We start from the raw sequence: 55486 nt of genomic DNA, 5'->3' as shown, positions 1-55486 counted from the left end.
CGCGGGCCGAGCTGGATGAGCTGTTCGGCGGCGCGCACGACGCGGCGGCCGTCTCCGAGGCGGTGGCCCTGGGGGTGCTGGAGCCGCTGCCGGGAAGGGAGGACGAATTCCTGGTGCCCAGCCCGCAGGAGCTGTCGGTGGCCGTGGAGCTGCACAGGGCGGGGGTGCCGCTTCCGGCCATCACCGAGCAACTGCGGGAACTGCGCGGCCAGGTGGAGCACATAGCGGCCCGCTTCCTGGACTTCACCAACGAGCACGTCTTCGTCCGCTACCTGGGCACCCACCTCTCCGACGGTGACGCCTCCGAGGCAGCCGACCTGGTGCGCAGGCTCCGCCCGCTGGCGAAGCAGACCGTGGAGGCCGAACTGGCGAGAGCCATGCAGAAGTTGGCGGCCCGCTCCCTGCGCGACCACTTGCGCTCGGCGGCAGCAGCTCCAAGCGGCACTGCTCCGGACGGCACAGCTGCGGACGGCACCGCTCCAGGCGGCACTGCTCCCGACGGCACGGCTCCCGACGGCACCGCTGCTGGCCGCGCGGACCGGAGCGAGCAGGTGCGGTTGCCCGTTGAAACGGTCGAGTCGGTACGCGAGTTGGTGGGCGAGGCCCATGTGCCGGGCTTCATCGCGGCGGCGGCGGAACGGGAGGTGCGGGCACGGACGATGGACCGGATGACGGCGCGAGGGGGGTGAGGCGAGCCGCAGACCCGAGCCGCACACCGCGGCTACCCGAGCTGGGCGGGTGCCTCCGTGGCGATGCGCTCGAAGACCGACTGGTCCGCCTCGAAGCGGGTGCCGGGGAGGGGCCAGTGGAGGACGAGCTCGTCGAAGCCGAGGGTGGCGAGGCGGCCGGCGAAGTCGACGAAGGCGTCCAGGGACTCCAGCAGGCGGTCGGGGGTGAAGCCGGTCAGCAGCGTGCGGCCGAGGGAGTGCGGGTCGCGGCCGGCCTCGGCGCAGGCCTTCTCCAGGGCCTCGGTCTGGCGGGCGAGCGCGGCCAGCGAGTCGGCGGGGGTGCCGGTCTCGTTGGCGGCCGGGTCGCCGGTCGTCAGCCACGACTGCCCGTGGCGGGCGGCCAGCCGCAGCCCGCGCGGACCGGTCGCGGCGACGGTGAACGGCAGCCGGGGCCGCTGCACACAGCCGGGGAGGCCGCGCGCCTCGTGGGCGGCGTAGTAGGTGCCCTCGGCCGTCACCTCGTCCTCGGTGAGGAGCCGGTCGAGCAGCGGGACGAACTCGGCGAAGCGGTCGGCGCGCTCCCGGCGGGTCCACGGGTGCTGCCCCAGGGCGGTCGCGTCGAAGCCGGACCCGCCGGCGCCGATCCCCAGGGTGACGCGGCCACCGCTGATGTCGTCGAGGGTGATCAGCTCCTTGGCGAGCGGAACGGGGTGGCGGAAGTTGGGGGAGGTGACCATGGTGCCGAGCCGCAGCCGGGAGGTGGCGGCAGCGGCGGCGGTGAGGGTGGGTACGGCACCGAACCAGGGACCGTCGCGGAACGGCACCCGCCACGAGAGGTGGTCATAGGTGTACGCGGTGTGGAAGCCCAGCTCCTCGGCCCGGCGCCACATCTCCCGCCCACCCTCGGACCAGCGGCGGACAGGAAGGATCACGGTGCTCAAACGCATACCCCGAGCTTAAGCGCCCAGTCGGCGGACCCCGACCGGGCGAGGGCTACCGCGATACCTCATCGTCCCTCCCTCACCGACACCTCGCGAACTGGGTGTGGATGCCGGACAAGGGGCGAGCGGTCATCGTCGTCGGCACGGCGACCGCCAGGGCGGCCCCGGCGAGTACGCCGAGGGTCCAGGGCATATCGAGGCCCGGTATCGGGCCGGCGCCGAGGGCGAGGGAGAGCGGAATCAGGCAGACCACGGCGCTGGCGGCCGCAAGGGCCACGCCGATCGCCGTCGCGCCCACCGCCTCGTACAGGACGCAGCGCAGCAGCTGGAAGCGGCCCAGACCCAGCGCCCGCAGGTGTGCTCGCCTGCTGCGGCGGTCGCGCTGGGCGAGCGAGCAGGTGTTGGCGGCCGACAGCAGAGCGTAACCGGCGACGACGGCCACGATCAGCCGGGCGGCGAGGTCGTCGGCCGGGTCACGGGGTGCGGAGTCGGCCAGGTATGCGGCGCGGGAGGCGATCTGCCGACCCGGCTCTCGCGGCCAGGACCGGGGCGGGCCGGTGAGCAGGATGCGGTCGGCGTACGGAGCCGGGGTGTGACGCAGAGCGGTCGAGCGGGGGATCACCAGCTGGGGGAAGGCCAGGTCGCGTTGGTAGACGGCGACCAGGGTGAGCGACCGGTGCGATCCGTCGGCCAGCGTGAGCCGTACCCGCTGGCCGACGCGCCAGCGGTGGCTGTCCGCCTGCATGGCACCCGCCGCGAAGGTGCCGTCGCGCAGGGCCGAGAGCCGTCCTTCGCGCACGCCGAGGTCCAGGACCCTGACCAGCGCGGGCCCATCGACGCCCCAGGCGTCGGTCGTGGCGGGTCCGCCGCCGTAGATGGCCGGAGGGGTGGTGACCTCGGTCGCCAGCAGCGGGGTGGCTGTGCCTCCGGGGATCGGGCGAGGCGTGGCAGGCAGGCGGCTGCCCGGTTCGGCGGTGAGCACTCCGTCGGCACGCAGCCCCTTCTCGTTCTGCCGTTCGACCGCACGTCCTACCGTGGCACCTGCGCCGAGCAGCGAGACGGTGATGCCGACCGCCAGCAGCACGGGCACCGCCATCGCCGTCGTACGGGCGGGAGTGGCCCGCAAGCCTGCCGCCGCGATACGTCCCAGCCGCCGGTCGACGAGCCGCAGCACCAAGCAGACCGGGCCGACCAGCGGCGGTACCAGCCATGGGGCCAGCACCGCGAGAGTCGGCAGCACCACCAGCGCCAGGCCGGGCGCCACAGCGGCCCGCACCGTCGCGGGCAGTTCCATGAACGCCATGACGCAAACCAGGGGCCCGCACAGGGCCACGGCCATGATGGCGCCCGTCACCAGCCGTGCCCGGCCGCGGGACGACTCCATGGTCAGCTCCCCGTCCTTGAGCAGCGCCCCCGGGCTGACCCGACCGGCGGCCAGCACGCTCGCCGTGGCCGCCAGCACACCGACAGCGCCCAGGCCGACGCACACGGCGGCCGCTGCCCAGCAGGATGTGCCGAGTGAGGGAAGGGGAGCAGCCGCGGGGAACAACTGGCGTCGGACCAGCAGCGCTCTCCCGGCGTGCGCCAGCGGGACCATGCCGGCGGCCGCGCCCAGCGCGGCCGAGACGACGGCGAGAGCGGCCACGTCGAGAGCGACCATGCCGCGCAGCCGACCCGCGGTGACTCCGAGCGCACGCAGTACGGCGAACTGGTCGAGGCGCTGCCTGGTCCAGAGCGATACGGTCGAGCCGATGACCACGACCGCGCACATCAGAAGCATGGACAGCAGCAGCGACAGCAGGTTGCGGGTGTCCTGTGCGGTCCGGGCCGCCACGGAGTTCTCCGCGTAATCGGGCAGGCCGACCCCGATGAACAGCAGGAGGCACGCTCCCACCCCGGCCGCGGTCGCCGCACATGCCAGCGCCGTGGCGGCCACCCTGCCGGGGTAGGTACGCACTTCGGAGACGAAGAGGCGGCGCATGTACAGCCTTTCGGGAGACGGCCTTCGGGAGGCACACCGGACAAGGGCAACTCTCCGTGTGCCGCCCGCCGTTGCCCATCGGTGATCACCCTGAGAGGACCCGGGGCCGCCCCTGAGAGCACCGCGCAGAGTCACTACCGGTGAGCTGTCGCTCACCCTCGGTGCGCGTCGGCGCGCCCTGCCTGGCCCGCGCCGCATGGGGCAGGGGGCTCGCTTCGCGGGAGCGCCGGGGAGCGGGCATGCTCGGTGGTATGGACCGGTTTCGTCATCCGCATCGGCTGCCGCCGCAGATCCACAGCACCGAGTCGGCCGTCTCCGTACTGACCGCGCTGGCGGAGCGGCGGGGGCTGCCAGTGTCGGTGGAGCACGCCATCGGCGCGGACGAGTCGTCGCGGCGGACGGCGGCCGGGGCCTTCGCCGTCACGGACGAGGACGGCTCGCTTCCGCACGAGGCGCTGCTGGAGATCCCCGCGACCCGGGGGCCCGACGGGGCGCCGTTCACACCCCGGATCACCGTTCAGCTCTTCGAGGAGGGCGACGCGCACATCACGCTCGACGGGGTGACCTTCCACGATCTGCCGCGCGAGGCGACACCGGCCTTCCTGGAGGCCGTCTTCGACAAGCGCGCCCATCTGCGGCGCACCTGGTATCCGCCGTTCTGCCGACTGGTGGTGACGTTGGACGACGACCTGTCGTACAAGGAGGTCGTCCCCGTGGCCTACGGCCTCTCACCCTGGCTGAACTCCCTGGCGTCCTGACGAAGGCGGGACCCCGGATCCGGCTCACACCGATCCGGGTCCCCGCACCGGCTCATCCCAGGCCGAAGAGCCGGGCCGCGTTGTCGTGGCAGACGGCGCGCAGCCACTCCGGTCCCAGGCCCGTCCGCGTCTCCATCGACTCCAGCGCATCGGCGTAGCTGTACGGGATGTTGGGGAAGTCGGTGCCCAGCAGTACGCGGTCGCCGAGGTCGGCCAGCCGGGGCAGGGCTTCGCGGGGGAAGGGTGCGATCTCCTCCATGAAGGGGGTGAAGGCCATCGTCGTGTCCAGCATGACCTGGGTATGGCGTTCGGCCAGCGCGAGGAAGTCGGTGTGCTCCGGCAGGCCCAGGTGGGCGACGACCAGCCGCAGCCCGGGGTGCCGGTCGAGTACGGCGCCGATCGGGCCGGGCCCGGTGTACGCGCCGGGCACCGGGCCGGAGCCGCAGTGGGTGACGACCGGTACGCGCGCCTCGGCGAGCAGGCCCCACACCTCGTCCAGCTGCGGGTCGCGCGGGTCGAAGCCGCCGACCTGGACGTGGCATTTGAAGACGCGGGCGCCCTGTTCGAGTGCGCGGCGTACGTCGTCGGCGGCGCTCGGCTCGGCGTAGAACGTGGCGGTGTGCAGGCAGTCGGGCGTACGGGCGGCGAAGTCGGCCGCCCAGTCGTTGAGGGAGCGGGCCATGCCCGCCTTGTGCGGGTAGAGCATCGCGGTGAACGCGCGTACGCCGAAGCTCCGCAGCACTTCCAGGCGGCGCTGCTCGTCGGCACGGTAGGTGATCGGCCACTCCCGCCCGACCAGCGGCCCGGCCGCGTCGAAGTACGCCCACACCTTGGCCAGCAGCCGGTCGGGCATGAAGTGCGTGTGGACGTCGACGAGGGCGGGGACACCTATGCGTGCCCGGAACGCGGCCACCCGCGCGTACTCGTCCGAGTCCCGGGCCGACTCCGTACTCGTATCCGTGTCCGAGTCCCTACTCGTATCCGACTCCGTACTCGTACCCGCGCCCGTTTCCGTCCCGGCTCCCATGTCCTGCCCGCCCTCGGTGTGTGGCCCCATGACCCCCATGCCCTCAGCGTGCGCAGGCGGGCCGCCCCTCCGTCGCCCCGCTGCGCGGTGTGCTCCAGGCGGGGGCCCGCCGCAGGTGGAGGGCGTGGCCGGTGGTCAGCGCCCGTGCCGCGCGGTCGGCGGTGACGCCGGCCAGCCTCGTCCCCCGCAGCAGCGCCCGCAGGGTGAGCACTTGCGCGGCCATGAGGGCGATCACCGGGTTGCGGGAGGTGAGGTAGGGCTCGCAGCCGGGGTCGTCCAGCTCGTCGGGGTCCAGGCGGCGGCCGGCGCGCAGTTCCCCGGTGAGTTCTTCGATCCGGGTACGGAGGGGAGGGGCCGCCTCGTCTGCCGCCCACCGCAGGTAGGCGAGTTCGCGCAGGCCCATGGCGACCAGCACGGTCTCGGCCATCCGCCGGACGACGGGGTCGGCGTTGAGCAGTTCGTGCGCCTGGCAGACCGGAATGCAGGTGCAGACCTTGTTGCAGGTGCAGATGGTGCCCCCGCTGCCGCTGCTTCCGCTTGTCGTGCCTCCGTAGGTGGTACCGCCGGTCGTCGTGCTCCCGCTGGACGTGCTGCCGCTCGACGTTCCCCCGTAGGTCGTGCCGCCGGTCGTCGTGCTGCCGCCGGTGCTGTAGGTCGGGGTGTCCGTCGGAGTGGGGTCGTAGGACGGCGGGTCCGTCGGCGGGTCGCTCCACGGGGTCGGGGAGTCCGACTCGGTCGGAGAGGGGGAGTAGGGGTTCGAACCGCTTGGCGAGGGCGACGACGGGGAGTTCGAACCGTCGTCACTGCACCCGCTGAGCAGCAGTGCCGCCGCGACCGACGACGCGAGGCCGGCGCCGAGGAAGCCGCGCCGACCGGACTCCGCTGCCCACGGCGGCTTGGTGATGGGCAGCACCTCGACGGGGCCGGTCGAGCCGTCGGCGTTCACCCGCTGGATCTCGTAGTGCGGAGCAGACGGGGCCGCCCGTTTCCGCTCACCGTCCCCTCTCCCCTCACCGTCCTTGCGGGGACGCCTCGGCTCCGGCCAGGGCAGCATCACGTCATTCATTCCGGCCTCCGTGCAGGGTGCAGGGCTCGCCGTCGTGGCCGTCGCGCCACAGGAGGCCCCCCGATCCGGCGATGCGGGTGAGGAGCTGGTCCTTCACCAGCTCCCTGGTGATGTGGCAGCGCTGGGAGCCGACGAACTCGCCGCGCCCGTTCGCGGAGAGGGACTTGTGGTAGCAGTCGCCCGCGCAGTTCCACTTGGCGAAGCAGCCGTCGCAGAAGGCGCGCTGCTCGACGCCCAGTTCGCGCAGCCGGCCGAGCGCGTCCATGTCGAACGTGTAGCCGTTCGGCCCCGACGAGCCGTAGAAGAAGACGTCCGCGAACTCGTTGTCCTCGGAGAACGCCTCGAAGCAGGCAGAGACGTTCCCCGAGGGGGTGAGGCAGAAGTTGTCCTGGGTGATCCCGCAGAAGTGGTTGGTGAGGGTGCCGACCCGGGCCGCGCTGTAGACGAGTTCGTGGCCGAACCGTGCGGCGCGCGCCTGCGCTTCGCGGTACGCGGCGATGAAGTCCTCCGTCTCGGCGTCGGGTTTCCCCTCGTGCCGTCCGAGTTGGTAGGCGGGCTCCACCTGTACGCGCTGCGGTGTGAACCGGGAGAGGATGAACTCGATGGAGTCGGGCAGCAGCGGTATCTGCTCGGCGGTGACGGTCAGCCGCACCGCGTAGGGGTAGTCCGCGTCCGTGAAGCGTCGCATCGTGTGCATGACGCGGTCGCTCGACCCCGTGCCCCGTACCGTCGGCCGGTGCTTGTCGTGCGCCTCGGGCAGTCCGTCGAACGACAGGCTCATCCCGCCGTTGAGGTTGGCGATCATCCAGTCGATCTGCCGGTCGGTGAACACGCCGTTGCCCGCGGAAGCCGCGATGACATCGAGGCCGTCGGCCCGTTCGTGGGCGTAGGCGAGCGACTCGGTCATGAGGTTCCAGTGGACGCTGGGCTCGCCGCCGCCGTGGTAGTTCACCCCCACGTAGGGCGCCCGCAGCCGCTTGGCGTTGTCGATGACGAAGTCGATGCCCTGTTTGGCGACTTCCATGGACATATAGGTGGCGGGCGCGTCACCGGCGGAGGCGTAGCAGTAGGTGCAGCGCAGATTGCAGGCCGTCGTCAGGAAGAGCGTGACCTCGGTCGGCGCCGGGTCGCCCTTCCGACGTGTGACAGGTGAGGGAGGTGTCCGCAGCAGCCCGGCCTCACGCGCGAACGCGGCCACGCTGTCTTCCCCACCCTCGCTCCCGCCCGCACCCGCCAGTACGCCGGGAAGCGCCGCCACCAGACCCTTCGTCGCGGCGAAGGCGACACCGTGCAGCGGCGCGTAGACCAGGTATGCCTCGTCTTCCAGAGGAATGGCGAAGACGTCCGGAGTTCCGTTCAAGAATCACTCCAGTCACTCGATGTCGAGCCTGCTTCACGCCTTTACGCCCAAGCATCGGATCACGGCGCAGCGCATCATCCCGAAGTCGGGGAGTGCCCACAACGGGACTGACATGTTCCGTTACGCTGCGCCCCCGCCACACCTGTCAGATGTCAGGAGTATGCGACCCTTCACCGGAACGGTCGGTGAGGGGCCGGGAAGTCACGGGGTCACACCACCTCTTCGGCGAGCTCCACCGGGCGGGCCAGCCGGGTGCCCTTCTCCGTCACCACGAAAGGGCGCTGGATCAGCACCGGGTGCTCGGTCATCGCCGCGATCAGCTCGTCGTCGGTCACATCCGGCCGGTCGAGGCCCAGTTCCTGGTACACGGCCTCCTTCGTACGGACGGCGTCCCGGACGCCGATCCCCGCGTCCGTGATCAGCTGCCGCAGAGTGGCCGCGTCCGGCGGGGTCTTGAGGTACTCCACGATCTCGATGTCGTAGTCCGCGTCCTCCAGGAGCCCCAGGACCTTCCTGGACGTACCGCAGCGGGTGTTGTGGTAGATCGTCGCCGTCTTCGCCATGCGCTCATGCTAAGCGGCGGCGCCCGCCTTCAGCCGGTCGTCAGCCAGGCGGCGAGGTCCCGTACGTCGACGGCCTGCGTCGGCATGGCCGGGGTCTCGGGGGGGCGATTCCCCGCGCCCCTCACGGGGCGCGGGGAGGTAGGGCTGGTCAGTTCTTGACCGGCCACTCCAGCGGGTCCTTGTAGAAGCCCTGGCTCAGTTCGACGGCTGCGGCCTTCTGGCCCTCCGGGATGAGGAAGGCGGTGCAGATCTTCTCCGAGTCGCCCGGGTTCAGCTGCTTGCTGGTGTCGGGCGCGGGGCAGTTGGGCCACTTGGCCGCGCCCATGAGCACGATCAGTGCCCTGGTGCGCTTGCCCTTGTCCGTCTTGACGATCAGGTCGTCGTCCATGTCGCCGAGCTCCATGGCCTTGCCGCTCTTGTGGGTGAGCGTCGACCAGACGTACACCGGGACCTGCGGGCCGTCGTCCTTGTCCTTCTTGAGGCCGGAGTTGTCCATGTCGGCCTTTGTACCGGTCTGCACCTTCGTGGGGGTGACCGTGTACTTGGCGCCCTTGGACTTCTGCTGGTCGCTGGTCTGCACCGGGCTGGCCTCGCCCAGAGCGAAGGACTTCTTGCCGCCCTTGGAGTCCGACCCGGAGTCCGATCCGGACTCGGACGAGTGCGAGCCGGAGCCGCGGTTCTTCTTCCCGGAGCCACTGTCGTTGCAGCCGGTCAGTGCCAGCGCCACCACGACAGCTCCGGCCACCGCCGGAACAGCACGGGTCCACGTACGCATGTCTTCCTCACTCTCCCCGTTGAAGCTCCCCGCGTCCGGCCCGGGCAACTCGCCCAGCCTGCCGGACCACTGCTTTGGCGGCTGATCCTGCCAGAGCGGAATCCGGCCTTCATCGGCAGGGGTTGCCAACCGGGGTTGCCGACCGGGTTCCCGGGCCCGGAGCGCCCGGACACCGGGCTCACCGGCTCACAGGCCCGGCGCGCCCCAGACGGGGAACCAGCGGCTGAGGTCCTCCTCGACGGGGAGGTCGTTGGCCAACAGGCCGCGCACTTGGAGCTCCAGGCCGTTGTCCCGCTTCTCGCCGCCGCGGGGCAGCGGGGCGAAGGGGTAGAACGTGCCGCGCTTGTAGAGGTAGATCAGCGCCAGCGAGGAGCCCGAGCCTTCCTGCCGGAAGGAGACCAGCGAGCAGAGCAGCTGCGGCCCGAACCCGCCCTCGGCCAGCAGTGTGTTGACGGCGTGCAGGTCGTTGACGAGCGCCGCCATGTCGTCGGCCGGATGGCGGGCCGTGAGCCACGTATAGCCGTAGGAGTCCTGCTCGAACTCGACGGGGATGCCGCCTCGCGCGGTGTCCGCGTCCAGCAGCTCCCGTACGTCCTGCCGGAGCCGGGTGAAGGCGCCGCCCTCGACGGTGGCGAAGCAGACCGCACCGACACCGGTCGGTGTGAACGCGGTGCCCGCCTGGAGGGTCAGCGCGGCGGCGGGCAGCGCGAAGAGCTGGTCGAGATCGGGCCGCTTGGGCTTGCTGCGGCCGAGGAGCACGTCCAGAAAGCCCACGGGCCGTCTCCCTTCACTTCAAACTCGGTTGTGCGGGTCGGCGGTCACAACCACGACCACGGTCCCAGTCACGGTCACGGTCACTGGCCGAGCTGCGCTGATATCCGGCTGAGCTGCTCCAGCCGCTTCTCCAGCTTCGGGTGCGAGGAGAACAGCGAGGCGAGGCTCTCGCCCGAGAAGGCGGGCACGAAGAAGAAGGCGTTGTACGGCTCTGCCTTGCGCAGGTCCCTGGTGGGGATGCGGGCCATATCGCCGCTGATCTTCGTGAGGGCCGAGGCGAGGGAGGAGGGGCGGCCGGTCAGCAGGGCGCCGGCGCGGTCGGCCGACAGCTCGCGGTAGCGGGACAGCAGCCGGGTCAGCAGGAAGCTGAGTATGTACACCACCGCGCTGACCAGCGGGATCAGCAGCAGGAGCAGCCCCACGCCGTTGTTGTCGCGGCCCGCGCTGCGGCTGATGCCGCCCCACAGGGCAACCCGGGTCATGATCCCCGCCAGTACGCCGAGGAACGAGGCGATCGTCATGACGGCGACGTCACGGTGCGCGACGTGCGACAGCTCGTGCGAGAGCACCCCTTCGAGTTCCTCCCGCTCCAGGCGGCGCATCAGCCCGGTGGTCGCGCACACGAGCGCGTTCTTCTGGTTACGGCCCGTGGCGAACGCGTTGGGCACATCGCTGTCGGCGATGGCCACTCGCGGCTTGGGCATATCGGCGAGGGCGCACAGCCGGTCGACCGCGCCGTGCAGCTCCGGTGCCTGCTGCGGGGTGACCTCGTGGGCGCCCATGCTGAAGGCGGCGATCTTGTCGCTGAACCAGAACTGGGCGATGAACAGCCCGCCCGCGATCACCAGCACGATGGGCCAGGCGTTACCGAGCAACGCCACCAGGACGCCGACGAGGACGACGTAGAGCAGGCCGATCAGGAACATGGTGGTGACCATCCGTGTGGTCAGCCCACGGTCTGCGACGTAGCGCGAGTGACGAGCCATGACGGCCGCTCCTTCCCGGGGCGCGGAAGCTGTGGCGCTGGGGACGCCGGAAGCGCTGTGGCACTTATGGGGCGCTCTCTTCGATTGTGCCTGTTTGGCGGGTGAGAGGACGATAAGAGCGCTCTGCCCGCTATCAGCCCTCTTCGGGCCCAGGCCCGCGCCTCTCCCGCGCCCCTCCCGCGCCCCTCTCGTGCGCTCTCGTGCCCCCTCACCTCGAGGTGCGCTCTCATCTCTCTCTCATATGTGCGGAGCTTCGCACGCATGTTCAGGCATATGCGGGAAGATAGTGCACGTGACTCACCCGACTCGCACGTCCGCAGACCTGGCCTCCCCGTCCCTGAGCAGCCGCCCGTCCCTGGGCGGCCGCCCCTCCCTGAGCAGCCGCCCCTCCCCCGGCAGGCGCACCGCGCCCCGCCTGATCGCCACCGATCTGGACGGCACCCTGCTGCGGAACGACAAGACGGTCTCCGACCGCACCATCGCGGCCCTCGCAGCCGCGGAGGCCGCGGGGATCGACGTCTTCTTCGTCACCGGCCGCCCCGCCCGCTGGATGGACGTCGTCAGTGAGCACGTACACGGTCACGGCCTCGCCATCTGCGCCAACGGTGCCGCCGTCGTCGACCTGCACGCCGGCCGCCGGGTCATCCGCGTCCGGGAGCTGGCACGGCCGGACGCGCTCGCCGTCGCCCGGGCCCTGCGCGCCGCGGCACCCGGTGTCAGCTTCGCCGTCGAACGCACCGGGGGCATCCACTACGAGCCCGGCTACCCCTCGTTTCCGCAGGACCCCGGCGCCTCGTACGCGCCAGTGGAGGAACTGCTGGCCGACGGCCCCGAGGGCCACCACGCCGAGCCCGTCGTCAAGCTCCTCGCGCACCACCCGACGGAAGACCCCGACGCGTTCCTCACCCTCGGCCGCAAGGCCGCCGGCTCCCACGCGGAGTTCACCCGCTCCAGCCCCAGCGCCCTGCTGGAGATCTCGGGCCGCGGCGTCAGCAAGGCCAGCACCCTCGCCCTCGCCTGCGAGGAGCGCGGCATCGCCCCGGACGAGGTCGTCGCCTTCGGCGACATGCCCAACGACCTGGCCATGCTGACCTGGGCAGGCACCTCCTACGCCATGGCCAACGCCCACCCCGAAGTGCTCCTCAGCACCACCCACACCACGGCCTCCAACGAGGACGACGGCGTGGCCACCATCATCGAGAGCTTCCTGTGACGGCCTGACTCCCTCCGTAGAGGTCGGTCAGCAGGGCGGCCGCCGCGTGGGTGGCGGGGTGGGGGTCGTGGGGCTGCCAGATGAGGTGGACGGGGACGGGGGCGGCGTCGCGCAGGGGGCGGTAGGTGATGCCGACGCGGCGGTACTGGTTGGTGGTGGCCTCGGGCGTGATGCCCACGCAGCGGCCGCCGGCGATGGCGGCGAGCCAGTCGTCGACGTCGCGGATGTACTCGGTGGCGGGCCGGAGCTCCGCGGGCCACAGGTCGAGGGTGGTGGTGCCGGTGCGCCGGTCCACCACGACGGTCCGCTCCCGCACCTCGTCGAGGCGGACGCTGCGGCGCCTGGCCCAGGGGTCGTCGGAGGCCAGGGCGACATAGCGGCGCTCGTGGCCGAGGAGTGCGTGGGCGTAGCGCTGCCGGTCGAACGGGGTACGGACGATGGCCAGGTCGCACGCACCCTCGGCCAGGCCGCCGGTGGGGCTGTTGTGGCGGATCAGGTGCAGCTCCACCTCGGGGTGCCGCTCCGCCCAGCGGCGCTGGAACTCGGTGGTGTGGCGGCCCAGCGAGGCCCAGGCGTGGCCGAGGCGGAGCCGGGTGTGACCGGTGGTGGCCGCGCGGACGAGGTTGTCGGCCTCCGCGAGGAGCTGCCGGGCGCGGACCAGGACCTCCACACCAGCGGTGGTGGGGGAGACGGTCCGGCTGGTGCGGTACAGCAGGCGTACGCCGAGCAGTTGCTCCAGCGACCGTAGTGTGCGGCTGACGGACGCCTGGGAGACGCCGAGTTCGAACGCCGCGTCGGTGAAGCCGCCGGTGTCGACGATCGCCACCAGGCAGCGCAGCTGGCGCAGCTCCAGCTCCGGTTGGCTATCCATACGCACAGCGTATCGATCGCGCCGCGCATGCATTTTGCGTATGCACCGGTGCGGTGGACAGTGCGGACATGGCACCGTCCCCCGCACCCTCGCCCGCGCGCGCCGGCGCCGGCCGCGCTCCCGCACCCTCACCCGCACTCGCACACTCACCCGCACCCGCACCCGCACCCGCCCGCCGGAGCCGGTGGTCGGGCCTGGGGTTGATGCTGGCCAGCAGCGTGTCCAACCAGTCGGGCGCGGCCATCGCCTCGGTCGCCTTCCCGGCGATCGGCCCGGTGGGGGTCGTCGCGGTACGCCAGTGGGTGGCCGCCGTACTGCTGCTCGCCGCGGGCCGCCCACGGCTGAGGTCGTTCACCGCGGCGCAGTGGCGGCCGGTGCTCGGGCTGGCCGTGGTGTTCGCGGCCATGAACCTGTCGCTGTACTCGGCGATCGACCGGATCGGGCTCGGCCTCGCGGTGACGCTGGAGTTCCTGGGCCCGCTGACCGTGGCGCTGGCCGGGTCGCGGCGCCGTCTGCACCTGGGGTGCGCGGTGGCGGCTGCCGCGGCGGTCGTCGTCCTGGTACGGCCCGAACCGAGCACCGACTACCTCGGCATCGCCCTCGCGCTGCTCGCTGCGGTCTGCTGGGGCTGCTACATCCTGCTCAACCGCACGGTGGGCGAGCGGCTGCCCGGCGCGCAGGGCTCGGCGGCCGCCGCGCTGGTCTCCGGGGCGCTGTACCTGCCGATCGGTGTCGCCGTACTGCTGCACCACCGGCCCACCCTCACCGCCGCGGGCTGCGCCCTGGCCGCCGGGGTGCTGTCCTCCGCCGTGCCGTTCCTGTCCGATCTGCTGGCGCTGCGCCGCGTCCCCGCGCAGTTCTTCGGGGTCTTCATGAGCGTGAACCCGGTGGCTGCGGCGCTGATCGGGCTGCTCGCACTCGACCAGCACCTCCCGGCCGTCTCCTGGCTGGCCGTCCTCGTCATCGTCGCCGCCAACACCGTCGCCGTGAGCACCGAGGCCCACCCCCGCGGACACCGCCCGCGGACGGTGGAGAAACACGGTGGACCGACACGGCACCGTGGACGATAGTCCTCTGCATGTCTTCCGCTGTGCGCCACCTCACGTTCGACTGCCACGACCCCTACCGCCTCGGCCAGTTCTGGGCGGCCGTACTGGACGGGGCCCTCTCCGACGACGATTACCCGGGTGATCCGGAGGCCCTGGTCGAGGCCCCGGGCTCGGCGCTGCTGTTCATCCACGTCCCCGAGGCCAAGAGCGTCAAGAACCGGGTGCATCTGGACCTCCAGCCGCAGGACCGCACCCGGGACGAGGAAGTGGAACGGGTGCTGGCGCTGGGCGCCACCCTCGTCGCCGATCACCGGACGGCGGACGGCAGGGGGTGGGTGACGCTCGCCGACCCGGAGGGCAACGAGTTCTGCGTCGAGCGCAGCGCGGCGGAGAGGGGCCCGGCCGCCGGGTAGCGCCTCAGCCGACGGGCAGCGGCGAGGCACCCGCTGCGCCCACGGCCCCCGCTGCCCGCGCTGAAGCCCCTGCCTCGCGTTCGCGGGCGAGCATGGCGGCGAAGGGGCCGTCGGCATCGGTCAGTTGGGCGTACGTGCCGCGTTCGACGACGCGGCCGGCGTCCAGGAGGATGATGTCGTCCACGGCTTCGAGGCCCTGGAGGCGGTGGGTGATCAGTACCGTCGTACGGCCCTCGGTGGCGGCCAGCAGGTCGGCGGTCAGCGCGTCCGCCGTCGGCAGGTCCAGGTGTTCCGCTGGCTCGTCCAGGACGAGGACGGGGAAGTCCGCGAGGAGGGCGCGGGCCAGCGCGAGGCGTTGCCGCTGGCCGCCGGAGAGCTGGGCGCCGTGCTCGCCGACCATGGTGTCCAGGCCGTCCGGGAGTGTGGCCACCCAGTCGTCCAGGCGGGCGGCGGCGAGCGCCGTGCGCAGTTGGGGCTCGGTCGCGGACGGCCTGGCCAGCCGCAGGTTCTCCCGCAGCGAGCTGTCGAACAGGTGGGCGTCCTGGGCGCAGAGGCCGACCTGCCGCCGTACGGTGTCGGGCGCCGCGTCGAACGCGGAGACGGCGGGGGCCGCACCGAAGGTGTAGGTGCCCGCCACCGGATCCACGAAGCGGAGCAGTGCGCCCGCGAGGGTCGTCTTGCCGGAGCCAGAGGCGCCCACGACGGCGACCCGGCGGCCCGGCGTCAGATCCAGATCGAAGCCGGCGAGGGCGGGGGGCGCCGCGGCCGGGGCGTCCGGATAGCGGACGGTCAGTTCGCGGACGCGGAGGGGGAACGGGTCGGCGGGGAGCGGATCGGGGTGCTCCGGCTCCTCGACCGGCGCGGGCGCGTCCAGCACCTCGTACACCCGCTCGGCCGAGCGCCGCACCCGCTGCCGGAACTGCACGGCCTGCGGTAGCGGCGTCACCACCTCGAATGTGGCCAGTGGGGTGAGGACGACCGTGGCCAGCAGGAGACCGTCGAGTGCGCCGTCCGTGGTGGCGCGCGCGCCCGCCCACGCCGCTGCCGTCACCGTCAGACCGGCCGCCAGGGTGCTCAGCCCGGACGCCAGCGCGGTACGGGAAGCGGAGCGCGCCGCGATCCTGGTCAGCTCCGTGTCCGCCGCCGTCGCCTCGGCGCGGCGGGCCGCGAGCGCGCCGGTGACCGGGAGCTCCCCGGACGCGGTGCCGGTGAGCAGGTCCACCGTACGGACCGCCAGCCGGGCCCGCGCGGGGGCCAGTCGGCGCTCCGTACGGCGGGAGAGCGCCGCCGTGAGCGCGGGCACCGCGATGCCGGCAACCGCCAGGCCGACCGCGAGGGCCGCGCCGGCGGCGGGCAGCAGCCAGGCGGTGAAGGCCACCGCCGCCACGCCGACCGTTCCGGCGACGGTCACCGGGAGCAGCCAGCGCAGGAAGTAGTCCTGGAGCGCGTCCACATCGGCGACCAGGCGGGTGAGCAGATCGCCGCGGGCCTTGTCCTTCAGACCCGCCGGGGCCAGGCGCTCCAAGCGCCGGTAGACGGTGACGCGGAGTTGCGCGAGGACGCGGAGGGCCGCGTCGTGCGAGACGAGGCGCTCCGCGTAGCGGAAGACGGCGCGTCCGATGCCGAACGCGCGGGTCGCGGTGACCGCGACCATGAGGTAGAGGATCGGGGGCTGTTGGGCGGCGCGTGATATCAGCCAGCCGGAGGTTGCCATCAGACCCACTGCGCCGGCCAGCGCGAGGGTGCCCAGGGCGAGGGCGAGCGCGAATTTGCGGCCCAGGCCGTTTGCGGTGTCCCGTACGCGGGTGAGGGGGCTCCGTGCGGGGCCGGCGCCCCCGGGCGGTGAGGGGTGCGGGCCGGTAGGCGTCTGCGGGCCGCCTTGGCCCTCCCCCGGCCTCCGGCCGGGGGGACCCCCACTGCCGCCCCTGGCGGCAGATTGCCCCAAGGCTGCTGAGACAGTCGGCGTCCCCGGTACCTGGGTCAGCTCCACCACCCGGTCCGCCGCTCCCAGCAGCGCGGGCCTGTGGGTCACCAGAATGACCGTCTTACCCCTCGTCAGCCGCCGGACGGCGGCCAGCACGGCGGCCTCCGTCGCTCCGTCCAGCGCGGCCGTCGGCTCGTCCAGCAGCACCAGGGGGCGGTCGGCGAGGAAGGCGCGGGCCAGGGCGACGCGGCGGCGCTGTCCCGCGGAGAGACCGGCGCCTGACTCCCCCAGTTCCTGCGCCGGGTCGAGATCCGGCGCCCCGGCGTCGGCGAGCGCCCGTGCGACGGCTGCCTCATCGGCGTCGGCCCGTGCCAGGCGGACGTTTTCCGCGATCGTCCCCGCGAAGAGGTACGGGTGCTGGGGCACCCAGGCGATCTGCTGGTGCCAGGCGGCGAGGTCCAGCGCGTCGAGCGGGGCCCCTCCCACCAGGACCCGCCCCTCCGTCACCGGGGTGAAGCCCAGCAGGACGGACAGCAGCGTGGACTTGCCGCCGCCGGAGGGTCCGGTGAGGGCGACCGTCTCACCGGGGCGCAGGGTCAGATCCGTCGGCCGCAGGGAGTAGCCGGACCGTCCCGGGTGCCGGACGGCGGCGCCGTTGAGCGTCACGGTGGCGTCCCGTGCGTCCACCCGGGCCGAGCCGTGCGCCGGGAGGGGCCGCTCCAGCACGTCGAAGACGGACTCGGCGGCGGCCAGCCCTTCGGCGGCGGCGTGGTAGTGGGTGCCCACCTGGCGCAGCGGCAGATAGGCCTCGGGGGCGAGGATCAGCACCATCAGCCCGGTGTGCAGGTCCAGCTCTCCGTGCACCAGGCGGGTTCCGATGCTGACCGCGACGATGGCCACGGAGATGGTGGCCAGCAGCTCCAGCGCGAACGACGAGAGGAAGGCCAGCCGCAGGGTGCGCAGGGTGGCGCGGCGGTAGTCGGCGGTGATGGCGCGGATGTTGTCGGCCTGTGCCTTGGCGCGGCCGAAGACCTTGAGCGTCGGCAGTCCGGCGACGACGTCGAGGAAGTGGCCGGACAGCCGGGCCAGCAGCTTCCACTGCCGGTCCATCCGGGACTGGGTGGCCCAGCCGATGAGCGCCATGAACACCGGGATCAGCGGCAGGGTGACGACGATGATGGCTGCCGATACCCAGTCGGCGGTGACGATACGGGCCAGTACGGCGACGGGCACCACGACGGCGAGGCCGAGCTGGGGCAGATAGCGGGCGAAGTAGTCGTCGAGCGCGTCGACGCCCCGGGTGGCGAGGGTGGTCAGCTCGCCGGTGCGCTGGGTGGTGAGGAAGCCGGGGCCCAGCGCGGTGGCCCGCTCCAGCAGCCGCCGCCGCAGCTGGGACTTGACGGCGGCGCCCGAGCGGTGTGCGGCCAGTTCGGTCAGCCAGGAGACCAGGCCCCTGGCGACGGAGACGGCGGCGAGCAGGAGCAGCGCGCCCTGCTCGAACCGGCCGTGCCGGTAGGCGCCGACGACCACGTCCGTGAGCAGCACGGCCTGGGCGACGACGAGTCCGGCTCCGGCCAGCCCGAGGGCCACCGCGGCGACGAGGAAGACGCGGGTGGCACGGGCGTACCGCGCGAGCCGCGGGTCGACAGGTTTCATCGGACCGCCCCGGACTCAGTGCCCGCCCGAGGGGGCGAGGTGCTGGGTGCCGATGCGCTTGCGGAACACCCAGTACGTCCAGCCCTGGTAGAGCAGGACGACGGGGGTGGCGACGGCAGCGCACCAGGTCATGATCTTCAGCGTGTAGGGGGTGGAGGCCGCGTTGGTGACGGTCAGGCTCCACTCCTCGTTCAGCGTCGAGGGCATGACGTCGGGGAAGAGGGAGAGGAAGAGCATCGCCACGGCCGCCACGATCGCCAGTCCGGAGAAGGTGAACGACCAGCCCTCGCGGCCCGCGAGGTTGGTGCCGAGCGCTGCGGCGAGTGCCACGGCGGCCACCACGACCGCCACCAGCGAGGCGCCGTCGCCCCGGTCGGCCTGTGTCCACAGCAGGAAGCCCAGCGCGAGCACGGCCGCGCCCGCACCGGTCCTCGTCGCCAGCCGCCGCGCCCGGGTGCGGATGTCGCCGACGGTCTTGAGCGCGGTGAAGACGGCCCCGTGGAAGGTGAACAGACCCAGCGTGACCAGCCCGCCCAGCAGCGCGTACGGGTTGAGCAGATCGGTCAGGTTGCCGACGTACTCCATGTCCGCGTCGATCCGCACGCCGCGCACGATGTTGGCGAAGGCCACGCCCCACAGGAACGCGGTGAGCAGCGACGTGAAGAAGATCGCGTGCTCCCAGTTGCGCTGCCAGTGCTCCTCCTGGCGCTTGGCGCGGTACTCGAAGGCGACGCCGCGCACGATCAGGCACAGCAAGATGACCAGCAGCGGCAGGTAGAAGCCGGAGAAGAGGGTGGCGTACCACTCGGGGAACGCGGCGAAGGTGGCGCCGCCCGCGCTGAGCAGCCACACCTCGTTGCCGTCCCAGACGGGCCCGATGGTGTTGATCAGCACCCGCCGCTCGGCCCGGTCGCGGGCGAGCAGCTTGGTGAGGATGCCGACGCCGAAGTCGAAGCCCTCCAGGAAGAAGTAGCCGATCCACAGGACGGCGATGACGACGAACCAGACGTCATGAAGTTGCATTGCTCAGCGCCCCTGTCTGTCAGTGCGTTCAGCTCGGGTCGGCACGGGTCAGTACGAGAAGGCCATCGGCCGGTCTTCGGCTTCGGCGTCGGTGCCCGTGGGGTCGCCGCCGATCCGGGTGGGCGGGTTGAGATCGGCCTCGGTCAGCTCGGGCGGGCCGGCCTTGACGTACTTGACCAGGAGCTTCACCTCGATCACCGCGAGCAGCGCGTAGAGCGAGGTGAAGGCGATCAGCGAGGTGAGGACCTCGCCCTGCGAGACGCTGGGCGAGACGGCGGCGGAGGTGGGCAGCACGCCGTAGACCACCCAGGGCTGACGGCCGGTCTCGGTGAAGATCCAGCCCCAGGCGTTGGCGATCAGCGGGAAGCCGAGGGTGAGCACGGACAGCCGCCAGTACCAGGTGCCCAGCCGGGGGTTCAGCTCGCGGTTCCTGGTGAGGGCCAGCCGGGGCACCTCGTCCTCGTCGGTGCGCAGCCGTTCGGCCAGCCAGAACCTGCGCCGGGTGAGGTAGAGGCCGGCGGTGCCGAGCGCGAGCGAGGCCATCCCGAAGCCGATCATCCAGCGGAAGGACCAGTAGGCGACGGGGATGTTGGGCCGGTAGTCGTCCAGGCCCGTGCTGTCCTTGAACTTCTCCTTCAGCTGCGCGTTGGTGTCGTTGATGCCGGGGACGGCCTCGTGGAAGTTGTCGTGCGCGAGGAAGGAGAGCAGGCCGGGGATCTCGATGGCCACCTTGTTGTGGCCCTTCTCGACGTCTCCGTAGGCGAAGACGGAGAAGGGGGCGGGGGCCTGGGTCTCCCACAGCGCCTCGGCCGAGGCCATCTTCATCGGCTGCTGCTCGTACATGATCTTGCCGAGCCGGTCGCCGCTGACGGCGGTGAGCAGTCCGGCGGCCACCAGGGTGACCAGCCCGAGCCGCAGCGAGCTGCGCATCACGGCGATGTGCTTCTTGCGCAGCAGGTGGTAGGCGGAGATGCCGACCATGAACGCGGCGCCGGTGAGGAAGGCCGCTGTCATGGTGTGGAAGAACTGCGCCAGCGCGGTGTTCTGGAACAGGATGCCGAAGAAATCGGTCATCTCGGCGCGGCCCGTCTCCTCGTTGAGGCGGTAGCCGACCGGGTGCTGCATCCAGGAGTTCGCGGCCAGGATGAAGTACGCGGAGGCGATGGTGCCGAGGGCGACCAGCCAGATCGTCGCCAGGTGCAGCTTCTTCGGCAGCTTGTCGCGGCCGAAGATCCACAGCCCGATGAACGTCGACTCCATGAAGAAGGCGATCAGCGCCTCGAAGGCGAGCGGTGCGCCGAATATGTCGCCGACGAAGCGGGAGTAGGCCGACCAGTTCATCCCGAACTGGAACTCCTGCACGATGCCGGTGACCACGCCCATGGCGATGTTGATCAGGAAGAGCTTGCCCCAGAAGCGGGTCGCCTTGAGGTACTTCTCCTTGTTGGTGCGCACCCACGCCGTCTGGAGCACGGCGGTCAGGGTGGCCAGCGAGATCGTGAGGGGGACGAAGAGGAAGTGGTAGACGGTCGTGATGCCGAACTGCCAGCGCGCCAGTGTCTCCGGCGCCAACGCAAGATCCGTCACGTCGCTTACTCCTTCACACACCAGCGCGAGACTTCGTGAATGCGTTCACATTCACAAGACCTAGCGTACGACGCCGCCATTTCGGACATGCGAGCGGGGGTCCCTTCAAGCCAGGGCGGGCGCCCGCACGATCCGGCACGCCCGCCCTCGGCCCCGACGGCCTACAGCTCTTTCCTGAAGGCGGCCGCGACCTGGAGAAAGATGTCGTTGGCCGCGGTCTCCCCCACGGTGACCCGTACACCCTCACCCGGGAACGGGCGGACCGTCACCCCGGCGGCCTCGGCCTTCTCCGCGAACGCGGCCGTACGCTCCCCCAGCCGCAGCCAGACGAAGTTGGCCTGCGACTCCGGCACCGTCCAGCCCTGTCCCCGCAGCTCCGCGAGGACACGTGTGCGTTCTTTCACAAGCGCCTCGACCCGCTCCAGCAGCGCATCCTCGCTGCGCAGCGAGGCGATGGCGGCCTCCTGTGCGAGCTGGCTCACACCGAAGGGCACCGCCGTCTTCCGGAGCGCGGCGGCCACCGGCTCGTGCGCCACCGCGAAGCCCACCCGCAGCCCGGCCAGGCCGTACGCCTTGGAGAACGTCCGCAGCACACATACGTTCGGCCGGTCCCGGTACAGCTCGAGACCGTCGACCACCCGCTCGTCCCGGACGAACTCGCGGTAGGCCTCGTCCAGCACCACCAGCACATCGCCGGGCACCCGGTCCAGGAACCGCTCCAGGTCGGCGCCGGGGATGGCGGCGCCCGTGGGATTGTTGGGGTTGCAGACGAAGATGAGGCGGGTGCGCTCGGTGATCGCGTCCGCCATCGCGTCCAGATCGTGCGCCTCCTGCTCCGCGCCCCCGGTCAGCGGGACCCGCACCGAGGCGGCACCGGAGATCTGGGTGATGATCGGGTAGGCCTCGAAGGAGCGCCAGGCGTAGATCACCTCGTCGCCGGGGCCCGCCGTCGCCTGGAGGAGCTGCTGGGCCACGCCGACCGAACCGGTGCCGGTCGCCAGATGCGGGACGGGCACCCCGAACCGTTCGGCCAGCTCCGCGTACAGCCCCGTACAGGCCATGTCGGGATAGCGGTTGAAGGACTCCGCCGCCGACGTCACCGACTCCAGCACTCCGGGCAGCGGAGGGTAGGGGTTCTCGTTCGAGGACAGCTTGTAGGAGACGGGGCCCGAGGCGGCTGCCGGACGCCCCGGCTTGTAGCTGGGGATGCCCTCCAGCGCCTCCCGCAGCCGGGGCCCGTCCGCCCGCCGCTCGCTCGTGTCACTCACCGCTGCTCCTCCTCCGTCGTCACCTCGGGACCGCGCACCGGTCTCACGCTGGCTTCTGCGCGCCAATGCTCTTCACCTTATGAGGATTCACCCGTGCGGCGTAGCTCCCGCACCACCCCGACAATCCGGGGCTCCCTCCGTGCACGCCCCCTGGCGCGCTCCCGTGCGCGCGCCTGCGTGCGCCGTTCCGCTCCGCGCGCTGGTGGCGGGCGCTGTGGCGCGCATCGCTCGTGAAGGTGAGTTGCGCCCGGCCCGCCACCTCGCCCCGGCACTGCCGCAGACGGCCCCCGCGACCGGGTACGCGCCCGGCAGACCCGCTCCGAGCTGGGGTTTCCATGGTCGCCGGCGCGAGCGACCGGTGCAGAACCGTGCCTGCACACAGCGCTCGAACAGCACCCTCGCTCGTCATGCTCCGGGCCTACGATCGGCTCGCCATGACAGCAGCAGAGAAGCATCAGGCGGCTCGGACATCTGCCTCCGTCCCCCCGCCCGTGGCCGGAAGGTGCCCCCCGCCCCGCGGCGGAGCCCGGCTGAACGGGCGGGCGGGCATCAGAGATGTCGCCGCCGCAGCCGGTGTCTCCATCACGACTGTCTCCGACGCCCTCAACGGAAAGGGCCGTCTCCCGGACGCGACGCGCAGCCACGTCCGAGAGGTCGCCGAGCGGCTGGGCTACCGCCCCTCGGCCGCCGCCCGCACGCTGCGCACGGGAAAATCGGGGCTGATCGGCCTCACGGTGACGACGTACGGCGAAGAACCGTTCACCTTCACGGAGTTCGCCTACTTCGCCGAGATGGCCGCGGCCGCCACCTCGGCCGCACTCGCCCGCGGCTATGCGCTGGTCATCCTGCCTGCGCCGGCCCGGAGCGGGCCCGCGGGCGGCGGCGGCCCCGACGTGTGGTCCAACGTGGCGCTCGACGGCACCGTCGTCGTCGACCCCTCGGCGCAGGACCCGATCGTCAGCGAACTCCTCCGCTCCGGACTGCCGGTCGTCTCCGACGGCCGCCCCAGCGAATCGCTGCCGGTGGCGGCCTGGGTGGACAACGACCACGAAGCAGCCGTCCGCGGCATCCTCGACCACCTCGCCGAGTCCGGTGCCCGCCGTATCGGACTGCTGACCGGCACCAGCACCGACACCTACACCCGGCTGTCGACCACCGCGTATCTGGACTGGTGCGAACGCGTGGGCCAGGAGCCGGTCTTCGAGCGCTATCCGGCGCACGATCCGTGCGCGGGCGCCGTCGCCGCCGACCGGCTGCTGGCCAGACCCGACCGCCCGGACGCGGTGTACGGGCTCTTCGACCCCAACGGCACCGACCTGCTGGCCGCCGCGCGCCGGTACGGGCTGCGGGTGCCGGAGGATCTGCTGCTGGTGTGCTGCAGCGAGTCCCCCGCCTACGCCACGACCGCTCCCCCCATCACCACGCTCTCGCTGAAACCCGGACGGATCGGCAACGCCGTCGTCCAGCTGCTGATCGACGCCATCGAAGGGCTCGCCCCGGCCCGGCCGGTCCAGCGGGTGATGCCGACCGAGCTGATCGTGCGCACATCATCCCGGCGCGGCAGCGCGCGGACGACGGTGAGCGCTCCCCGCGCCCCCACGAGCGAGTGAGTGGCGTGGCCCGCACGCCCCCGAGCACGAATTCCGTAGGGTACGACAGCGGAGAATTCAGGAGGAATTCCCTCCGGCGCGTGCCACCTCGTCAAATGCGCGACCCCAGGTGCGTCACAAGCCGCGACCTGCGTTCCTATGATTGGGGGCACTCCCGGCCGAAGGCCGGGTGAGGACGACACCGGGACCGGCTCCCGACCTGGGGCGGCACCCCGGCCGAAAGACCAGCGACTGGGGCCCCATGGAAGGGGGAGGTCCTGCGGTGCACGGCGGCGGCGCGATGGTGGAGGGGTCGATGACTCAGGGGGCCGGTCAGGGACCCGACGTATGGCACGGCGGGACGACGACGCACGGCGCGGGAACCGCCCCGGCGTTGTCAGCGGCGGCACAGGACGCCGCGGTGGCGGCCGGGCCGCGCGCGGTGGCCGGGCCCTCCGACCCGCGCTCGGCCCCACCGGCGGTGGCACCGGGGGTACCTGGCCCCGTCCGCGCCGATCCACGCACCCCGCTCGGCGCCCCCACCGGACGCGCCGCGGCGCCGGAGACGCCCGTACGGGAAGCGCCCGCACCGCAGGCGCCCGTACGGGAAGCACCCGTACCGCACGCGTCCGCCCCGCAGGCGCCCGTACGGAGCGAGTCCGTGCCGGATGAGCCCGTGCCGAATGAGCCCGCGCCCGCTGGGCCGGGCGAGGATTACACGCCCACGGCGCGGGATCTGCCCGTGGTCGGGGCCATGGCCGCCGCCAAGAGTGACGGGCCGGAGCCGACGATGGTGGACGTGCCGGTGCCCGCGGGGTCGGCCAACGACGGTGAGGGGCCGCTCTACGTCGTCGGGGACGTGCACGGCTACCTCGACGAACTGCGCACCGCACTGCGCCAGTTCGGGATCATCGACGCGGAGGGCCACTGGATCGCGGGCAACGCGCGGCTGTGGTTCCTGGGCGACTTCACCGACCGGGGACCGGACGGCATCGGCGTCATCGAGCTGGTCATGCAGCTGTCCGCCGAGGCCGCGGCCGCCGGCGGCTACTGCAAGGCGCTGATGGGCAACCACGAACTGCTGCTGCTGGGCGCCAAGCGGTTCGGGGACACACCGGTCAACTCCGGTGCGGGCACGGCTTCGTTCCAGGCTGCCTGGCTGCTCAACGGCGGCCAGCGCACCGACATGGAACGGCTGGCCGACCACCATGTGCAGTGGATGTCCCGGCTGGACGCCATCGCGCTGGCCGACAACCACCTGCTGGTGCACTCGGACGCCACCTGCTACCTGGACTACGGCGACACGATCGAGGACGTCAACGACGCGATCACCGAAGCCCTCCAGCGCAACGACGCCGAGGAGACCTGGGACCTGTTCCGCAAGTTCACCAAGCGCTTCGCCTTCCGGGAGGAGACCGCGGGGCCCGCCGCCGTCCGCGAGCTGCTGGACGCCTTCGGCGGCAAGCGGATCGTGCACGGGCACAGCCCGATCCCGTATCTGCTCGGCGAGGTCGACAGCGAGGACGGCGAGAGCGCGCCCGACGTCACCGGTCCGCACGTGTACGCCGACGGGCTGGCCGTCGCCATGGACGGCGGCGTCACCATGGCCGGAAAACTCCTCATCGCGCGGCTCCCGCTGGTGCAGTGACCCCGCTCCGGGGGCGTGGGGTCCCCATGGGCGGGGCGCGCGGAGTGCGGTTCCACACCGCTTCTGATTCGCGCGCTGATAACAGGGCAGGTGTTCTTCCAGAGGTGATCGGCCGGGGGGCATCGCTGTAGCGGGTCAATTCTGGAAACTCCCTGTCACGCGGCGCCGGAACAGCTCTACCATCGGCTTGCCGAAACGAGTTGTCCGCTGACCTGCCCCGCCCTCGACCGGCCGCCTGGGCCCTACGGAGCATCGGGGGATGCACATGAACAGCGCTCCGCACCTGCTGCGCGAAGACCGGCCCGAGTTCGAGCGGGTCCTCGACGAGGCACTGCGAACCGCCCACCGCCGCCCCGACCTGGCGGCGATCGGGCAACGGCTGAACGCCGAGCAGTTGCGCACGATGGCGCTCAGCGCCGCGACCGCGATAGCCGCCTGCGCCGAGGCCGAGTACCAGCAGTTCGTACGGCTGCGGGAAGAGCTGCGCCGCCCGGAGAACGCGCCTTCCGTCTCCGGCGCCCCGGGCCGGGGCGGCTCCGCGCACGAGAACGGCGCCGCCGAGGTGCGCGGCCCCGGCCAGGGCGGCGGCGGCAGTGTGAGCGAGAAGCTGGTCGGCGCGATGGGCGGCGAGTCCCTCGCGGAGGCGTCCGGCGCCGGGCTGGTGGCGATGGTCTCGGTGCTGGCCCCCGTGCTGGCCGCCACGGCCGCCGTCATCTTCCTGCTGCTGGGGTACGCGCTGCGGCTGCTCTCGCCCGAGCCCGCCGTCGCGGGGCCGATCCGCAGCGCCGGCTGGGTGTTCGCGGCGTTCGCGGCGGCCGGAATCCTGGTGGCCATGGCTGGGCTGCTGCTGATGGCGCTGCGCAACGGCGGCAGTTCGATCCGAGATCCGGGCGGAGAGCGGCAGGGCACAGATCCGGGCGGCAGCCGCCTCGCGGAGGAGGTGGCGCTGGCCCGCGCCGCCTGGCGCGAGGCGCTGCTGGAGCGGGGGGTGGTGCCGTTCCTGCGGGAGGCGCTGGCTGATCCGAACGGGCCTGAGCAGGCCCCGACGGCGTACGTACCGCAGTCGCCGGGCAGTCGGCTGGGCTACTCGCACCCGGGGTTCTCCAGCCGTCCCTCGTCCGAGACGGGGGAAGAGACGTCCTCCCGTCCCCGGTTCTCCAGCCCCGACTACTCCAGCCCGGAGTACGGCGGCCCGGAGACCCCCACGGCCTGACGCCGAAGAGGTCCTGACGGGCCTGACGCCGAAGAGCCCTGCCGCCTCAGCCCGCCGCCTCGTCCAGGGCGCGGCGGATGTCCCGCACCAGGTCCCTGCTGTCCTCGACACCCACCGACAGCCGGATGAAACCGTCCGGTACCGCGTCGCCGCCCCAGCGGCCCCGGCGCTCGGCCGTCGAGCGGACCCCGCCGAAGCTGGTCGCGTCGCTCACCAGCCTCAGCCGGGCCAGGAACCGGTTGGCGTACGCCTCGTCGGGGAGGGTGAAGGAGACGACGCAGCCGTAGCGGCTCATCTGCCGGGCCGCCAGCGGATGTGCGGGGTCGTCGGACAGCCCCGGGTGGCGCACGTCGCTCACCTCGGGGCGCGCGGCCAGCGCCTCGGCGACCGCGAGCGCGTTGCCCGCCTGGCGCTGGGTGCGCACATCCAGCGTCGCCAGCGAACGGTGCGCGAGCCAGGCCTCCATCGGCCCCGGAATCGCACCGACTGTTTTGCGCCAGCCGCGTACCGCCGCCGCGACCTGTGCGTCGCGGGTGGCGACATAGCCGAGCAGCACATCGCCGTGCCCGGTCAGCGCCTTGGTGCCGCTGGCCACCGCGATGTCGGCGCCCAGCAGGAGGGGGCGCTGCCCGAGCGGGGTGGCCAGGGTGTTGTCCACCGCCACCAGCGCGCCCCGCTCGTGCGCCGCGTCGGCCAGCTTGCGGATGTCGCACACGTCCAGCCCTGGGTTGGAGGGCGTCTCCAGCCACAGCAGGCTCGCCCCGTCCAGTTCGGCGAGTTGCGCGTCGCCGCCGGTGGGGGCGGTGCGCACCTGGACGCCGAAACCCTCCAGCCGTTCGTGGAGGGCGGCCAGCAGGTTGTAGCCGTCCGAGGGGAGCACCACCGTCTGACCGGGCCGGACCTGCGAGAGCAGTACGGCGGAGATGGCGCCCATCCCGGAGGAGAAGGCGACCGCCTCAGCGTCCGGGTCGCCCGGCGCCTCCAGGTCCGCGATCGCCTGCTCCAGCCGGGTCCAGGTGGGGTTGGCGTCCCGCCCGTACGCGTACGGTGCTCCCTCCACCTCGCCGGGCAGGTGGTAGTGCGCGGCGAAGACGGGGCCGGGCAGCGGCGGCTCGTACGGCTCCTCGGCAGGCAGTCCGGCCCGCACCACCCGGGTGCTGTCGGCGTCGTTGGCCGGCCCGTAGTCGAGCCGTGGCCCGGTGAGCGGCGGATCTTCCGGTGCGGTCATGCGTACCTCCTTGCCGGGTCCTCAGGAACAAGCGAGCGCCGCAGCCCACCACGTTCGCCCTCGCGCGAGAGCGCCCCGCCTCACGCGAGAGCGCCCCGCGCGGCGGCGCCGCTCTGGGCACCGTAACCGCCGCCGAAGAGCACGGCGTGTACCAGCAGGTGCTGGAGTTGGTGCAGCGGTACCCGCGACTGGCGCCCCGGCAGCGGCCGTACCTCTTCGTACGCGGCGAGGATGCGCGGCAGCTCGGGGCAGCCGAACAGCTGGAGCATCGCCAGATCGGTCTCGGGGTGGCCACCTTGGGCGGCCGGGTCGATCAGTACGGCCCGGCCGTCCGCCGCCCAGTGCACATTGCCCGACCACAGGTCGCCGTGGATGACGACGGGCGGCTGCGGGGGTCCCGCCACGGCCTCGTCGTCGAGCCGTTCGCACAGGCGCTCGACGTCCCGTGCGTCCCGCGGCCCGATATGGGCGCTGTCCACCGCGGCGCGCAGCAGCGGCAGCAGCCGGTGCTCGGCGTGGAAGCGCGGCCAGGCCCCCGGTTCCGTCACCGGTTCGGGAGGAGACGTCAGCGGCAGCGGACCCAGGTAGCAGGGCTCGCCAGGGGTTCCCCAGGACGGCGCCGGGGACTCGTGGAGCGCGGCCAGCTGCCGGCCGAACCGCTCTGCCGCCGACCGGTCCGGCGCCCCCGGCTCCATCCACTCCAGTACGAGCACGTCCCGCTCGACGGCGTACACCTCGGGCACCTGGACGGCGCCGGTGGCGCGCAGCCGCGCGAGCCCGGCGGCCTCGGCGGCGAAGAAGTCGGCGGGCGCGGCTTCCAGCGACTTGGCGAAGACGGTCTCGAACGGTCCTCCGTCCTGCTCGCCGCCGAGACCGCCGGAGACCCGGTAGGCGTCACAGATCGAGCCGCCACCGACCGGAGCGGCATGTGCGACGGCGTACCCCAGCAGCCCGGCGACGCGCTGCTCCAGGCTCCGGCTCCCGGGCGGCGCCGGGCCCATCAGCCCGCCTCCCGGGCCTCGATCGCCGCGCCGACCTCCGACAGCAGCCCCGGAACGGCGGCCTCCACCATCGCCAGGCACTCGGCGAAGCCGCGCGAGCCGCCGTAGTAGGGGTCGGGCACGCTCAGCTCGTCCGGGTCGGCTTCGGGGTCGTAGGAGCGCAGCAGCCGCACCTTCGCGGCCTCAACGGTGCTGCGCGCCATGGACCGCAGTTCGGCAGCGTGGCCCTCGTCGAGCGCGACGACGAGATCGTGCTGGCCGAACCAGTCCGGCTCGAACAGCCGCGCGGTGTGGCTGAGCGGGTAGCCGGCGGTGTCCAGTACGGCTGCCGTCCGGGGATCGGCGTCCTCACCCAGGTGCCAGCTGCCGGTGCCCGCGCTGCTGACCCCGACAAGACCGTCCAGGCCCGCATCCCGCACCTGCGCACGGAAGACGGCCTCGGCCATGGGCGAGCGGCAGATGTTGCCCGTACAGACGAAACACACCCGGTACATACGCCGTCAGTCCCGGTCCCGGTCGAGCACCAGGTGCAGGGCCCAGGCGACGATGGAGATGATCAGGCCGCCGAGGAACGCCGTGCCGAACCCGTCCACGTGGAAGCTGACATCCAGCTTGTCGGCGACCCACGAGGTCAGCATCAGCATCAGGGCGTTGATGACCAGCGTGAACAGCCCGAGCGTGAGCACCAGCAGCGGCAGCGAGAGCAGCTTCACGATCGGCTTGACCACCACGTTGACGACGCCGAAGATCAGGGCGACGACAAGCAGCGTCAGCGCCTTCTCGCCCTCCGATCCACCGGTCAGCTCGATATCGCTGAGCAGCCAGGTCGCCACGGCGAGGGCTGCCGCGTTGGCCAGCGTCTTGATGAGGAAGTTCATACACCGATCGTGGCAGAACAGCAGCCGGGTCAGGGAGAGGGGACAGCGGTGAAGGCATTCCGCCTGGAGGAGCTGGAGGCGGAGCGCGCTGTGAACGACGGCGCGTATCTGCGGTTCCTGCACGAGCGCAACATGTCGGCCGGTCTCTACGCGCTGGACGCGGGCGCCGTCGACCGACAGCAGCCGCACGCCCAGGACGAGGTGTACTTCGTCGTCAGCGGACGCGGATCGATCACCGTGGGCGACGAGACGACCCATGTGGCGCGGGGCAGCGTCGTCTACGTCCCGGCCGGGGTGGCGCACAAGTTCCACCACATCTCCGAGGACCTGCGCGTCCTGGTGGTCTTCTCACCGCCGGAGGGCTGAGGAGCCGCTCCCCGCGGCCCCCGGCCCCCGGCCCCCGGCCCCCCGCGACGGCTCCTCACTTCAGGGTCCCCTCAGGGTCGGATTCAGGGGAGGGTTGGGGCTGTGACCGCCCCGTCGCCTTGCGGCCCGCCCTAGCATCGAGGGCAGAGGGCACAAGGCCTTCGAGAACTCTCAGAGACGGAGCACACAGTCATGGACGCGAAAGGCACCCTCTCCGGCCTGCCGTGGTGGGTCACATGGATCGTCATACCGGTGATCGCCCTTGTGGTGTTCGGCGGCCTGATCGCCAGCGTGGTCGGCTTCCTCATCGGCCTGCTGTTCAAGGTGCTGATCTTTGTCGCCCTGGTCGGCGGAGTCGTCTACCTCGTCCGCCGCTTCAAGGCCGGCGCCTCCAGCCGCAGTGACTGGTGAGTCCCTCACTTCGGTTTGCGGCGGCGGCCGCGGCCGCCGCTGACCGCGGGGCGGCGAGCCGCCGCCGGGACACCCGGCGAGGGAGCCGGAATGCTCGGCCGAGCATCCGAGGAGCGGCCGCCCCGGTCGGCGGAGACGACCAGCGCGGCCAGCAGGGTGGTCACCGGCACCGACGCCACCAGGCCGATGGAGCCGACGAGCGTACGGACGATCTCCTCGGCGACCACCTCGCTCGTGGCGACCATCGTCACATCGCTGCGGGCTATGGAGAACAGCAGGAGCAACGGCAGGGCTGCACCCGCGTAGGCCAGCACCAAGGTGTTGACGACCGACGCGATGTGGTCGCGCCCGATCCGCATGGCGGAGCGGTAGATCCGGCGCCAGCTCGCCCCCGGATCGGCCTCCCTGAGCTCCCAGACGGCTGAGGTCTGGGTGACCGTCACATCGTCCAGCACACCGAGCGAGCCGATCAGCACCCCGGCCAGCAGCAGTCCTCTGATCTCGATGCCGGGGTAGAGCCCGTGCACCAGGCTGGTCTGGTCGTCGGTGTTGCCCGTCAGCCGGGCCCAGCCGATGAACAGCGAGCCCAGCAGCCCGATCAGCAGCAGCGACACCAGCGTGCCCAGCACCGCGACCGAGGTCCTGGCCGACAGGCCGTGGCACAGATACAGCGTGGTCAGCATGATGGCGCTGCCTCCGACCACCGCGACCACCAGCGGGTTGGAGCCCTGCAGTATGGCCGGGAGGATGAACAGCGTCAGTACGGCGAAGCTGATGACGAGACCGGCCAGCGCCAGCACCCCGCGCAGCCGTCCGACCGCCACCACCACCAGCGCGAAGATGCCCGCGAGCAGCAGCATCGGCACGTCACGGTCGGCGTCGACGACGCTGTACTGGAGATTGCGCGGCGCCTTCTCCGCGTAGCCGACGACCACGCCCTGACCGACGGAGTAGGTGCGGGTGGCGTCGGGCGGCACCACCTCGGTGAAGGTGTGCCCCTTGTCCTTGCCCTCGGTGACCTCGATCTTCGCCTTGTGACACGGGCCGTGTGAGCCCCCCTGCCCGGTCCCGCCCGGGGTCTGGGCAGCGCCGCCCGAGGAGGCGGGCGGCTGCTGGACATTGACCTTGTCGCAGTCGACCTCGGTCAGCCCGACGACCTTCGCGGCGAATGTCGGCCGGTCGAAGCCGACCCCCGAGCGGTCGTGCTTGTGGTCCGGCGCGCCTCCCGGCCACAGCACCACCAGGCCCGTCAGCACCGCGGCCGCGAACGGCACGAGCACCGCCGCGATGACCTTCCTCAGATGGCGGGAGACGGGCGCGGCGGGCCCGTGTGCGTGGGCGTGCGAGTGGCCGTGGGCGTGCGAGGGTTCGTGGGCATGCGAGTGGCCCTGGGCATGCGGGTTTCCGTGACCGGCGGTGTGGCCGGTGGCGGGGCCGCCAGGGGACGCGGGGTCGGCGGAGTCGGAATGGGTCACCGCCCGATCATCGCAAGAACGGCCATGCGGGGTGTTCAGTCCGGGCCGTGTGCCGTTAGCGTAGAGATGCCTTTGCACATCGCGGGAGCTCCGAGCACGGGGCTGAGAGGGCGCTGACCTCCGTGGAAGGGACCACGGAAACGGCTGCGCCGACCGCCGAACCTGTTACCGGGTAATGCCGGCGTAGGGAGTGGGTCTCATGACCACGCAGGATGCACACGCGCGCGCCGAGAACGCGATCGGCTCGCACAAGGGATATCTGCAGGGGCCGCGCCCCGACATCCGGGTGCCGGTCCGCCGCGTGCATCTCACCAACGGCACGGATGTGACGCTCTACGACACCTCCGGGCCGTACACCGACCCCAACATCGACACCGACGTGCGCCGCGGTCTGGCGCCGCTGCGCGAGAACTGGATCATCCAGAGGGGAGACACCGAGGAGTACGCGGGCCGGGAGCTGCGGCCCGAGGACGACGGCATCAAGCACACCAGCCCGCGCGGCGGGCTGCTCCGGAGCGGAGCGACTGATCTGGCCGGTCTGGACGCGGTCTTCCCCGGCCGCCCCCGCCAGCCGCGCCGGGGCCGCGGCGACAGCGCCGTCACCCAGCTCGCGTACGCGAAGCGGGGCGAGATCACCCCGGAGATGGAGTACGTCGCCCTCCGCGAGAACCTGACCCCCGAGTTCGTCCGGGACGAGATCGCCGCGGGCCGCGCCGTACTGCCCGCCAATGTGAACCACCCCGAGACCGAGCCGATGGTCATCGGGAAGAACTTCCTGGTGAAGGTGAACGCCAACATCGGCAACTCCGCCGTCACCTCCTCCATCGAGGAGGAGGTCGAGAAGATGACGTGGGCCACCCGCTGGGGAGCCGACACCGTCATGGACCTCTCGACAGGGCGCAACATCCACACCACCCGCGAGTGGGTGCTGCGCAACTCCCCCGTCCCCATCGGCACGGTGCCGCTGTACCAGGCGCTGGAGAAGGTGGACGGCAAGGCCGAGGAGCTGTCCTGGGAGGTGTACAAGGACACCGTCATCGAGCAGTGCGAGCAGGGTGTCGACTACATGACCGTGCACGCGGGCGTCCTCCTCCGCTACGTCCCGCTGACGGCCCGCCGCAAGACCGGCATCGTCTCGCGCGGCGGCTCGATCATGGCCGCGTGGTGCCTGGCGCACCACAAGGAGAGCTTCCTCTACGAGCACTTCAGCGAGCTGTGCGAGATCCTGCGCGCGTACGACGTGACGTTCTCGCTCGGCGACGGGCTGCGCCCCGGCTCGATCGCGGACGCCAACGACACCGCGCAGATGGCCGAGTTGGACACCCTCGGGGAACTCAATCGGATCGCCAAGGCACACGATGTGCAGACCATGATCGAAGGCCCGGGCCATGTGCCCATGCACAAGATCAAGGAGAACATCGACCGCCAGCAGGAAGTCTGCGACGAGGCCCCCTTCTACACCCTGGGCCCGCTGACCACGGACATCGCCCCCGCCTACGACCACATCACCAGCGGCATCGGCGCTGCGATGATCGGCTGGTGGGGCACGGCGATGCTCTGCTACGTCACCCCGAAGGAACATCTGGGCCTGCCGGACAAGGACGACGTCAAGACCGGCGTGATCACCTACAAGATCGCAGCCCACGCGGCGGATGTGGCCAAGGGCCACCCCGGAGCCCAGGACTGGGACGACGCACTCTCGGACGCCCGCTTCGAGTTCCGCTGGGAGGACCAGTTCAACCTGGCCCTCGACCCGGACACGGCCCGCTCGTTCCACGACGAGACGCTGCCGGCCGAACCTGCCAAGACCGCACACTTCTGCTCCATGTGCGGGCCGAAGTTCTGCTCGATGAAGATCAGCAGAAGCATCACAGAGCAGTTCGGCGGTGAGGAAGGCGCATCCGTCGAGGAGATCGAGGCGGGGATGCTGGAGAAGTCGAGGGAGTTCGCGGCAGCGGGTAACCGCGTCTACCTGCCCATCGCGGACTGATCCAGTCGCGTCACCAGGCAAGCGGCCTCGGCTCTCCCGGGGCCGCTTCGGCCGGTGAAGGCTGATCAGTTCCGCTGGCCTGCGGCACGTGGCCGGATGCTCTGGAGCAGCGTCCGACGACCCGAACTGGGCTCGCGGGCATGACTGACTTCCTTCAGGTGGCGACGGCAACGGAGACCCGCGAGCAGGCCACGAAACTTGCGGGGTCGGTGGTGACGGCCCAGCTCGCGGCCGGTGCGGACGCGGGCTGATGCGACTGCGGACGGCTCGGGCGTCGTCCGGCTGGCAGTCCCGGTGGAAGCTGCTCGGGAATTGGCCATGCTGGTGCGGATCGCGTCTGCCGGACTGCGGGAAGCAGGCTGAGGTCCCTACATCCCGCAAGCAATTTCGTGACGCTGGCTGCTGCTCGTGGTCACGCCGACGGCCGAGTGCGGGACTCCGGCTCGGGCTGGAACGGGAGCCGGCGCTGCTGAGATGCCTGTGGGCGCACTGGGGACGACGAAAGATCTGCGATCAGCAGGGCTCCTCATGCGCCCATGTCGCCTGTCAGCCCGGGGGCGGCTGCCGCCCGGACGGGACCGGCCGAAGGCCGCACGCCCGGCCGTAGCGGCTGAGCCGACCCCCAGGGCGCACTCGGAGCGCTCGCTGAGGACACCAAGTGGGCAGGTCGGCCATTACTCGGAGTGACACCCCCTTTAGGAGTTCGATCAGAGGGGCCTCACGACACCCAGGGACGTGGGACGCACGGTTGTCGCAGGTCGCTCATGGCTGCTGCTGCCTGGCGTCGTTGATGTCAAGCCTGGGTGTCAGGCCGAGGCTGGAGCCTCGGACATCGCCAAGTGGTAGAGTCCCGCTCTTCGCCAGGTTCCCCTGCGCGGAGTCCTCTCGGCAGGTCGTACCATGTCCGGTCCTCTTGACCCCGATCCGTACACAATGTGGCGGCACGCGCTGGCCGAGGCTGACCGGGTCTTCGCGTCACCTCCCGAGCTTGACCGCCCGGTGGACGGCTGCACTTACTGCACCCCGGAGTCGGAGCTGCACATTCTTGGTGGCGATCCCGCTGCCGTCCCAGACGATCTCCTCGGGCATTTCATGCGTGAGGTCGTCAGCCACTGGGAAGCGGACCAGTACCCCGTCCTATGGCGTCGTCTCATGCCGCGTGCGCTGCGCTACTGGGGGCCGGAGGGCCATGGCGCCGATCCGTCTGAAGAACTCGGTCATCTCGGCCGGCGCGGGGCCAAGTTCGTTGACTGGCCTGCGCCCGAACGTGCCGTTGTAGAGCAAGCCTTCCGAGCCCTGCTGGCGATCGCTCTGGTTGATGGCCGGTCGCCTTCGGATATTGCCGACCTTTTGGAAGGGATCGCCCATGCAACGGGTGATATGGGGCCGTGGCTGGAGCACATTGCTGGGCTTGCCGGCCCCGAGGCGGACGCCGGGCTCGTCCGCCTCGCCCTCGGCTGGGCGACCGACCTGCTCTGGGAGGAACTCCGGTTCACGTGGTGGTACGACGGCGACCCTCAGGTGATCGCCGCCTGGCTGCCCACCCAGCGAGCCCGCATCGCCACCTTTGCCACGCGGCATCCACGCTGCAAGACCGCGGCCGACGCGCTGATCGCGGTCGACCGACTCCAAGCCGGTGACCATAGCCCGTGGCTGTACCCGTACGGCATCAACGAGCTCCTCCGGCTGGCGCCATGAGCAGCATGAAGTGCCGTCGGTCAGCGCCGGTCGAGGTTGCCCGACACAGACGACATCAGCTACGCGTATGCCCTCTTTAGCCTCGATCTTGCGTGAGGGTCCGCCGACGGAGCCGGCGGGCCTTTTCGCTTTCTGGGGCTGGTGGTGGGCAGGCCGGTGGTCCGACTGTCGCGTCGGGTGTGCGCCGGGTTCCACTGTCCGGGGGTGGGTGGTGCTGTCGTTGGGACGGGAAGTCTGCTGGTCAGCAGACGGGAAGTCTGCTGGTCAGCCGGGGTTGGGTAGGAGCGCGAGTCGTTCGAGGGCGCGTGTGACCTCACCGGTCCAGGGCCAGTGCCGGGCCAGGCGGAGGGTTCTGCGGCGGCCGGTGGTGACGAGTTGGGCGGCCGCGGAGAAGAGGCGAAACCGCAGGCGGCGGGGTTCCCAGAGCCAGGCCTTGACCGAGGGCAGCCCTTCGGGGACCCCTCGCAACCTGCTGACGACCTCTTCACGCTTCTCCATCGGGTGCCTCCCCCCTGTCCCGTAGCCCTGCCGGGCATGGCCACGGTGGCGAATATGCCGCATCTGGTGATGCTCTTCTCGATGAAGATCTCCCAGGAGATCCGCGAGCAGCACGGCGCCACGATGGAGGAGGTCGAGGCCGGAATGGCGGAGAAGTCCCGCGAGTTCGCCGAGGCGGGCAACCGGGTGTATCTGCCGATGGCGCAGTGAGTCCGCTGCCGTGAAGTGTGAAGGGCGGTTCGTGGCTCCCCCCTCCTGCCACGAACCGCCCGGCTCGGCGCGCTGCCCGGCTCTACGCGCGAAGCTGCGCAGACGACAAGAGTAGTTGACTCAACGTCAGTGTCCAATCACTTATCGGTATGGACTTATCGGGAGATTTAATGTCCCGCAACGCACGGTGACGAAAGCGGAGGGTTTGGCCCGGGGCGATGCGGGCCAGACCTCCTGCATGTTCGTCGAACGTCCCGTGGTCAAGCGGACTGCCCGCGCCATCCTTCTCGCGCCCGGCGCCGCCCCCGGCGAGCCCGCCGAGATGATCCTCATCAAGCGCACCAAGCCCGGTCAGGAGCCGTACTGGATCACACCGGGGGGCGGAGTCGAACCCGATGTGGACCACACCGTTGTCGAGGCACTGCACCGCGAGGTGGCCGAGGAACTGGGCGCCGAGATCACCGAGGTGGTGCCCGCCTTCGTGGACACGGTGAGTGATCCCGAGGAGACGCCAGGTGGAGTGAAGGTTCAGCACTTCTTCGTGTGCCGGCTCGTCTCCCTCGACCCCCGCCTACGGCACGGACCCGAAGTCGAGGAGCCGCAGGGGGAGTACGAGATCGTACGGCTGCCCTTCACACCGGAGGGCGTCACCTCGGTCGAGGTCGTACCGCCCTCGCTGCGGGCCTATCTCGCCGCCAACATCGAGGGCGTCCAGGCCCTGCTCGCCCCTGACCTGAGGTGAGCGGTGATGCGGTGATGCGGTGACCAAGGCATGTCCGGCGTTCTTGTGCTGCGTAGGGGCTGCCCCTGGCTGTCCGTTGCAGGGTGCGGCAGCGTCGGCGCTGGGCCGCGCAGTTCCCCGCGCCCCTGGGGGCGCGGGTGAGACGCCGGGCAGGCTCTAGCCGAACCACCCCTGGAAGGACGCGGCTTCGCGGTCCTCGTCGGATTCCGCGCCACGGCCCCGGCGCTGCGCCTCGGCCAGCGCCCGTTCGGCCTCCAGCCGCCACGCGGAGATGTCACGGGCGTGCTCGCCGCCCTCCACGTTCCCGGCGCGGGCCGACATCGCGGCGGAGACCGCCGAGGAGACCGCGTGGGCGGGGGACGGCGCCTCGGCCGCATGCCGCCGCTGCCGGGGCAACGGCACGGACCCGGACTCCGGCCCGGCGCCGCCATCCTGCGCATGCGCGGGAGGGGATACGGGGGTGGGTGGGGCGGCGGGGGCAGGCGGCACGGCGGGCGCCGGTGGGGACACCGGGAACGGGGGGACCGGCGGGGCGGCGTCCCCGGGGGAGGCCACCGGGGCGGGTGACGCGGCGTCGGCTGCCGCAGCGGGCGGTGCGGGCGAGGTGGGCGGTGTGTCTGGGGCGTCCGGGGTCGGCGGGAGCCCGGGCGGCAGCGGCGGCGCCAGGGTGAGCGTCTCCTCAGCCGGTACGCTGCCCGGCTCCTGCGGACCGCTCACCTCCGTCGGGCCGCTCGCCTCTACTGGAGCGTTCACCTCTGGCAGACCGCTCGCCTCTGCCGGGGCATTCGCCCCTGCCGAAGAGCTCACCTCCGTCGGAGCGTTCATCCCTGCCGGACCGTTCGCCTCTGCCGGACCGTTCGCCTCTCCCAGCGAGTGCGCGTCTCCCAGAGCCTGCGCGTCTCCCAGCGAGTGCGCGTCCCGCGCGTTGCTGCCCGGCCGGTCGCCCACGGCGGTCTGCGGGCTTCCGTTCGAGGCGGCCGGCTCCGAGTCGGCCGCCGCTTCGCGGCGGGCCTCGCGGGCGTCGCGGGCCACGCCGAAGAAGTCGCCGCCCTTGCGCTTGTAGTCGTCGGTGCCCCATTCGCGCGCCGGTCGGCGCGGCGCCTTCTGGAGGTGGGGGATGTGCTTGGCGCAGTGGATGTACGCCTCCTCCACCTCGACCCTCACCCACAGCACGGCACGGCGTCCGGGCACCGGGTCCTGCGGCAGGTCGGGGACCCACGGGCGCAGTTCGGCGTCGTCCAGCACCTCGGCCCGGCCGTTGATGTGCAGTCCGATCCTGGCGCGGAGGAAGTCGATGAGGAGGAGCCCGACATGCGGGTTCTCCTGGATGTTGCCGAGGCTGGCGTGCACCCCGTTGCCGCGGTACTCGGGGAAGACCAGCGTGCGCTCGTCCAGGACCCGCAGGAACCCCGGGGGGCCGGCGCGGAAGCTGTTGTCGCACTCGCCGTGGCGGTCGGCGGTGGCGAGGAAGAACATCTCCTGCTGGTGGGTGAACTCCCGCATCCGCTCGTTCAGATGGTCGAGCACCTGGTCCTGGTAGAACCGCTGGGCACGGCCGTCGGAGCCGATCCGCTGCTGGAGCGCGCGCTCCCCGTCGCTTCCGGGCTGCCGCCGTCCCGGAGGACCGTGGTCCGTGCCCGCTATGTGCCCCGCGGGTCCGCCGCCGTATCCGTTCGCGTCATTCAACGCCGCCACTCGTCCCTTTCGTCAACCGGCCGGCCCTCGACAGCCACGATCCGCACACCCCACCACTCAAGCCCCCTGCGCGACCAGTTCGTCGAGGGAATCGTGCCGTATGCGGTGGGTCGGGATGCCGCAGCCGACCAACGTCTCGACCCCGGTCCTGATCATTCCGGGCGGCCCGGACAGATAGCCGTCGTACGCGGACCAAGGGCCGTATCTGCGTACCGCGTCGGGAAGCTCGCCCGCAAGCGCCTCGGCGGCGGCGCGCACCCCGCCCGCCGCGACGACGGGGCGTACCGACAGCCAGGGGTGGCGCTCCTGCAGGCGCAGCATGGTGTCCAGGTCGTAGAGGTCGTGGTCGGTGCGCGCACCGTAGAAGACCTCGACCGGGCGCGGCCTGCCCTGTCCCGCCACGTCCTCGACCAGCGCCTTGATGGGTGCGATTCCGGTGCCGCCGCCCAGGCACAGCAGGCCGCTGTCGGCCCGGTGGTCGACGACCATCGAGCCGGCGGGCGGGCCGAGCCGCAGTACATCGCCGGGGCGGGCGCGCTGCACCAGCGCGCTGGAGACCCATCCGGCGGGCACCGATTTGATGTGGAAGGTCAGCAGGCCGTCGGGGCGGGGTGCCGAGGCGAACGAGTAGTGCCGCCACACCCGCGGCCACCAGGGCGTCTCCAGGCTGGTGTACTGCCCGGCCCGGAACGGGTACGGCTGGTCGGGGCGTACGGTGATCACGGCTATCTCCGGCGTGCGGAGCTCGTGCGAGACGATCTCCGCGTCCCACCAGGCCGGTGCCCGCTTCTCGTCCTCGGCCGCCGCGTCGATCATCGTCTGGGATATCGCGGTGTAGGCGCGTACCCAGGCCGCCTCGGTGCGCGGCCCCCAGCTCTGTGGCGTGTAGCGGGCGATCGCGGCCATCAGGCACTCGCCGACGGCCGGATAGTGGGTCGGCTGAGTGCCGTACTTGCGATGGCCCCGGCCCAGATTGCCGAGGTAGTCGGTGAGGAGCTTGCCGTCGTCGTAGAGGCGTACGGCGGTCAGCAGCGCGCGGAAGAGCCGGTCGCGCTGGTTGTCCATGGCGGCGGGGAACATCTCGCGCAGGTGCGGGTACTGGACGAACAGCAGCGCGTAGAAGTACGCGGTCGCCGCCTCGGAGGAACGTTCCAGCTCCGCCATGGAGGTCCGGATCAGCTCGGAGTCGGCGAGCCGGCCGGTGGGGGCCGGCGGTGTGCCCGGGTCTGTGGCGGCCGACGGGGTGCCCGGGGCTGCGGGGGCGGGCGGATCGGAGGCCGCGGGAGCCTGGCTCACGGTTGCCGCCGACGGGGTGGGAGCCGCTGCCGCTCGTGGCTGGGCCGGGTGTGGTTCCGCTTCCGCTTCTGGTTGCGGTTGCGGCTCAGGTGCGACCGTCCTGGTGCCCTGCGGGGTCGCTGCCGCATCCAGTGCGTCTGGCGCGGGGCGCTCCGCGGGGGCGGCATCGGACGCCGGGGTGAACCATCCCCGTCCGCCGCTGCCACCGGCGGACGCACCGTCGCTGCCCGACATGGTGGTCATGCTCGCCTCGCCTCGTACCTCTTCCGGACGTTCTGTGCACATCCGTGTTCCGAAAGTTTCGGTAACCCACCCCCGGCCAACATCGCGCAAGGAACCTTTGCCTTCCTTACATCACGTTGCGGGAGGGACCCGACCATACCGTGAAGGCTTCACGCCACAACCCCTGTTCACGGTTCCACTGAATTCCGTCATTCGGAACTGGAACATGAATTAGCGTGACAGGGAGACGAGTCCGTACGCGTCCCTGAGATCACGGCCGGTGTAGTGGTGCGAAGCGAGGGAGCGCACATGCTGATCGGCGTTTACCGCCACGGAGACCGGGACGGTGGCGAACAGCTCGGCGTCGGAGAGGGAGTCCCCGTAGGCCACGCAGTCCTCGGCCCGGACCCCGAATTGGGCGCACAACTCCTTGGCGATCATGACCTTTGACGAGGGCGAAAGAATCCCCGCCGGCTCCAGGGGACGCATCGGGTACTTCGTACTTCCGTTCGGAATTGCGCGCGGAACGTCCGGCCACCGTGAACCGTGGGTAACGTCGGCCCCCCAATCGCGTAGTCGGCGCACAAAGAAATCCGGCGACAGCGAAATGACGGCGCACCGCTCCCCGTCCTCCCTGATCCGCGCCCACACCTCCCGGATACCGGCCAGCCACGGCGCTCCCGCGAAGGCGGCCGCCACGGTCTCGTCGGTGAGCGCCGACCACAACGCGCAGGCCTGCAGTGCGAACTGCGGGGGCGTCAGTTTCTGCTCCGCAAAAGCACGTTCGAGCTCTCTGATCTCGCGCTCCACGCCCAGCTGCCGCGATATCTCGACGGAGGCCGCCGAGCCGTACAGCAGAGTGCCGTCCAGGTCGAAGAGATGGAGTCGGGTTCGGCGCCGTTCCGGCGCCGTTCGCGGGGTCGACTGCTGAGCCGGTTGCATACTCGCGATCGTACGGCCGTGCGAGCGCGGGGCGCGATCAGTTCGCCGTCGCGAGCAGGCCGTCCGCGAGCCGGGCCGTCGCGGGTCGTGAGTCGGACGGCAGATGAGGTGTCCCGAGCGCAGCAGCGCAAGGTGCGCGCCCAGCCACAACCCGCCCGCAGCCGGCGAGGGGCAGCAAGGGGCAGCCCCGACCCAGCAACGTCCACCGGACACGCCGTAGGCGTAGGGTGCCGAGGATGACCACGACTTCAGCCGGCGCCGCGGCCCCGGGCGCCGAGCCGCCCGCCGAGGAGTTCACCGTCCGCCGGGCGACCGCCGAGGACATCCCGGAGATCGTCGCCATGCTCGCCGACGACCCGCTCGGCGCCACCCGCGAGACGCCGTCCGACCTCGCCCCGTACCGCGCCGCGTTCGACCGCATCGACGCCGACCCCAACCAGCACCTCGTCATCGCCGAACAGGACGGCACGACGGTCGGTACCCTGCACCTCACGGTCATCCCTGGCCTGTCCCGGCGTGGCTCGGCGCGCTCCCTCATCGAGGCCGTACGCATCCACGCCGACCACCGGGGCAGCGGCATGGGCACCCGGCTCATCGAGTGGGCCGTCGCCGAGTCCCGGCGCCTGGGGTGCGTGCTGGTGCAGCTGACCTCCGACGCCACCCGCGTCGACGCGCACCGCTTCTACGAGCGCCTGGGCTTCCAGGCATCCCACCTCGGCTTCAAGATGCCCCTGGCCTGAGCGGCCACCGGCACCCGCCCCTCACAAGCGCGCCGCACGCTCCAAGAGGGCCAGGAAGTCCGCGCGTTCACGGGCGGTGAAGCCCTCCAGCAGCAGGTCGTTGGCACGCTGGGCCGCGTCGGCACACCTGGCGAGCAGACTCTCGCCCTCGGGGGTGAGGCGTACGGCGTTCTTGCGTCGGTCCTGCGGGTGCGGCTCGCGCCGCACATAGCCGTCCTTCTCCAGCTCGTTGAGGATGCCGACGACGTCCTTGGGGTCCAGCGCCACGCTGCGGGCCAGCTCCGCCTGGGCGACGGGCTGGTGGTCGGACGCGGCGGCCAGCACCACGTGGTGCCACATCCGCAGCCCCTCCTCGGCCAGCGCCTCGGCGACGAGTGCGCGCCCACGCGCCGCGGCCCGGCCCAGCAGCCAGCTCGGCAGCGTACGGATCAACGTGGGGGCGTGTGGCGTCTCCGGCATGACGGCAGCGTATCGCGATCGTAGGGGACCCCTATGAAATTCCGTTGGGTTTCCCTACGATCCTGTTTACCGTTGGTGTCCCCAACGGTAACGGCATCGCCGTCCGAGCCGGCCGAACGAGAAGAACCAGGAGACCCATGCGCCGCGTTCGCCATACCTCCGGCATCCTCACCCTCCAGGAGACCCACACCCCCACCCCGGGCCCGGGCGAACTCCTCGTCCGTACCGAGGCCATCGGCGTCACCCTCCCCGTCGTCCGCAAACTCCGCCCGGCCGATTCCGGGACCGCCCCGCAGGAGGCGCCCCAGGCGTCCCCACACGCGTCCCCACAGACGGCCTCGCCTGCGGCCCCGCAGGGCGCCCCGCAGGCGGCGACGGGCGAACCGATCGGGGGCGAGGTCGCCGGCACGGTCGAGGCCATCGGTCCCGACGTCACCGAATACGCGCCCGGCGACCGCGTCACCGGGCTCTGCTTCGGTGACGCGTACGCAGAACTCGCCCTGCTCCACACCTCGATGGCCTCCCCCGTCCCGGCCCACGCCACAGCGCGCGAGGCTGTGGCACTGGTGCGCGGCGGACTCGTGGCGTTCGGCGCGCTGGAGACGGCGGGGCCCCGGCCCGGCGAGACCGCGCTGATCACCGCAGCGGCAGGAGGCGCCGGTCATCTCGCCCTCCAGCTGGCCCGGCTGCACGGCGGAGCCGGCCGCGTCGTGGCAGCCGTCAGCGATCCGGCCGCCAAAGGGGCATTCCTCCGCGACCTGGGCGCCGACGCGGTCCTCGGCTACGCCGATCTGGAAAAGGCCGACCCCGCCACCGCCACCGGCACCGCCACGGCCGACGCCGCCGACTACGCGCTGGACGCGGTCGGCGGCGACCTGCTCACCCCTCTCGTCCGCACCCTGGCCGACGGCGGCCGGCTGGTCGCCTACAGCTCTGGCGGCGGCACCGTCGACGCCTACCAACTACTGCTCGGCGGCAAGTCGGTGGCCGGTTTCCAGATCCGCCGCGTGGCCAGCGACCAGCCGCAGCGCTACGCGGCATGGCGCGAGGAGCTGTGGCGGCTGCACGCGGAGGGCGCCCTGCGTCCCGCCGTCGCCGCCGCGCTGTCCCTGGACCGGGCCGAGGAGGCCCACCGCCTCATCCGGCGCCGCGCCAACCTCGGCAAGGTGCTGCTGACCCCCTGACGGCCGACGCGCCCCGGGGACCGGAACCGCACGCCCCCTGTGCCGTACCGGCCGGGAGACCGAGCCGCTCCCACACCCGCGTACGCAACAGGGTGTACTCGGCGGCTCTGCGCAGCGAGTGCCCCATCGGGCGCGGCACGGAGACGCCCTCCATGACGACCTGCCCGGCGCGGAACTGGTCGCGGGTGAGATCGATCTCGGAGCCGTCCGGCAGCCTGTTCCACCAGTGGAAACCCTGTCGCCCGCCGCTCTCCGCGTACACCTCCCCGCACATCAGCTCCCCGCCCAGCAGGTCGTGCACCACCAGCGCCGTCACGTCGCACTGCCCCCACGCGGGGTTGGCCGGGCTCCAGCCCGCCCGCTCCAGATCGTCCGGGGCACACGTGTCCGCGCCCCAGGACGCCCGCAACGCCCCCTCGATCCGGTCCAACTCCGAAGCACCCACGCCCACACCGGAAACCCCGACCGCATCCACACTCATGTCCGCAAGCATGCCCCACGGGACTGACAACGACCCCTGCCGACCGCGTCACACGGACAAAGCCTTCCGCAGGGATTCACCGAACTCGTCCGGGTGCGTGGTCAGCCCGACGTGCCCACCGGGGAAGTGCAGGAGCTCCGTACCGAGACGCTCGGCCAGGAAGGCGGCCGGACGGTAGGGCAGCTCACCGCGCGAGTCCTGGCCGCAGGCGAGCACGAGCCGGTCCGAGAGCGCCTCCAGCCGGTGGAGATCCGGGACGTACGACATGAATCCGGGCACGATGCGCCCAAGGAAATACGGCAGGTCCGCCATCGTCTGCTCGGCCCGCGCCGCCGCCTGCGGCGGAAGCTCCGCCCCCGCGCTCGCTTCCCCTTCCTCCCCTTCCGCTCCTTTCCCGCTGTCCTTCTTCAGCCCCGCCGCGAATACCGCCATCGCCGGCATGAGCCCCTGCGCGCGGAACGTCTCGTCCACGCGAGCGAGGAGCGCGCGGTGCTCAGCCGCGTCCGGCAGGACCTCCACCACCGGCGGCTCGTGCGCCACCACGCGTACGACGCGCTCCGGGTGGGCGGTCAGCAGATGCAGCGCTGCGATCGCGCCCGAGCTTGCGCCGAACACCCGTGCGGGCTCACCGGGCGACAGCAGCTCCAGCAGCCGGAACGCGTCATCGGCGTGCTCGGACACCCGCTGCTCGGCGTCGGGGTCGTCCAGCGTGCTGCGTGACATCCCACGCGGGTCGTAGGTTGCGACCGTGTACGCGGCGGCCAGGTCGTCGACGATGCCGTCGAAGGCTGCCGCGCCGCCCGTCCCTCCGGGTATCAGCAGCAGGAGCGGGCCTTGGCCGCGCACTTCGTAGTGCAGCGTCGCGCCGTTCACGCGCAGGCTGCCGGGGGTCGGACCGGTCATGCGGAATCTCCTTCTCCGGAAGAGGGCCAGCGCTCCAGGAGGGCGTGCAGGGCTTCCAGGGCGCGGCTCCAGGACTCCTGCGGCGCACGCTCGTGCGCGAAGCCGCCCGCCGCCTCCAGGGCCACGAACCCGTGGAACGTGCTGCGCAGCAGCCGGACCGCGTCGGTCAGGTCGGGCTCGGCCAGTCCGTAGCCGCGCAGCATGCCGTACGTCAGCTCGACAGCGCGCCGTGGTCCGGGCGCTCGCGCGGCCAGCTCCGGGTCGATCCGGACCTGGGACTGCGTCGCCGCGTACCGGCCCGGATGCCGGTGGGCGTACTCCCGCCAGGCGTTCGCGAACGCGATCAACGCGTCCTTGCCCGCACATCCGGTGGTCGCCTCCGCGATCCGGATGGTCTTCTCGTCCGCCGCCAGCAGGGCGATCCGCCCGCGCAGCTCCTCCAGGCTGCGGACGTGCGAGTAGAGGCTCGCGTCCTTCACGCCCAGCCGCCGCGCCACCTGCGACATGGTCACCTGGTCGAACCCGGCCTCGTCCGCCAGCTCGGCAGCCGCGCTCGTCACCCGCTCCGCCGTCAACCCGGCCCTCGCCATGCACCCTCCTCGTACCCTAGGAGCTCTAGTTATAACCTAGGGCTCCTAGGTACACAAAGGCAGCCACCCACCGGACCGGCTGACTGCCCTCGGCAAGCCACCATGGCCTTCAAGCTCCCAAGACCGCAGTTGGCGATCCTCACCCGCAGCCGGCCACCGCACCGTTCTGCCCACAGTGAAGACCGGTCCACCCCGCCCTCACGATCACTACAGTCCGATCCCATGACGACGGTCACCACGCGCACGGTCGAATACCCGGCCGACGGCCTCACGATGGTCGGGCGCCTCGCGCTCCCAGCCGGTACCGACCACCGGCCCGCGGTCCTGATCGGACCCGAGGGTCCGGGACTCAACGACTTCCAGCGCCGCCGGGCCGATGCGCTCGCCGAACTGGGATACGTGGCACTCGCCTTCGACATCAACGGCGGACGCTGGTTCACCGACCCCGAGGAGATGCTGGCGTACACGACGCCTCTGCTGGCCGACCCGGACCGGATGCGGGACATCGGTCACGCGGCGCTCGACGTGCTGCGCGCCGAACCGCGGACCGACCCCGACCGGATCGCCGCCATCGGCTACGGCACCGGCGGCGCGATCGCGCTCGAACTCGGCCGCGACGGCGTCGACCTGCGCGCGATCGGAACGGTCAACGCGCTGACCACGGGCCGGCCGGGCGAGGCGGCACGCATTCGCTGCCCGGTGTGGGCCGGGGTCGGATCGGAAGACCCGATCATGCCGCCTGCGCAACGGGACGCGTTCGCTGCCGAGATGCAGGCCGCGGGCGTCGACTGGCGCCTCGTCGTCTACGGCGGCGCGCTGCACGCCTTCCACCATCCGCCGGTCGACCAGACCGTGGTCCCCGGCGTCGGCCACCATCCACGGCATGCGCAGCGGGCTTGGGACGACATCGTCGGCCTGCTCGCGGAGTGCCTGCCGGTGACGGAGCCGACCGGATCCGCCTAGACCGATCGCCACCAGAAACTGCCGTTCTCAGGGCAGCGTGAGGATACGAGGCCCCTCCTCGGTGATGGCGACGGTGTGCTCGATGTGGGCCGCTCGGCTGCCGTCGACGGTACGGAGGGTCCAGCCGTCGGCGTCGGCTCGATACGCATCACGGCCACCGGCCATGAGCATCGGTTCGATGGCGAGGGCCAGGCCGGGCCGGAGAGGGAAGCCGCGCCCGGGGCGCCCCCGGTTGGGAACGTGCGGGTCCTCGTGCATCTGGCGGCCGATGCCGTGCCCGCCGAAGTCGGCGGGCATGCCGCAGCGGGCAGTTCGCGCTGCGGCGCCGATGGCGTGGGAGATGTCCCCGACGCGGTTGCCGGGCCGGGCGGCGGCAATGCCCGCGTCGAGTGCCCCCTGGGTCGCCTCGATCAACTCCAGGTCGGCGGCGCGTGGGGTGCCGACGGTGAAGCTGACGGCGGCATCTCCGGTCCACCCGTCGAGTTCGGCGCCGCAGTCGATACTGACCAGGTCGCCGTCGCGCAACCGGTGGTCACCGGGTATGCCGTGGACGATGGCGTCGTTGACCGAGGCGCAGATCACCGCGGGGAAGGGGGTGGGGGCGAAGGAGGGCCGGTAGCCGAGGAACGGCGACCGGGCCCGGGCCTTGCTCAGCACCGTACGAGCCGCCTCGTCCAGCTCCCGCAGCGTCACCCCGACGACCGCCGCTTCCCGCGCGGCGGCGAGAGCGTGGGCCACCACCCGTCCCGCCTCCCTCATCGCGTCCAGCGCCGTCTTCGTCTTGAGCTCCACCATGTCCCGCGCCTCCCTCTCTCCCGAACCTCCCGGGACCAATTCTTATACCGGTATTAGTATCACGGTATTAGAATCGCGAGCATGGTGAGGACCCCTCTGACTCCGGAAGAGCGACAGCGCGGAGAGTGCCTGGGCGCGCTGCTGCGTCAGGCGCGCGGCGAACGCAGCATGGCCGAGATCGCCGCGGCTGCCGGGGTATCGGCCGAGACGCTGCGCAAGATCGAGACCGGACGGGCCCCCACCCCGGCCTTCTTCACCGTGGCAGCCCTGGCCACCGCGTTGAAACTCTCCCTGGACGACCTGTCCACGGCCTGCGCCCAGGAATCCCCCTGGCCCGACCAGGCACTGTCTGCCTGACACTCCGCCTCCTTTCCCCGTGGTTCTCGTGGAGGAGCGCCCGCAGGCCGGCCGGGGGTGCTCAGCGGGCGACGCGGCGAGCGATGCGCAGCGCGCCGAGGTCGACGGTGGCTCCCACGAGGCGGGCACGGATGAGGACGCCGACGGTCCGGACGGTGATCATGGCCAGGACCATGAGGACGAACGCGGTGCCATAGGTGGCGGCCGGAACCTGGTGCCGGGTCGAGAACGTCGCGAGGGCGTGGGTGAACCAGTGGGTGGAGCCGTACGCGAAGCCCAGGCGCAGGACCATCGCGGCCGTCCACAGTGCCGCGTAGGGCCAGCCCGCGACGGTGACCAGGCGCGAGTCGGCCGGGTCGCGGTGAACCCGGATCAAGGCGATCGAGGCCAGGCCGAACAGCAGGCCGACCGCGAGCCCGGCCGCCTCGATCAGGTGGGCCGTGGCCCCGGAGGGGATGTCCTTGAGGTATTTGAAACCGACACCCGCGACGATTCCCACGGGCAGGAGCAGCCGCCTGGCATCCGGACGTCGGGTGCCGAGCTGGGTGGCGAGTATCGCGAGGAACAGGCCGGTGTAGAGCAGGTAGTCGCCAAGGCTCACGGTTTTTCTCCAGGGGTCGGGCTCGCCATCTACATCTCCAAAGATGTATCTCTAGAGATAGATCTGTCAAGATGCATCTGTTGGAGATGCATCACCGGAGATGTAACTTGGAGGGATGGAGATGAGCGAGCTGTATCAGCTCGGCCGCCGCCTGGCCGAGATCGCCCTCGAAGACATGGGCGCTGACGCACCCGATCTCGCCCCCGGTGAGTTCCTGGTCCTCCAGGACCTCTTCTTGAACGGCCGCAGCGCCGTAGGCGACATCGCCAAGCGCACCGGCCTGGCCCAGAGCCGCGTCTCCACCAGCGTGCGGACCCTGGTAGGCCGCAGCTGGGTCACCACCGCAGCCGACCCTGCCGACGGTCGCAGAACCCTGGTCGACGTCACCGAGGCCATCCGCGCCGCCGGCGAACAGCGCCGCGCCGGACGCGCCGACAAGACCCTGACCAACGCACTGGCCGGGGCGGACGACGAGGAGCGAGCCGCCCTCATCGCCGCACTCGCGCGCCTCCACCAACTCCTCGTCGCCGGCCGCACACAGCGCCGGTTCCCGGACACGGTCACCCCCTGAACCGCCTGCTGTCTCAGGAACGTGTCATTCCCTCGGCCCCGAGGTCGAGGAACATGAGGACCTCATCGCGGTCGTCACCGGGCCCGAGTCGAAGGGCTCCCGGCCAGCGCCCGATTTCCTTCCAGCCGAGCCGTCCGTAGAAGGCCTCCAGCCCAACTCCGGCGCGTGCCGCCAGATGCAGCTGCTCAAGACCCATCTCCTCACGAGCGACGGCGTGGGCTTCCTCCATCAGGGCGACGCCGACGCCCTGCCCGCGCCTGTCGGTGCGGGTCTGGACGTGGTGGAGGGTCCCCCAGTGGGTGATGAGGGCGAAGGCGTCGCGCCGTATGTTGAGCCAGCCCACCAGGTCGTCTCCCTCCAGTGCCATCAGGAGGCGGCAGGTCCGAGGGGCGAGGTTCTCGAGGATGGCATCGAGGGCGGGAGCGGCATCCCGCGGGCCGATGGGCGGAAAGGGAAAGCCGGCCGCGCCACCTGCGTTGGAGACGTCGATCCAGCAGTCGATGAGGGCTCGTCGGCGGTCCGAGTCGATGTCCTGCGGGGCGATGGCCTGTGCGAAACAGAGCGAGTGGACGGGCACGGAGTCAGGTTCTCAGCAGCCACTGACAGTCAGCGGGGGTACTTCTTCCTCGGCTTGGCTTCTCAGGACTGCCATCGCCATCGCCATGACACGGCAGCGGAGAAAATGACACGGAGCCAGAGAACCTACAACGCCACTGCTACGTCTGGGCCATGTCGACGAAGCGTGAGTAGTGGCCCTGGAAGGCGACCGTGATGGTGGCTGTGGGGCCGTTGCGGTGCTTGGCGACGATCAGGTCCGCCTCGCCCGCGCGCGGGGACTCCTTCTCGTAGGCGTCCTCACGGTGCAGCAGGATCACCATGTCGGCGTCCTGCTCGATACTGCCCGATTCTCTCAAATCGGACACCATCGGCTTCTTGTCCGTGCGCTGTTCCGGGCCGCGGTTGAGCTGGGAGAGGGCGATGACGGGGACCTCGAGCTCCTTGGCGAGGAGCTTGAGGTTACGGGACATCTCCGAGACCTCCTGCTGACGGCTCTCGGGGCGGCGGGAGCCACCCGTCTGCATCAGCTGGAGATAGTCGATGACGATCATCTGCAGATCGTTGCGCTGCTTGAGGCGGCGGCACTTGGCGCGGATCTCCATCATCGACAGGTTCGGCGAGTCGTCGATGTACAGCGGCGCGTCGGTCACCTGCGGCATCTGGCGGGCCAGCCGCGTCCAGTCCTCGTCCGTCATGGAACCGGACCGCATATGGTGCAGCGCCACCCGCGCCTCCGCGGACAGCAGCCGCATCGCGATCTCGTTGCGCCCCATCTCCAGCGAGAAGATGACGCTGGGCATGGCGTGCTTGATGGAGCAGGCCCGGGCGAAATCCAGCGCGAGGGTGGAATTGTGTGTGGGGATCATGGACCTCGTGGCGAGGTACAAATGGTCCGCGTTGTCCACCTGGACGCAGCGCACGGGCACGCTCGCTACGGGCCGCACGGAAGTGATGAACCGGGTGCGCGTGCGGGGGTAGCTGTCCCGGCCGCGTTCCTTGTGCGCCAACCGCTTGCGTTCCAGCCGGAAGACGTCGTCGGGCGTGGTGAACGTGACTTCGTACGAAGTTGACGTCTCGTCGCTGCGGCCACGCACGCGACGCGTCGACCATCCGCAGCGGTAGCCGAGGCTCACGACCAGCTCCCGGAAGTCCTCGGCCAGTCGCCGGTTGGTCACGGCGAAGCTGACGGACCCGGTCCTGTCCGCGGTGCCGTCCGTGTCCAGAAGCCCGGCCAGCAGCGCTCGGCGCTGCGCCTGAGAGGCCCGCAGATAGCTCTGGGGAATGTGCTTGTTCCCCAGCACGGTCAGGGAACGGAGGATCGCCTGGACACTGCCCTTGCTGCGCGAGCAGTCTCCGCAGCGCGAAGGGGACATGGCGGAGTGGCACGGCTTTCCGCAGTCGGCACAGTTCGTCGTCGGCTCCGGTGGTGACACGAACCGCGCCCGGCCGCCACAGGAGCGTCCGCAGCTTCTGACGTGGGGGAGCTTGGGGAGGAATGACCTGCCGCAGACGACGCACACCCGCTCGGCCGGGCGCCGGCGGGGCTCGGCCAGTTGGATTCCGTAGGTCGCCGTCGCCTCGCCCACGGGCGAGGTGAGGTACCCCTCGGCCTCGATGTTGAGCAGCACTTCCGGGTCGACCGTGGTGATGCGGGCGGCGGCGGAGTGGCCGTCACCGAGCCAGGCACCCAGCAGGTACGGCGCGAGGGGCAGGTCCTGTTCGGGAAGGTCCAGGGGCGCCGCGTTGCGCACGGAGTGGTTGAGCCGGGCGTCGGCCGTTCGGCAGCGCAGCGTATCGGCGATTTCCCGCGTGGTCCTCACCGACGGGAGGACGCGTGGAGTTGTCCCGTCGCCCTTCGCGGCTGCTTCTTGTGCGGCACGGCGTGCGGCGCGGGTGTCGGTCAGCCACTGGTGCTCGGCGTCCGCGACAACGGTGGTGCCGTCGTCGAACGTGACCTCGTAGCAGTCGCGGTCCGTCATGACGTCGGTCGCCGCTGTGACCCTGGTCGGCCTGCCGTGTGCGTCGAGCAGCTCGTCCCCGACTTGGACCTCCCCCATCGTCGTCCACCCGTGAGGCGTGGGCAGCGGGGTGTCCAGCGCCAAGGCCTTACCCATGGCAGGGCGCGCCGCGATGACGATCATCTGGCCGGGGTGGAGGCCGTTGGTGAGGGAGTCAAGGTCGGTGAAGCCCGTGGGGACGCCGGTCATCTGGCCGCTGCGGGAGCCGATGGCCTCGATCTCGTCGAGGGCGCCCTCCATGATGTCGCCGAGCGGGAGGTAGTCCTCGGAGGTGCGCTGTTCCGTGACGGCGTAGATCTCGGCCTGGGCGCCGTTGACGATGTCGTCGACGTCTCCGTCCGCGGCATAACCCATCTGGGTGATGCGGGTGCCGGCCTCGACCAGCCGGCGCAGGATGGCGCGCTCGTGGACGATCTCCGCGTAGTACTCGGCGTTGGCCGCTGTGGGGACGGCCTGGACCAGGGCCTGGACGTAGCCGGGGCCGCCGACGCGGGCGATCTCGCCGCGGCGGGTCAGCTCGGCGGTGACGGTGATGGGGTCGGCGGGCTCGCCCTTCGCGTAGAGGTCGAGGATCGCCTGGTAGACCGTCTCGTGCGCGGGCCGGTAGAAGTCGTTGCCCTTGAGGACCTCGACCACGTCGGCGATGGCGTCCTTGGACAGCAGCATGCCGCCGAGGACGGACTTCTCCGCCTCCAGGTCCTGCGGCGGCACCCGCTCGAAGCCGCCGACCGGGCCCTCGGGACCGCGCTCGTGCTGCTCGGGGAGGGCGAGCGCGGAGCCGGGGCCACCGGAGCTGGAACCGGCGCCACCGGAGCTGCCGCGTGAGCCGTTTCCGTAGCCGTTGCCGCGTCCGCTGCCGGAGCCGTCGCCGGGGCCGCCGCCCGGTCCGGTTCCCTGGCGGCGCTGCGGCGGCTGGGCCGCCTGCGGCGCGGCGTGGAAGCCCCCCTCGGCGAGGTCGGCTGCCCAGGGGTCTTCCACGTGTTCGGGCTGCTGCGTCACCCCGCCTCGCCTCCTCCCACAGGTCGTTCTCCCACAGGTCCCTCAGGTCCCGTCGTAGGGCACAGTCTTACGGCACAGCACTGACAAACGCTGGCAATCGAGCCGCCCGGCCCGGGTTACGGCGCGTCGGTCCGACGGTGAAGAACGCTGGAGAAAGGGGTGAACGGGGAACGGGCGCTGGTACACGGTAGGCGGCCCGTACGGTTCAGCCAATCACCTTATCCACAGGGTGGTGTGGACAGTCGGGGTCAACCTGTGGAGAAGCCGCCGAAAGCTGTGCACGAGTCGGGGGACAGCGCTGTGGATTACTTGTACGACCGTCGCGCGCACCCACTCTGACCTGCACCTTCACCGTCCACGGGCTGTGCGGGGAAAAAACTTCGCAGCCATCCCCCCAGGAGGATCACCCAGGGTGTTCAAGCCTGCCGCTTACACCGTCAAGTAAGTGGCACTAACCCATTGCACTCATTACCTGTGGATGTTTGGATCGAACCTATGAGCCCCGCTTCCCCGACCACGCGCGCCACCGTGCGGCGCCACGACCGTGAGATCATCGCGCTCGCCCTCCCCTCCTTCGGCGCGCTCGTCGCGGAGCCCCTCTTCGTGATGGCCGACAGCGCCATCGTCGGCCACCTCGGCACCCCTCAGCTCGCCGGGCTCGGCGTCGCCGCCGCGCTCCTGCAGACCGGCGTCAACATCTTCGTCTTCCTCGCCTACGCCACCACCGCCGCCGTCGCCCGCCGCCTGGGCGCCGACGACCTGCCCGCCGCACTGCGCCAGGGCCTCGACGGCATCTGGCTGGCGCTGATCCTCGGCGCCCTCGTCGTCGCCGCGGTCCTGCCGACAGCGCCCATGCTCCTCGACGCGTTCGGCGCCTCCGCGACGGCGGCACCGTACGGCACCACCTATCTGCGCATCAGCGCGCTCGGCATCCCCGGCATGCTCGTCGTCCTCGCCGCGACCGGAGTGCTGCGCGGGCTCCAGGACACCAGGACCCCGCTGTACGTGGCCGTCGGCGGCTTCAGCGCGAACGCGGCGCTCAACGCGCTGCTGGTCTACGGCGCCGGGCTGGGCATCGCCGGTTCCGCCTGGGGAACGGTGCTCGCCCAGTGGGGGATGGCGGCCGTCTACCTCACCGTCGTGATCCGGGCAGCCCGGCGGCACGGCGCCACCCTGCGGCCCGACCTCGCCGGAATCCGGGCCAGCGGGCGGGCCGGGGTGCCGCTGCTGATCCGTACGCTCTCGCTGCGCGCCGTCCTGATGATCGCCACCGCCGTCGCAGCGCGGATGGGCAACGCGGACATCGCTGCCCACCAGATCACGCTGACCCTGTGGTCGCTGCTGGCCTTCGCCCTGGACGCCATCGCCATCGCGGGCCAGGCCATCATCGGCCGCTATCTCGGCGCCTCCGACGCGGAGGGCGCCAAGGCGGCCTGCCGCCGGATGGTGCTGTGGGGGGTGGTGTCCGGGGTGGTGCTGGGGGCGCTCGTCGCACTGGTGCGCCCCCTGTTCATGCCGATCTTCACCACGGACCAGGCCGTGATCGACCAGCTGACGCCCGTGCTGCTCGTGGTGGCCCTCACCCAGCCCATCGCAGGCGTCGTCTTCGTGCTCGACGGAGTGCTGATGGGAGCCGGCGACGGTCCGTATCTGGCGGGCGCCATGCTGGTGACGCTCGCGGTCTTCGCCCCGGTCGCGGTGGCGGTCCCGGCTCTCGGGGGCGGCCTCACCACGCTCTGGTGGACGATCGCGGGCCTGATGATGGGCACCCGCCTGGTCACCCTGGCCCTACGCGCCCGCTCCGGCCGCTGGGCGGTAACGGGCGCGGTACGCGCGTGACCCCCCCGAAAGGGCGCGCCCCGAAGGGGCGCGGGGAACTGCGCGACTAACCACGACGCAACCCGCAGTCGGCGAACAACAGCCAGGGGCGCCCCAATAGCCGGGAGGGCGAAGCCCCACAAAAGACGGAAGTCCCACAAATGACGGAGGGCGCACCCCTCACGGGGTGCGCCCTCTCATCGGCTCGAGCCGAGCGCAGCGTTACGCGGCGGCGACCTCGACGTCGACCGTGGCGCTCACATCGGCGTGCAGCCGGACGGCGACCTGGTGGGCGCCGAGCGACTTGATGGGCGAGCCCACCTCGATGCGGCGCTTGTCCACGTCGGGACCGCCGGACGCCTTGATGGCCTCGGCGATGTCCGCCGGGGTGACGGAGCCGAACAGCCGGCCCTGCTCCCCGGCCCGCACCTTGAGGCCGACGCGCAGGCCCTCGAGCTGCGACTTGACCTCGTTGGCCTGCTCGATCGTCGCGATCTCGCGGATCTTGCGGGCGCGGCGGATCTGCTCGACGTCCTTCTCGCCACCCTTGGTCCAGCGGATCGCGAAACCGCGCGGGACCAGGTAGTTGCGGGCGTAGCCGTCCTTCACCTCGACGACGTCGCCTGCGGCACCGAGGCCGGAGACCTCGTTGGTCAGGATGATCTTCATGATGTGGTCACCCTTCCCTTATCGCGCGGTCGAGGTGTAGGGCAGCAGCGCCATCTCACGGCTGTTCTTCACAGCCGTGGCGACGTCGCGCTGGTGCTGGGTGCAGTTGCCGGTGACCCGGCGGGCACGGATCTTGCCGCGGTCGGAGATGAACTTCCGCAGCAGGTTCGTGTCCTTGTAGTCGACGTAGGAGATCTTCTCCTTGCAGAACACGCAAACCTTCTTCTTCGGCTTGCGAGCAGGCGGCTTCGCCATGTCTCTACTCCTATGAGTTTCGCTCAGAAGGGTGGCTCGTCCGAGTAGCCGCCACCGTTGCCACCGGGGCCACCGCCCCAGCCGCCACCGCCGCCCTGGCCGCCTCCGGCCGGGGCGCCCGTGGCCCACGGGTCACCCGCGGGGGCGCCACCGCCCTGCTGGCCGCCCGGGCCGCCGGGGCCGCCGCCCCAGCCACCGCCCTGGCCGCCGCCACCGCCGAAGCCGCCGCCCTGGCCGCCGCGTCCGGTGGTCTTGGTGACCTTGGCCGTGGCGTTGCGGAGGCTGGCGCCGACCTCGTCGACGTCCAGCTCGTAGACCGTGCGCTTGATCCCCTCACGGTCCTCGTACGAGCGCTGCTTGAGGCGGCCCTGCACGATGACGCGGGTGCCCTTGGTGAGGGACTCGGCGACGTTCTCCGCCGCCTGCCGCCAGACCGAGCAGGTCAGGAACAGGCTCTCGCCGTCCTTCCACTCGTTGGTCTGCCGGTCGAAGGTGCGGGGGGTGGACGCGACACGGAACT

The 55486-nt window shown here is 71.4% G+C and carries 53 protein-coding genes, 1 pseudogene and 1 riboswitch (2 of these 55 running past the window's edge); of the genes and pseudogenes, 20 read left to right on the top strand and 34 right to left on the bottom strand.

Annotation, left to right across the window (positions count from 1 at the left end):
* Positions 1-689 carry the 3' portion of a MerR family transcriptional regulator gene (locus tag HC362_RS16945; RefSeq protein WP_243084781.1) on the top strand. It extends 364 nt beyond the left edge of the window, so the window shows 689 of its 1053 coding nt (coding positions 365-1053); the start codon falls outside the window, past its left edge; its stop codon occupies positions 687-689.
* Between the two features lie 32 nt (positions 690-721).
* Here HC362_RS16945 and HC362_RS16940 read toward each other — a convergent pair whose 3' ends face one another.
* Both HC362_RS16940 and HC362_RS16935 read right to left on the bottom strand, forming a co-directional pair.
* Entirely contained in the window at positions 722-1615 is an 894-nt protein-coding gene (locus HC362_RS16940; protein ID WP_243084780.1) for an LLM class flavin-dependent oxidoreductase, read from the bottom strand.
* Between the two features lie 73 nt (positions 1616-1688).
* Entirely contained in the window at positions 1689-3590 is a 1902-nt protein-coding gene (locus HC362_RS16935) for an FtsX-like permease family protein (RefSeq protein ID WP_243084779.1), read from the bottom strand.
* A gap of 251 nt (positions 3591-3841) precedes the next feature.
* Here HC362_RS16935 and HC362_RS16930 point away from each other — a divergent pair, with 251 nt between their 5' ends.
* Positions 3842-4348: a hypothetical protein gene (locus HC362_RS16930; RefSeq protein WP_243084778.1), complete on the top strand. Its 507-nt coding sequence runs from the start codon at positions 3842-3844 to the stop codon at positions 4346-4348.
* Between the two features lie 52 nt (positions 4349-4400).
* On the opposite strand, the gene HC362_RS16925 is transcribed toward HC362_RS16930, so the two are convergent.
* From HC362_RS16925 to htpX, 7 genes are all read right to left on the bottom strand, one after another.
* Positions 4401-5414, bottom strand: coding sequence for an amidohydrolase family protein (locus HC362_RS16925; protein WP_279240112.1), 1014 nt, complete (start codon positions 5412-5414; stop codon positions 4401-4403).
* Positions 5415-5418: 4 nt separating this feature from the next.
* Positions 5419-6441, bottom strand: coding sequence for a hypothetical protein (locus HC362_RS16920; RefSeq protein ID WP_243084777.1), 1023 nt, complete (start codon positions 6439-6441; stop codon positions 5419-5421).
* On the bottom strand, positions 6434-7801 hold the full coding sequence (locus HC362_RS16915) for a radical SAM protein (RefSeq protein WP_243084776.1): 1368 nt from the start codon (positions 7799-7801) through the stop codon (positions 6434-6436). The genes HC362_RS16920 and HC362_RS16915 overlap by 8 nt, the downstream gene beginning before the upstream one ends.
* Positions 7802-8010: 209 nt before the next feature.
* Positions 8011-8364 (bottom strand): arsenate reductase (glutaredoxin), encoded by a 354-nt coding sequence (gene arsC, locus HC362_RS16910; protein ID WP_209266121.1) that lies wholly within the window; start codon positions 8362-8364, stop codon positions 8011-8013.
* Positions 8365-8512: 148 nt separating this feature from the next.
* Positions 8513-9139 (bottom strand): hypothetical protein, encoded by a 627-nt coding sequence (locus HC362_RS16905; protein ID WP_243084775.1) that lies wholly within the window; start codon positions 9137-9139, stop codon positions 8513-8515.
* 186 nt (positions 9140-9325) lie between these two features.
* Entirely contained in the window at positions 9326-9913 is a 588-nt protein-coding gene (locus HC362_RS16900) for a hypothetical protein (RefSeq protein ID WP_243084774.1), read from the bottom strand.
* Positions 9914-9993: 80 nt separating this feature from the next.
* Entirely contained in the window at positions 9994-10899 is a 906-nt protein-coding gene (gene htpX, locus HC362_RS16895) for a zinc metalloprotease HtpX (RefSeq protein ID WP_243084773.1), read from the bottom strand.
* Between the two features lie 355 nt (positions 10900-11254).
* Between htpX and HC362_RS16890 the strand changes: the two genes are divergently transcribed.
* Positions 11255-12112, top strand: a complete 858-nt coding sequence (locus tag HC362_RS16890) for a Cof-type HAD-IIB family hydrolase (protein WP_243088644.1) — start codon at positions 11255-11257, stop codon at positions 12110-12112.
* Here HC362_RS16890 and HC362_RS16885 read toward each other — a convergent pair.
* Positions 12093-12983, bottom strand: coding sequence for a LysR family transcriptional regulator (locus tag HC362_RS16885; protein ID WP_243084772.1), 891 nt, complete (start codon positions 12981-12983; stop codon positions 12093-12095). The genes HC362_RS16890 and HC362_RS16885 overlap by 20 nt on opposite strands.
* A gap of 203 nt (positions 12984-13186) precedes the next feature.
* Between HC362_RS16885 and HC362_RS16880 the strand changes: the two genes are divergently transcribed.
* Together HC362_RS16880 and HC362_RS16875 are read left to right on the top strand one after the other, a co-directional pair.
* On the top strand, positions 13187-14053 hold the full coding sequence (locus HC362_RS16880) for an EamA family transporter (RefSeq protein ID WP_243088643.1): 867 nt from the start codon (positions 13187-13189) through the stop codon (positions 14051-14053).
* Between the two features lie 8 nt (positions 14054-14061).
* Entirely contained in the window at positions 14062-14445 is a 384-nt protein-coding gene (locus HC362_RS16875; protein WP_243084771.1) for a VOC family protein, read from the top strand.
* A gap of 4 nt (positions 14446-14449) precedes the next feature.
* Here HC362_RS16875 and cydD read toward each other — a convergent pair whose 3' ends face one another.
* From cydD to hisC, 4 genes are all read right to left on the bottom strand, one after another.
* Positions 14450-18025, bottom strand: coding sequence for a thiol reductant ABC exporter subunit CydD (gene cydD, locus HC362_RS16870; protein WP_243084770.1), 3576 nt, complete (start codon positions 18023-18025; stop codon positions 14450-14452).
* Positions 18026-18040: 15 nt separating this feature from the next.
* Entirely contained in the window at positions 18041-19048 is a 1008-nt protein-coding gene (gene cydB, locus HC362_RS16865) for a cytochrome d ubiquinol oxidase subunit II (RefSeq protein WP_209266111.1), read from the bottom strand.
* A gap of 48 nt (positions 19049-19096) precedes the next feature.
* Positions 19097-20635: a cytochrome ubiquinol oxidase subunit I gene (locus HC362_RS16860; protein WP_243084769.1), complete on the bottom strand. Its 1539-nt coding sequence runs from the start codon at positions 20633-20635 to the stop codon at positions 19097-19099.
* Positions 20636-20796: 161 nt separating this feature from the next.
* Positions 20797-21903, bottom strand: coding sequence for a histidinol-phosphate transaminase (hisC, locus tag HC362_RS16855; RefSeq protein WP_243084768.1), 1107 nt, complete (start codon positions 21901-21903; stop codon positions 20797-20799).
* A 434-nt stretch (positions 21904-22337) separates the two neighbouring features.
* Here hisC and HC362_RS16850 point away from each other — a divergent pair, with 434 nt between their 5' ends.
* From HC362_RS16850 to HC362_RS16840, 3 genes are all read left to right on the top strand, one after another.
* Positions 22338-23513 carry a LacI family DNA-binding transcriptional regulator gene (locus HC362_RS16850; protein ID WP_243084767.1) on the top strand — a complete coding sequence of 392 codons (1176 nt, stop codon included), beginning with the start codon at positions 22338-22340 and terminating at the stop codon, positions 23511-23513.
* A gap of 280 nt (positions 23514-23793) precedes the next feature.
* Positions 23794-25140 carry a metallophosphoesterase gene (locus tag HC362_RS16845; RefSeq protein ID WP_243088642.1) on the top strand — a complete coding sequence of 449 codons (1347 nt, stop codon included), beginning with the start codon at positions 23794-23796 and terminating at the stop codon, positions 25138-25140.
* 259 nt (positions 25141-25399) lie between these two features.
* Entirely contained in the window at positions 25400-26353 is a 954-nt protein-coding gene (locus HC362_RS16840) for a hypothetical protein (RefSeq protein ID WP_243084766.1), read from the top strand.
* Between the two features lie 46 nt (positions 26354-26399).
* Here HC362_RS16840 and HC362_RS16835 read toward each other — a convergent pair whose 3' ends face one another.
* From HC362_RS16835 to HC362_RS16820, 4 genes are all read right to left on the bottom strand, one after another.
* Complete coding sequence (locus HC362_RS16835) at positions 26400-27581, bottom strand: cystathionine gamma-lyase (protein ID WP_243084765.1); 1182 nt, start codon at positions 27579-27581, stop codon at positions 26400-26402.
* 80 nt (positions 27582-27661) lie between these two features.
* Positions 27662-28582: a fructosamine kinase family protein gene (locus HC362_RS16830; protein ID WP_243084764.1), complete on the bottom strand. Its 921-nt coding sequence runs from the start codon at positions 28580-28582 to the stop codon at positions 27662-27664.
* The gene (locus HC362_RS16825) at positions 28582-29076 is read right to left on the bottom strand and encodes a low molecular weight protein-tyrosine-phosphatase (RefSeq protein ID WP_243084763.1); all 495 of its coding nucleotides are present in this window, start codon (positions 29074-29076) and stop codon (positions 28582-28584) included. Before HC362_RS16825 ends, HC362_RS16830 begins: the two co-directional genes overlap by 1 nt.
* A 6-nt stretch (positions 29077-29082) precedes the next feature.
* A complete protein-coding gene (locus tag HC362_RS16820) occupies positions 29083-29460 on the bottom strand; it encodes a phage holin family protein (RefSeq protein WP_209266103.1) in 378 nt (125 codons plus the stop codon).
* A gap of 48 nt (positions 29461-29508) precedes the next feature.
* Here HC362_RS16820 and HC362_RS16815 point away from each other — a divergent pair, with 48 nt between their 5' ends.
* Together HC362_RS16815 and HC362_RS16810 are read left to right on the top strand one after the other, a co-directional pair.
* On the top strand, positions 29509-29826 hold the full coding sequence (locus HC362_RS16815) for a cupin domain-containing protein (protein ID WP_209266102.1): 318 nt from the start codon (positions 29509-29511) through the stop codon (positions 29824-29826).
* Positions 29827-30018: 192 nt separating this feature from the next.
* Complete coding sequence (locus HC362_RS16810) at positions 30019-30237, top strand: DUF5326 family protein (RefSeq protein WP_243084762.1); 219 nt, start codon at positions 30019-30021, stop codon at positions 30235-30237.
* Between the two features lie 5 nt (positions 30238-30242).
* On the opposite strand, the gene HC362_RS16805 is transcribed toward HC362_RS16810, so the two are convergent.
* A complete protein-coding gene (locus HC362_RS16805; RefSeq protein ID WP_243084761.1) occupies positions 30243-31712 on the bottom strand; it encodes a YibE/F family protein in 1470 nt (489 codons plus the stop codon).
* Between the two features lie 71 nt (positions 31713-31783).
* A riboswitch (TPP riboswitch) is annotated at positions 31784-31919 on the top strand.
* Here HC362_RS16805 and thiC point away from each other — a divergent pair.
* Both thiC and HC362_RS16795 read left to right on the top strand, forming a co-directional pair.
* On the top strand, positions 31912-33702 hold the full coding sequence (thiC, locus tag HC362_RS16800) for a phosphomethylpyrimidine synthase ThiC (RefSeq protein WP_243084760.1): 1791 nt from the start codon (positions 31912-31914) through the stop codon (positions 33700-33702). It overlaps the preceding riboswitch by 8 nt.
* Positions 33703-34602: 900 nt before the next feature.
* Positions 34603-35400 carry a hypothetical protein gene (locus tag HC362_RS16795; protein ID WP_243084759.1) on the top strand — a complete coding sequence of 266 codons (798 nt, stop codon included), beginning with the start codon at positions 34603-34605 and terminating at the stop codon, positions 35398-35400.
* Positions 35401-35664: 264 nt separating this feature from the next.
* Here HC362_RS16795 and HC362_RS16790 read toward each other — a convergent pair.
* Positions 35665-35835, bottom strand: a pseudogene (locus HC362_RS16790) (transposase); the annotation flags it as partial.
* Between the two features lie 99 nt (positions 35836-35934).
* Between HC362_RS16790 and HC362_RS16785 the strand changes: the two are divergent.
* Positions 35935-36108, top strand: a complete 174-nt coding sequence (locus HC362_RS16785) for a hypothetical protein (protein WP_243088949.1) — start codon at positions 35935-35937, stop codon at positions 36106-36108.
* 238 nt (positions 36109-36346) lie between these two features.
* Positions 36347-36850, top strand: coding sequence for an NUDIX domain-containing protein (locus HC362_RS16780; protein WP_243084758.1), 504 nt, complete (start codon positions 36347-36349; stop codon positions 36848-36850).
* Positions 36851-37006: 156 nt separating this feature from the next.
* Here the strand turns inward: HC362_RS16780 and HC362_RS34910 are convergent, their stop codons facing one another.
* From HC362_RS34910 to HC362_RS16765, 3 genes are all read right to left on the bottom strand, one after another.
* Positions 37007-38536: a pyridoxamine 5'-phosphate oxidase family protein gene (locus HC362_RS34910; protein ID WP_279240111.1), complete on the bottom strand. Its 1530-nt coding sequence runs from the start codon at positions 38534-38536 to the stop codon at positions 37007-37009.
* 66 nt (positions 38537-38602) lie between these two features.
* Positions 38603-40084 carry a globin domain-containing protein gene (locus tag HC362_RS16770; RefSeq protein ID WP_243084757.1) on the bottom strand — a complete coding sequence of 494 codons (1482 nt, stop codon included), beginning with the start codon at positions 40082-40084 and terminating at the stop codon, positions 38603-38605.
* 210 nt (positions 40085-40294) lie between these two features.
* A complete protein-coding gene (locus HC362_RS16765) occupies positions 40295-41005 on the bottom strand; it encodes an HAD-IB family phosphatase (RefSeq protein ID WP_243084756.1) in 711 nt (236 codons plus the stop codon).
* A gap of 236 nt (positions 41006-41241) precedes the next feature.
* Here HC362_RS16765 and HC362_RS16760 point away from each other — a divergent pair, with 236 nt between their 5' ends.
* Complete coding sequence (locus tag HC362_RS16760; protein ID WP_243084755.1) at positions 41242-41745, top strand: GNAT family N-acetyltransferase; 504 nt, start codon at positions 41242-41244, stop codon at positions 41743-41745.
* A gap of 21 nt (positions 41746-41766) precedes the next feature.
* Here HC362_RS16760 and HC362_RS16755 read toward each other — a convergent pair whose 3' ends face one another.
* Positions 41767-42204, bottom strand: a complete 438-nt coding sequence (locus HC362_RS16755; protein WP_243084754.1) for a MarR family transcriptional regulator — start codon at positions 42202-42204, stop codon at positions 41767-41769.
* 137 nt (positions 42205-42341) lie between these two features.
* Here HC362_RS16755 and HC362_RS16750 point away from each other — a divergent pair, with 137 nt between their 5' ends.
* Positions 42342-43388 carry a zinc-binding dehydrogenase gene (locus tag HC362_RS16750; RefSeq protein ID WP_243084753.1) on the top strand — a complete coding sequence of 349 codons (1047 nt, stop codon included), beginning with the start codon at positions 42342-42344 and terminating at the stop codon, positions 43386-43388.
* On the opposite strand, the gene HC362_RS16745 is transcribed toward HC362_RS16750, so the two are convergent.
* Genes HC362_RS16745 through HC362_RS16735 form a run of 3 tightly spaced genes read right to left on the bottom strand, consistent with a single transcriptional unit; the run spans position 43342 to position 45362 of the window.
* The gene (locus tag HC362_RS16745) at positions 43342-43869 is read right to left on the bottom strand and encodes a hypothetical protein (protein WP_347568448.1); all 528 of its coding nucleotides are present in this window, start codon (positions 43867-43869) and stop codon (positions 43342-43344) included. The genes HC362_RS16750 and HC362_RS16745 overlap by 47 nt on opposite strands.
* A 48-nt stretch (positions 43870-43917) precedes the next feature.
* The gene (locus tag HC362_RS16740) at positions 43918-44772 is read right to left on the bottom strand and encodes an alpha/beta hydrolase (RefSeq protein WP_243084752.1); all 855 of its coding nucleotides are present in this window, start codon (positions 44770-44772) and stop codon (positions 43918-43920) included.
* Positions 44769-45362 carry a TetR/AcrR family transcriptional regulator gene (locus HC362_RS16735; RefSeq protein WP_243084751.1) on the bottom strand — a complete coding sequence of 198 codons (594 nt, stop codon included), beginning with the start codon at positions 45360-45362 and terminating at the stop codon, positions 44769-44771. Before HC362_RS16735 ends, HC362_RS16740 begins: the two co-directional genes overlap by 4 nt.
* Positions 45363-45584: 222 nt before the next feature.
* On the opposite strand from HC362_RS16735, the gene HC362_RS16730 reads away from it, so the two are divergent.
* Positions 45585-46325 (top strand): dienelactone hydrolase family protein, encoded by a 741-nt coding sequence (locus HC362_RS16730; protein WP_243084750.1) that lies wholly within the window; start codon positions 45585-45587, stop codon positions 46323-46325.
* A 27-nt stretch (positions 46326-46352) separates the two neighbouring features.
* Here the strand turns inward: HC362_RS16730 and map are convergent, their stop codons facing one another.
* On the bottom strand, positions 46353-47120 hold the full coding sequence (map, locus tag HC362_RS16725) for a type I methionyl aminopeptidase (protein WP_243084749.1): 768 nt from the start codon (positions 47118-47120) through the stop codon (positions 46353-46355).
* A gap of 81 nt (positions 47121-47201) precedes the next feature.
* Between map and HC362_RS16720 the strand changes: the two genes are divergently transcribed.
* Positions 47202-47477, top strand: a complete 276-nt coding sequence (locus HC362_RS16720; RefSeq protein WP_243084748.1) for a helix-turn-helix transcriptional regulator — start codon at positions 47202-47204, stop codon at positions 47475-47477.
* Between the two features lie 61 nt (positions 47478-47538).
* On the opposite strand, the gene HC362_RS16715 is transcribed toward HC362_RS16720, so the two are convergent.
* Positions 47539-48078, bottom strand: a complete 540-nt coding sequence (locus HC362_RS16715; protein WP_243084747.1) for a hypothetical protein — start codon at positions 48076-48078, stop codon at positions 47539-47541.
* Positions 48079-48199: 121 nt separating this feature from the next.
* Here HC362_RS16715 and HC362_RS16710 point away from each other — a divergent pair, with 121 nt between their 5' ends.
* Positions 48200-48649 carry a MarR family winged helix-turn-helix transcriptional regulator gene (locus HC362_RS16710; RefSeq protein ID WP_209266078.1) on the top strand — a complete coding sequence of 150 codons (450 nt, stop codon included), beginning with the start codon at positions 48200-48202 and terminating at the stop codon, positions 48647-48649.
* Between the two features lie 13 nt (positions 48650-48662).
* Here HC362_RS16710 and HC362_RS16705 read toward each other — a convergent pair whose 3' ends face one another.
* Positions 48663-49226 (bottom strand): GNAT family N-acetyltransferase, encoded by a 564-nt coding sequence (locus tag HC362_RS16705; RefSeq protein ID WP_243084746.1) that lies wholly within the window; start codon positions 49224-49226, stop codon positions 48663-48665.
* A gap of 139 nt (positions 49227-49365) precedes the next feature.
* Positions 49366-52224 carry a replicative DNA helicase gene (dnaB, locus tag HC362_RS16700; RefSeq protein WP_243084745.1) on the bottom strand — a complete coding sequence of 953 codons (2859 nt, stop codon included), beginning with the start codon at positions 52222-52224 and terminating at the stop codon, positions 49366-49368.
* Between the two features lie 495 nt (positions 52225-52719).
* Here dnaB and HC362_RS16695 point away from each other — a divergent pair, with 495 nt between their 5' ends.
* Complete coding sequence (locus tag HC362_RS16695; RefSeq protein WP_243084744.1) at positions 52720-54063, top strand: MATE family efflux transporter; 1344 nt, start codon at positions 52720-52722, stop codon at positions 54061-54063.
* 201 nt (positions 54064-54264) lie between these two features.
* Here HC362_RS16695 and rplI read toward each other — a convergent pair whose 3' ends face one another.
* The 3 genes in view from rplI to HC362_RS16680 are tightly spaced (at most 23 nt apart) and all read right to left on the bottom strand, a layout consistent with a single transcriptional unit that may run on beyond the window.
* A complete protein-coding gene (rplI, locus tag HC362_RS16690; protein ID WP_243084743.1) occupies positions 54265-54711 on the bottom strand; it encodes a 50S ribosomal protein L9 in 447 nt (148 codons plus the stop codon).
* A gap of 18 nt (positions 54712-54729) precedes the next feature.
* Positions 54730-54966, bottom strand: a complete 237-nt coding sequence (gene rpsR / locus HC362_RS16685) for a 30S ribosomal protein S18 (RefSeq protein WP_003978893.1) — start codon at positions 54964-54966, stop codon at positions 54730-54732.
* Between the two features lie 23 nt (positions 54967-54989).
* Positions 54990-55486 carry the 3' portion of a single-stranded DNA-binding protein gene (locus HC362_RS16680; RefSeq protein ID WP_243084742.1) on the bottom strand. Its footprint extends 88 nt past the window's final position, so the window shows 497 of its 585 coding nt (coding positions 89-585); the start codon falls outside the window, past its right edge; its stop codon occupies positions 54990-54992.

The organism is Streptomyces sp. 891-h, from assembly GCF_022760275.1.
GTDB classification, from domain to species: Bacteria; Actinomycetota; Actinomycetes; order Streptomycetales; family Streptomycetaceae; genus Streptomyces; species Streptomyces spirodelae.
The sequence above is the reverse complement of the archived record's forward strand: the minus strand, read 5'-3'. Positions and strand labels throughout refer to the sequence as shown.

Bases quoted from the DNA above. Each gene is read 5' to 3' on its own strand.
- HC362_RS16745 (WP_347568448.1), bottom strand. From the start codon at position 43,869: ATGAGTGTGGATGCGGTCGGGGTTTCCGGTGTGGGCGTGGGTGCTTCG.
- HC362_RS16760 (WP_243084755.1), top strand. From the start codon at position 41,242: ATGACCACGACTTCAGCCGGCGCCGCGGCCCCGGGCGCCGAGCCGCCC.
- HC362_RS16730 (WP_243084750.1), top strand. From the start codon at position 45,585: ATGACGACGGTCACCACGCGCACGGTCGAATACCCGGCCGACGGCCTC.
- HC362_RS16875 (WP_243084771.1), top strand. From the start codon at position 14,062: ATGTCTTCCGCTGTGCGCCACCTCACGTTCGACTGCCACGACCCCTAC.
- HC362_RS16820 (WP_209266103.1), bottom strand. From the start codon at position 29,460: ATGAACTTCCTCATCAAGACGCTGGCCAACGCGGCAGCCCTCGCCGTG.
- cydB (WP_209266111.1), bottom strand. From the start codon at position 19,048: ATGCAACTTCATGACGTCTGGTTCGTCGTCATCGCCGTCCTGTGGATC.
- HC362_RS16780 (WP_243084758.1), top strand. From the start codon at position 36,347: ATGTTCGTCGAACGTCCCGTGGTCAAGCGGACTGCCCGCGCCATCCTT.
- HC362_RS16770 (WP_243084757.1), bottom strand. From the start codon at position 40,084: ATGACCACCATGTCGGGCAGCGACGGTGCGTCCGCCGGTGGCAGCGGC.
- HC362_RS16825 (WP_243084763.1), bottom strand. From the start codon at position 29,076: ATGTACCGGGTGTGTTTCGTCTGTACGGGCAACATCTGCCGCTCGCCC.
- HC362_RS16765 (WP_243084756.1), bottom strand. From the start codon at position 41,005: ATGCAACCGGCTCAGCAGTCGACCCCGCGAACGGCGCCGGAACGGCGC.
- HC362_RS16755 (WP_243084754.1), bottom strand. From the start codon at position 42,204: ATGCCGGAGACGCCACACGCCCCCACGTTGATCCGTACGCTGCCGAGC.
- HC362_RS16840 (WP_243084766.1), top strand. From the start codon at position 25,400: ATGCACATGAACAGCGCTCCGCACCTGCTGCGCGAAGACCGGCCCGAG.
- map (WP_243084749.1), bottom strand. From the start codon at position 47,120: ATGGTGGAGCTCAAGACGAAGACGGCGCTGGACGCGATGAGGGAGGCG.
- HC362_RS16880 (WP_243088643.1), top strand. From the start codon at position 13,187: ATGCTGGCCAGCAGCGTGTCCAACCAGTCGGGCGCGGCCATCGCCTCG.
- HC362_RS16810 (WP_243084762.1), top strand. From the start codon at position 30,019: ATGGACGCGAAAGGCACCCTCTCCGGCCTGCCGTGGTGGGTCACATGG.
- HC362_RS16905 (WP_243084775.1), bottom strand. From the start codon at position 9,139: ATGCGTACGTGGACCCGTGCTGTTCCGGCGGTGGCCGGAGCTGTCGTG.
- rplI (WP_243084743.1), bottom strand. From the start codon at position 54,711: ATGAAGATCATCCTGACCAACGAGGTCTCCGGCCTCGGTGCCGCAGGC.
- HC362_RS16930 (WP_243084778.1), top strand. From the start codon at position 3,842: ATGGACCGGTTTCGTCATCCGCATCGGCTGCCGCCGCAGATCCACAGC.
- HC362_RS16850 (WP_243084767.1), top strand. From the start codon at position 22,338: ATGACAGCAGCAGAGAAGCATCAGGCGGCTCGGACATCTGCCTCCGTC.
- HC362_RS16710 (WP_209266078.1), top strand. From the start codon at position 48,200: ATGAGCGAGCTGTATCAGCTCGGCCGCCGCCTGGCCGAGATCGCCCTC.
- HC362_RS16835 (WP_243084765.1), bottom strand. From the start codon at position 27,581: ATGACCGCACCGGAAGATCCGCCGCTCACCGGGCCACGGCTCGACTAC.
- thiC (WP_243084760.1), top strand. From the start codon at position 31,912: ATGACCACGCAGGATGCACACGCGCGCGCCGAGAACGCGATCGGCTCG.
- HC362_RS16830 (WP_243084764.1), bottom strand. From the start codon at position 28,582: ATGGGCCCGGCGCCGCCCGGGAGCCGGAGCCTGGAGCAGCGCGTCGCC.
- HC362_RS16885 (WP_243084772.1), bottom strand. From the start codon at position 12,983: ATGGATAGCCAACCGGAGCTGGAGCTGCGCCAGCTGCGCTGCCTGGTG.
- HC362_RS16740 (WP_243084752.1), bottom strand. From the start codon at position 44,772: ATGACCGGTCCGACCCCCGGCAGCCTGCGCGTGAACGGCGCGACGCTG.
- HC362_RS16735 (WP_243084751.1), bottom strand. From the start codon at position 45,362: ATGGCGAGGGCCGGGTTGACGGCGGAGCGGGTGACGAGCGCGGCTGCC.
- HC362_RS16920 (WP_243084777.1), bottom strand. From the start codon at position 6,441: ATGAATGACGTGATGCTGCCCTGGCCGGAGCCGAGGCGTCCCCGCAAG.
- rpsR (WP_003978893.1), bottom strand. From the start codon at position 54,966: ATGGCGAAGCCGCCTGCTCGCAAGCCGAAGAAGAAGGTTTGCGTGTTC.
- HC362_RS16695 (WP_243084744.1), top strand. From the start codon at position 52,720: ATGAGCCCCGCTTCCCCGACCACGCGCGCCACCGTGCGGCGCCACGAC.
- arsC (WP_209266121.1), bottom strand. From the start codon at position 8,364: ATGGCGAAGACGGCGACGATCTACCACAACACCCGCTGCGGTACGTCC.
- cydD (WP_243084770.1), bottom strand. From the start codon at position 18,025: ATGAAACCTGTCGACCCGCGGCTCGCGCGGTACGCCCGTGCCACCCGC.
- HC362_RS16940 (WP_243084780.1), bottom strand. From the start codon at position 1,615: ATGCGTTTGAGCACCGTGATCCTTCCTGTCCGCCGCTGGTCCGAGGGT.
- HC362_RS16750 (WP_243084753.1), top strand. From the start codon at position 42,342: ATGCGCCGCGTTCGCCATACCTCCGGCATCCTCACCCTCCAGGAGACC.
- htpX (WP_243084773.1), bottom strand. From the start codon at position 10,899: ATGGCTCGTCACTCGCGCTACGTCGCAGACCGTGGGCTGACCACACGG.
- HC362_RS16845 (WP_243088642.1), top strand. From the start codon at position 23,794: ATGGTGGAGGGGTCGATGACTCAGGGGGCCGGTCAGGGACCCGACGTA.
- HC362_RS16935 (WP_243084779.1), bottom strand. From the start codon at position 3,590: ATGCGCCGCCTCTTCGTCTCCGAAGTGCGTACCTACCCCGGCAGGGTG.
- HC362_RS16720 (WP_243084748.1), top strand. From the start codon at position 47,202: ATGGTGAGGACCCCTCTGACTCCGGAAGAGCGACAGCGCGGAGAGTGC.
- HC362_RS16795 (WP_243084759.1), top strand. From the start codon at position 34,603: ATGTCCGGTCCTCTTGACCCCGATCCGTACACAATGTGGCGGCACGCG.
- HC362_RS16925 (WP_279240112.1), bottom strand. From the start codon at position 5,414: ATGGGGGTCATGGGGCCACACACCGAGGGCGGGCAGGACATGGGAGCC.
- HC362_RS16785 (WP_243088949.1), top strand. From the start codon at position 35,935: ATGGCCACGGTGGCGAATATGCCGCATCTGGTGATGCTCTTCTCGATG.